Source organism: Micromonospora sp. NPDC051924 (genome assembly GCF_055586005.1).
This window is the reverse complement of record NZ_JBVJJA010000002.1, coordinates 56,575-112,073: the sequence shown is the minus strand read 5'-3', so window position 1 is coordinate 112,073 and position 55,499 is coordinate 56,575. Positions and strand designations below refer to the sequence as shown.

55 protein-coding genes (1 of these 55 running past the window's edge) are annotated in these 55,499 nt (G+C 73.2%); 21 read left to right on the top strand and 34 right to left on the bottom strand.

Annotated features, from left to right (window positions below):
• A protein-coding gene (locus tag ACZ6S5_RS01875; RefSeq protein ID WP_465996728.1) for a DUF3093 domain-containing protein crosses the window boundary here: on the top strand, positions 1-273 show its 3' portion. The gene continues 228 nt to the left of window position 1, outside the view; only the last 273 of its 501 coding nucleotides appear in the window; its start codon lies off the left edge, out of view; it ends in the stop codon at positions 271-273.
• Between the two features lie 243 nt (positions 274-516).
• Here ACZ6S5_RS01875 and ACZ6S5_RS01870 read toward each other — a convergent pair whose 3' ends face one another.
• Positions 517-1,413, bottom strand: coding sequence for a hypothetical protein (locus ACZ6S5_RS01870; protein ID WP_465996727.1), 897 nt, complete (start codon positions 1,411-1,413; stop codon positions 517-519).
• Between the two features lie 211 nt (positions 1,414-1,624).
• The gene (locus ACZ6S5_RS01865) at positions 1,625-1,921 is read right to left on the bottom strand and encodes a DUF4193 domain-containing protein (RefSeq protein ID WP_046565779.1); all 297 of its coding nucleotides are present in this window, start codon (positions 1,919-1,921) and stop codon (positions 1,625-1,627) included.
• 421 nt (positions 1,922-2,342) lie between these two features.
• Here ACZ6S5_RS01865 and ACZ6S5_RS01860 point away from each other — a divergent pair, with 421 nt between their 5' ends.
• A complete protein-coding gene (locus tag ACZ6S5_RS01860; protein ID WP_465996972.1) occupies positions 2,343-2,858 on the top strand; it encodes a LytR C-terminal domain-containing protein in 516 nt (171 codons plus the stop codon).
• Positions 2,859-3,195: 337 nt separating this feature from the next.
• On the opposite strand, the gene ACZ6S5_RS01855 is transcribed toward ACZ6S5_RS01860, so the two are convergent.
• Positions 3,196-4,008 carry an inositol monophosphatase family protein gene (locus ACZ6S5_RS01855; RefSeq protein ID WP_465996724.1) on the bottom strand — a complete coding sequence of 271 codons (813 nt, stop codon included), beginning with the start codon at positions 4,006-4,008 and terminating at the stop codon, positions 3,196-3,198.
• A gap of 287 nt (positions 4,009-4,295) precedes the next feature.
• Here ACZ6S5_RS01855 and ACZ6S5_RS01850 point away from each other — a divergent pair, with 287 nt between their 5' ends.
• The gene (locus tag ACZ6S5_RS01850) at positions 4,296-5,909 is read left to right on the top strand and encodes an RNA polymerase sigma factor (protein ID WP_465996722.1); all 1,614 of its coding nucleotides are present in this window, start codon (positions 4,296-4,298) and stop codon (positions 5,907-5,909) included.
• 248 nt (positions 5,910-6,157) lie between these two features.
• Complete coding sequence (locus ACZ6S5_RS01845) at positions 6,158-6,391, top strand: DUF7455 domain-containing protein (RefSeq protein ID WP_073835435.1); 234 nt, start codon at positions 6,158-6,160, stop codon at positions 6,389-6,391.
• Positions 6,392-6,511: 120 nt separating this feature from the next.
• Here the strand turns inward: ACZ6S5_RS01845 and ACZ6S5_RS01840 are convergent, their stop codons facing one another.
• The 3 genes from ACZ6S5_RS01840 to ACZ6S5_RS01830 form a co-directional block, all read right to left on the bottom strand.
• Positions 6,512-8,245: a DEAD/DEAH box helicase gene (locus tag ACZ6S5_RS01840; protein WP_465996720.1), complete on the bottom strand. Its 1,734-nt coding sequence runs from the start codon at positions 8,243-8,245 to the stop codon at positions 6,512-6,514.
• Positions 8,246-8,424: 179 nt separating this feature from the next.
• Positions 8,425-9,075, bottom strand: coding sequence for a trimeric intracellular cation channel family protein (locus tag ACZ6S5_RS01835; RefSeq protein ID WP_465996718.1), 651 nt, complete (start codon positions 9,073-9,075; stop codon positions 8,425-8,427).
• Positions 9,076-9,115: 40 nt separating this feature from the next.
• Positions 9,116-9,334 carry a DUF3039 domain-containing protein gene (locus ACZ6S5_RS01830; RefSeq protein ID WP_030502976.1) on the bottom strand — a complete coding sequence of 73 codons (219 nt, stop codon included), beginning with the start codon at positions 9,332-9,334 and terminating at the stop codon, positions 9,116-9,118.
• Between the two features lie 88 nt (positions 9,335-9,422).
• Between ACZ6S5_RS01830 and ACZ6S5_RS01825 the strand changes: the two genes are divergently transcribed.
• Together ACZ6S5_RS01825 and ACZ6S5_RS01820 are read left to right on the top strand one after the other, a co-directional pair.
• Positions 9,423-10,352 (top strand): pseudouridine-5'-phosphate glycosidase, encoded by a 930-nt coding sequence (locus ACZ6S5_RS01825; protein WP_465996716.1) that lies wholly within the window; start codon positions 9,423-9,425, stop codon positions 10,350-10,352.
• Positions 10,349-11,242 (top strand): carbohydrate kinase family protein, encoded by an 894-nt coding sequence (locus tag ACZ6S5_RS01820; RefSeq protein WP_465996714.1) that lies wholly within the window; start codon positions 10,349-10,351, stop codon positions 11,240-11,242. The genes ACZ6S5_RS01825 and ACZ6S5_RS01820 overlap by 4 nt, the downstream gene beginning before the upstream one ends.
• A gap of 41 nt (positions 11,243-11,283) precedes the next feature.
• Here the strand turns inward: ACZ6S5_RS01820 and ACZ6S5_RS01815 are convergent, their stop codons facing one another.
• On the bottom strand, positions 11,284-11,643 hold the full coding sequence (locus ACZ6S5_RS01815; RefSeq protein ID WP_465996712.1) for a DUF3099 domain-containing protein: 360 nt from the start codon (positions 11,641-11,643) through the stop codon (positions 11,284-11,286).
• Between the two features lie 106 nt (positions 11,644-11,749).
• Between ACZ6S5_RS01815 and ACZ6S5_RS01810 the strand changes: the two genes are divergently transcribed.
• A complete protein-coding gene (locus ACZ6S5_RS01810) occupies positions 11,750-12,061 on the top strand; it encodes a hypothetical protein (protein WP_231934773.1) in 312 nt (103 codons plus the stop codon).
• A 135-nt stretch (positions 12,062-12,196) separates the two neighbouring features.
• On the opposite strand, the gene ACZ6S5_RS01805 is transcribed toward ACZ6S5_RS01810, so the two are convergent.
• From ACZ6S5_RS01805 to ACZ6S5_RS01795, 3 genes are all read right to left on the bottom strand, one after another.
• Positions 12,197-12,901 carry a low temperature requirement protein A gene (locus ACZ6S5_RS01805; RefSeq protein WP_465996710.1) on the bottom strand — a complete coding sequence of 235 codons (705 nt, stop codon included), beginning with the start codon at positions 12,899-12,901 and terminating at the stop codon, positions 12,197-12,199.
• A 98-nt stretch (positions 12,902-12,999) separates the two neighbouring features.
• Positions 13,000-13,575, bottom strand: coding sequence for an HhH-GPD-type base excision DNA repair protein (locus ACZ6S5_RS01800; RefSeq protein WP_465996708.1), 576 nt, complete (start codon positions 13,573-13,575; stop codon positions 13,000-13,002).
• Positions 13,576-13,684: 109 nt separating this feature from the next.
• Positions 13,685-14,902: a S8 family peptidase gene (locus ACZ6S5_RS01795; protein WP_465996706.1), complete on the bottom strand. Its 1,218-nt coding sequence runs from the start codon at positions 14,900-14,902 to the stop codon at positions 13,685-13,687.
• A gap of 183 nt (positions 14,903-15,085) precedes the next feature.
• Between ACZ6S5_RS01795 and ACZ6S5_RS01790 the strand changes: the two genes are divergently transcribed.
• Both ACZ6S5_RS01790 and dtd read left to right on the top strand, forming a co-directional pair.
• Positions 15,086-16,570 (top strand): DUF7782 domain-containing protein, encoded by a 1,485-nt coding sequence (locus tag ACZ6S5_RS01790; RefSeq protein ID WP_465996704.1) that lies wholly within the window; start codon positions 15,086-15,088, stop codon positions 16,568-16,570.
• Positions 16,570-16,992 (top strand): D-aminoacyl-tRNA deacylase, encoded by a 423-nt coding sequence (dtd, locus tag ACZ6S5_RS01785; RefSeq protein WP_465996702.1) that lies wholly within the window; start codon positions 16,570-16,572, stop codon positions 16,990-16,992. The genes ACZ6S5_RS01790 and dtd overlap by 1 nt, the downstream gene beginning before the upstream one ends.
• 96 nt (positions 16,993-17,088) lie before the next feature.
• Here dtd and ACZ6S5_RS01780 read toward each other — a convergent pair whose 3' ends face one another.
• Complete coding sequence (locus tag ACZ6S5_RS01780) at positions 17,089-17,877, bottom strand: sporulation protein (RefSeq protein ID WP_465996700.1); 789 nt, start codon at positions 17,875-17,877, stop codon at positions 17,089-17,091.
• A gap of 226 nt (positions 17,878-18,103) precedes the next feature.
• Here ACZ6S5_RS01780 and sigB point away from each other — a divergent pair, with 226 nt between their 5' ends.
• On the top strand, positions 18,104-19,141 hold the full coding sequence (gene sigB / locus ACZ6S5_RS01775; RefSeq protein ID WP_465996698.1) for an RNA polymerase sigma factor SigB: 1,038 nt from the start codon (positions 18,104-18,106) through the stop codon (positions 19,139-19,141).
• Positions 19,142-19,219: 78 nt separating this feature from the next.
• On the opposite strand, the gene ACZ6S5_RS01770 is transcribed toward sigB, so the two are convergent.
• The 3 genes from ACZ6S5_RS01770 to ACZ6S5_RS01760 are packed head-to-tail and all read right to left on the bottom strand — an operon-like array spanning position 19,220 to position 23,891.
• A complete protein-coding gene (locus ACZ6S5_RS01770) occupies positions 19,220-21,778 on the bottom strand; it encodes a bifunctional acetate--CoA ligase family protein/GNAT family N-acetyltransferase (RefSeq protein ID WP_465996696.1) in 2,559 nt (852 codons plus the stop codon).
• A 25-nt stretch (positions 21,779-21,803) separates the two neighbouring features.
• Positions 21,804-22,985: an acetoin utilization protein AcuC gene (locus tag ACZ6S5_RS01765; RefSeq protein ID WP_465996694.1), complete on the bottom strand. Its 1,182-nt coding sequence runs from the start codon at positions 22,983-22,985 to the stop codon at positions 21,804-21,806.
• Between the two features lie 48 nt (positions 22,986-23,033).
• Positions 23,034-23,891, bottom strand: a complete 858-nt coding sequence (locus ACZ6S5_RS01760; RefSeq protein WP_465996692.1) for a sulfurtransferase — start codon at positions 23,889-23,891, stop codon at positions 23,034-23,036.
• A gap of 98 nt (positions 23,892-23,989) precedes the next feature.
• Here ACZ6S5_RS01760 and ACZ6S5_RS01755 point away from each other — a divergent pair, with 98 nt between their 5' ends.
• Positions 23,990-24,676 carry a metal-dependent transcriptional regulator gene (locus ACZ6S5_RS01755; RefSeq protein ID WP_465996690.1) on the top strand — a complete coding sequence of 229 codons (687 nt, stop codon included), beginning with the start codon at positions 23,990-23,992 and terminating at the stop codon, positions 24,674-24,676.
• Positions 24,677-24,702: 26 nt separating this feature from the next.
• Here ACZ6S5_RS01755 and ACZ6S5_RS01750 read toward each other — a convergent pair whose 3' ends face one another.
• The 5 genes from ACZ6S5_RS01750 to ACZ6S5_RS01730 all read right to left on the bottom strand — a co-directional run bounded on the left by ACZ6S5_RS01750 (position 24,703) and on the right by ACZ6S5_RS01730 (position 29,378).
• On the bottom strand, positions 24,703-25,254 hold the full coding sequence (locus ACZ6S5_RS01750; protein WP_465996688.1) for a hypothetical protein: 552 nt from the start codon (positions 25,252-25,254) through the stop codon (positions 24,703-24,705).
• 188 nt (positions 25,255-25,442) lie between these two features.
• Positions 25,443-25,685: a DUF5522 domain-containing protein gene (locus tag ACZ6S5_RS01745; protein ID WP_465996686.1), complete on the bottom strand. Its 243-nt coding sequence runs from the start codon at positions 25,683-25,685 to the stop codon at positions 25,443-25,445.
• 47 nt (positions 25,686-25,732) lie between these two features.
• Complete coding sequence (locus tag ACZ6S5_RS01740) at positions 25,733-26,710, bottom strand: asparaginase (protein ID WP_465996684.1); 978 nt, start codon at positions 26,708-26,710, stop codon at positions 25,733-25,735.
• Between the two features lie 76 nt (positions 26,711-26,786).
• Complete coding sequence (locus ACZ6S5_RS01735) at positions 26,787-28,244, bottom strand: alpha/beta fold hydrolase (RefSeq protein WP_465996682.1); 1,458 nt, start codon at positions 28,242-28,244, stop codon at positions 26,787-26,789.
• A 105-nt stretch (positions 28,245-28,349) separates the two neighbouring features.
• A complete protein-coding gene (locus ACZ6S5_RS01730) occupies positions 28,350-29,378 on the bottom strand; it encodes a hypothetical protein (RefSeq protein ID WP_465996680.1) in 1,029 nt (342 codons plus the stop codon).
• Positions 29,379-29,562: 184 nt separating this feature from the next.
• Here ACZ6S5_RS01730 and ACZ6S5_RS01725 point away from each other — a divergent pair, with 184 nt between their 5' ends.
• On the top strand, positions 29,563-29,904 hold the full coding sequence (locus ACZ6S5_RS01725) for a YciI family protein (protein ID WP_465996678.1): 342 nt from the start codon (positions 29,563-29,565) through the stop codon (positions 29,902-29,904).
• 65 nt (positions 29,905-29,969) lie between these two features.
• Entirely contained in the window at positions 29,970-31,160 is a 1,191-nt protein-coding gene (locus ACZ6S5_RS01720; RefSeq protein WP_465996971.1) for an RNA polymerase sigma factor, read from the top strand.
• Here ACZ6S5_RS01720 and ACZ6S5_RS01715 read toward each other — a convergent pair.
• The 5 genes from ACZ6S5_RS01715 to ACZ6S5_RS01695 form a co-directional block, all read right to left on the bottom strand.
• On the bottom strand, positions 31,141-31,299 hold the full coding sequence (locus ACZ6S5_RS01715) for a hypothetical protein (RefSeq protein WP_465996676.1): 159 nt from the start codon (positions 31,297-31,299) through the stop codon (positions 31,141-31,143). The two genes, ACZ6S5_RS01720 and ACZ6S5_RS01715, sit on opposite strands and share 20 nt — an antisense overlap.
• Before the next feature lie 192 nt (positions 31,300-31,491).
• Entirely contained in the window at positions 31,492-32,427 is a 936-nt protein-coding gene (locus ACZ6S5_RS01710; protein WP_465996674.1) for a DUF2332 domain-containing protein, read from the bottom strand.
• Entirely contained in the window at positions 32,424-33,173 is a 750-nt protein-coding gene (locus ACZ6S5_RS01705; protein WP_465996672.1) for a nucleotidyltransferase domain-containing protein, read from the bottom strand. The genes ACZ6S5_RS01710 and ACZ6S5_RS01705 overlap by 4 nt, the downstream gene beginning before the upstream one ends.
• Before the next feature lie 9 nt (positions 33,174-33,182).
• Entirely contained in the window at positions 33,183-33,356 is a 174-nt protein-coding gene (locus ACZ6S5_RS01700; RefSeq protein WP_465996670.1) for a hypothetical protein, read from the bottom strand.
• Positions 33,353-33,565 (bottom strand): hypothetical protein, encoded by a 213-nt coding sequence (locus ACZ6S5_RS01695; RefSeq protein ID WP_465996669.1) that lies wholly within the window; start codon positions 33,563-33,565, stop codon positions 33,353-33,355. Before ACZ6S5_RS01695 ends, ACZ6S5_RS01700 begins: the two co-directional genes overlap by 4 nt.
• A 329-nt stretch (positions 33,566-33,894) precedes the next feature.
• Here ACZ6S5_RS01695 and ACZ6S5_RS01690 point away from each other — a divergent pair, with 329 nt between their 5' ends.
• Positions 33,895-34,038 (top strand): hypothetical protein, encoded by a 144-nt coding sequence (locus tag ACZ6S5_RS01690; RefSeq protein ID WP_465996667.1) that lies wholly within the window; start codon positions 33,895-33,897, stop codon positions 34,036-34,038.
• Between the two features lie 405 nt (positions 34,039-34,443).
• On the opposite strand, the gene ACZ6S5_RS01685 is transcribed toward ACZ6S5_RS01690, so the two are convergent.
• Together ACZ6S5_RS01685 and nrdR are read right to left on the bottom strand one after the other, a co-directional pair.
• Positions 34,444-37,335, bottom strand: a complete 2,892-nt coding sequence (locus ACZ6S5_RS01685; protein WP_465996665.1) for a vitamin B12-dependent ribonucleotide reductase — start codon at positions 37,333-37,335, stop codon at positions 34,444-34,446.
• Positions 37,336-37,368: 33 nt separating this feature from the next.
• Positions 37,369-37,869, bottom strand: coding sequence for a transcriptional regulator NrdR (gene nrdR / locus ACZ6S5_RS01680; RefSeq protein ID WP_465996663.1), 501 nt, complete (start codon positions 37,867-37,869; stop codon positions 37,369-37,371).
• A gap of 546 nt (positions 37,870-38,415) precedes the next feature.
• Between nrdR and lexA the strand changes: the two genes are divergently transcribed.
• Positions 38,416-39,198: a transcriptional repressor LexA gene (lexA, locus tag ACZ6S5_RS01675; RefSeq protein ID WP_465996661.1), complete on the top strand. Its 783-nt coding sequence runs from the start codon at positions 38,416-38,418 to the stop codon at positions 39,196-39,198.
• A gap of 48 nt (positions 39,199-39,246) precedes the next feature.
• On the opposite strand, the gene ACZ6S5_RS01670 is transcribed toward lexA, so the two are convergent.
• The gene (locus ACZ6S5_RS01670; RefSeq protein ID WP_465996659.1) at positions 39,247-40,839 is read right to left on the bottom strand and encodes a hypothetical protein; all 1,593 of its coding nucleotides are present in this window, start codon (positions 40,837-40,839) and stop codon (positions 39,247-39,249) included.
• 50 nt (positions 40,840-40,889) lie between these two features.
• Positions 40,890-42,353: a GTPase HflX gene (hflX, locus tag ACZ6S5_RS01665; RefSeq protein WP_465996657.1), complete on the bottom strand. Its 1,464-nt coding sequence runs from the start codon at positions 42,351-42,353 to the stop codon at positions 40,890-40,892.
• Positions 42,354-42,549: 196 nt separating this feature from the next.
• On the opposite strand from hflX, the gene ACZ6S5_RS01660 reads away from it, so the two are divergent.
• Entirely contained in the window at positions 42,550-44,022 is a 1,473-nt protein-coding gene (locus ACZ6S5_RS01660; RefSeq protein ID WP_465996655.1) for an NAD-dependent malic enzyme, read from the top strand.
• 108 nt (positions 44,023-44,130) lie between these two features.
• On the opposite strand, the gene dapF is transcribed toward ACZ6S5_RS01660, so the two are convergent.
• Genes dapF through ACZ6S5_RS01645 form a run of 3 tightly spaced genes read right to left on the bottom strand, consistent with a single transcriptional unit; the run spans position 44,131 to position 46,611 of the window.
• Positions 44,131-44,976: a diaminopimelate epimerase gene (gene dapF / locus ACZ6S5_RS01655; RefSeq protein ID WP_465996653.1), complete on the bottom strand. Its 846-nt coding sequence runs from the start codon at positions 44,974-44,976 to the stop codon at positions 44,131-44,133.
• A gap of 7 nt (positions 44,977-44,983) precedes the next feature.
• Positions 44,984-45,895, bottom strand: coding sequence for a tRNA (adenosine(37)-N6)-dimethylallyltransferase MiaA (miaA, locus tag ACZ6S5_RS01650; protein WP_465996651.1), 912 nt, complete (start codon positions 45,893-45,895; stop codon positions 44,984-44,986).
• Positions 45,892-46,611: a class III extradiol dioxygenase subunit B-like domain-containing protein gene (locus ACZ6S5_RS01645; RefSeq protein WP_465996649.1), complete on the bottom strand. Its 720-nt coding sequence runs from the start codon at positions 46,609-46,611 to the stop codon at positions 45,892-45,894. Before ACZ6S5_RS01645 ends, miaA begins: the two co-directional genes overlap by 4 nt.
• A 203-nt stretch (positions 46,612-46,814) precedes the next feature.
• Here ACZ6S5_RS01645 and ACZ6S5_RS01640 point away from each other — a divergent pair, with 203 nt between their 5' ends.
• Complete coding sequence (locus tag ACZ6S5_RS01640; protein WP_465996647.1) at positions 46,815-48,023, top strand: DUF349 domain-containing protein; 1,209 nt, start codon at positions 46,815-46,817, stop codon at positions 48,021-48,023.
• Between the two features lie 293 nt (positions 48,024-48,316).
• Entirely contained in the window at positions 48,317-49,954 is a 1,638-nt protein-coding gene (locus tag ACZ6S5_RS01635; RefSeq protein WP_465996645.1) for a cellulase family glycosylhydrolase, read from the top strand.
• 50 nt (positions 49,955-50,004) lie between these two features.
• Here the strand turns inward: ACZ6S5_RS01635 and miaB are convergent, their stop codons facing one another.
• Positions 50,005-51,504 carry a tRNA (N6-isopentenyl adenosine(37)-C2)-methylthiotransferase MiaB gene (gene miaB, locus ACZ6S5_RS01630; RefSeq protein WP_465996643.1) on the bottom strand — a complete coding sequence of 500 codons (1,500 nt, stop codon included), beginning with the start codon at positions 51,502-51,504 and terminating at the stop codon, positions 50,005-50,007.
• Positions 51,505-51,556: 52 nt separating this feature from the next.
• On the opposite strand from miaB, the gene ACZ6S5_RS01625 reads away from it, so the two are divergent.
• Positions 51,557-51,784 (top strand): DUF2277 domain-containing protein, encoded by a 228-nt coding sequence (locus ACZ6S5_RS01625; RefSeq protein ID WP_091190962.1) that lies wholly within the window; start codon positions 51,557-51,559, stop codon positions 51,782-51,784.
• 24 nt (positions 51,785-51,808) lie between these two features.
• On the opposite strand, the gene ACZ6S5_RS01620 is transcribed toward ACZ6S5_RS01625, so the two are convergent.
• Both ACZ6S5_RS01620 and selD read right to left on the bottom strand, forming a co-directional pair.
• On the bottom strand, positions 51,809-52,288 hold the full coding sequence (locus ACZ6S5_RS01620; RefSeq protein ID WP_465996641.1) for a hypothetical protein: 480 nt from the start codon (positions 52,286-52,288) through the stop codon (positions 51,809-51,811).
• Between the two features lie 236 nt (positions 52,289-52,524).
• Positions 52,525-53,514: a selenide, water dikinase SelD gene (gene selD, locus ACZ6S5_RS01615; RefSeq protein WP_465996639.1), complete on the bottom strand. Its 990-nt coding sequence runs from the start codon at positions 53,512-53,514 to the stop codon at positions 52,525-52,527.
• Positions 53,515-53,710: 196 nt separating this feature from the next.
• On the opposite strand from selD, the gene ACZ6S5_RS01610 reads away from it, so the two are divergent.
• A complete protein-coding gene (locus ACZ6S5_RS01610; protein ID WP_465996637.1) occupies positions 53,711-54,466 on the top strand; it encodes an amino acid ABC transporter ATP-binding protein in 756 nt (251 codons plus the stop codon).
• Between the two features lie 56 nt (positions 54,467-54,522).
• Entirely contained in the window at positions 54,523-55,455 is a 933-nt protein-coding gene (locus ACZ6S5_RS01605; protein ID WP_465996636.1) for a glutamate ABC transporter substrate-binding protein, read from the top strand.
• Positions 55,456-55,499 lie beyond the last annotated feature (44 nt).

Below are 55,499 nucleotides of genomic sequence, written 5' to 3'. Positions count from 1 at the left end.
ATCGCGGTCCGCGACGGCGAGCTGCGGGTGGACGACGCTCGCCTCCCGGTCCGGTACGTCGCCGACGTCGTCCCGCTCGACGCGGCCGGCCGGCGCGAGGTGCTGGGCGTCGGCGCCGACCCGATCGCCTTCGTGGTGCAGCGGCCCTGGGTCGGTGGCGGGGTGCAGATCGTGCTCGACGACCCCGCCGACCCCACCCCGTTCTGGGTGGTCAGCACCCGGCACCCGGTGGAGCTGGCCACCGCCCTCCTCGCCGCCCGCGACGCCGCCTGACAGCCCCCTCGCCGCACCCGGCCGCCGCGGTCCCGCACTGTCGCCGCGTCCGCCCGCCCGCCCGGGTCCCCGCCGAGCCCTGATGTCGCACCGTTTCCCGGGAAGAGTGCTCATTCGCGAGCCGGAAGCCACTCTTTCCGGGAATGAATGGCGTCGGGGTAGTGGGTGGCGCTCTCTCCGTGCGAGGACACGCCGCGAGGGACGGCGCCGGAGCGGGGGCGACGCCGGTAGGTGGCGCCGGTGTCAGGGGAGGGCGGGGCGGGAGCCGCCGGGGAGTTCGCGGCTGCGGCGGCGCAGGTCCTTGCGGAGTTGGTCGGCCAGGGTGCGGGTGGCCCGGCGGTTGAGGTAGCCGGCCACGGCCGCGCCGGTCAGGAACGGCCCCAGCGTGGTCAGGTTCCGGCCGAACCGGCGCAGCAGGCTGTCCCGCAGCTCGCGGCGGGCGGCGGTGCTCAGCACCGCGCTCACCCCGACCCCGGGCATCATCGGATTGATCCCTCGCTGGGTGGCCCAGGACTGCACCAGGGCGACCGCGCGCTGCGTGCCGCCGGTGGGCAGCGGAAGCCGGTGGAGCTCGTGCAGCTCGCCGATCAGTTTCAGCTCGATGGCGACCACCGCGACCGTTTCGGCGGCCAGCAGCACGGGCGCGGAGAGCAGTGTCGGGGTGACCGCCCATTCCACCGCGGCGACCCCGCCACCCGCCGCGCCGACCCCGGCGGTGGCCCGGGCGGCGTTGCGGATCAACCGCTCGGCCAACTCGTCGTCGTCCAGGCCGGGGAAGTGCCGCCGCAGCGTGGCCAGATCACGGATCGGCACGTGCGGAGCGACCTCGGCGACGGTGTCCGCCATCCAGCGGATCGCGGCCTTGGGCTTGAACAGGTCGGTGATTCCACGGGCGCGCGCCTGACCGACCAGCCGGGTGAGGAGCTGGCGGCGACGGGCGGGCGCGATGTCGTCCGCCGTGAGGGCGGCGACGGTCGCGCCGAGCTGGTCGCCGTCGGCGGCCGGCGCGGACCGCTCGGCGTCAACCGCCCGCTCGGCGTCGGCGGCCGGCGCGGGCCGCTCGGCACCGTTCCCGGTCGACGGCTCGGCGCCGGCCCCGTCGGCGTCCGGACCTTCGGCTCGCTCGCTGCGTCCGCTCACGCCGCCGCCTCGCTTCGCTTCCCGGCGGCGCGACGCGCCACGCTACTGAACCGCATGGTTCGCTCGCTGCGCTCGCTCACTGTCCGCCCTCCCGTGCTCCGCGGCGTGGCAGCCGCCGGTACGAGTCAAGCAGCTTCCCGCCGCCGGCGCACGGCGGCTCGAACAGCGGCGGCCCCGTCGAGGAGGCCGCCGCCGGTGACACGCGTCGGGGTCAGACGCACTCGCGGCAGATCAGTTCGCCGTTCCGCTCGACCGCGAGCTGGCTGCGGTGGTGCACCAGGAAGCAGCGGCCGCACCGGAACTCGTCCTGCTGCATCGGTAGCACCTTGACCGTGAGCTCTTCGTCGGCCAGGTCGGCACCGGGCAGCTCAAAGCTCTCCGCCACCTCAGCCTCGTCGACGTCCACGGCGCCCGACTGTGAGTCGACCCGCCGGGCCTTGAGCTCTTCCAGGCTGTCCTCGCCGAGGTCGACCTCGTCGCGACGCGGGGCGTCGTAGTCGGTGGCCATCGGTTTCACTCTCCCATATCGATATGGTCGCTTCCGGTTGTAACGCCGGACGACGCTGTTTCGGTTCCACTGGCCGGCCACCAAATGTGTCGGTCACTCGACCCGACGACCGGTGGGCCGAGTCGCCAGAGGAACTCCCCCAGCGAGCGCGGAACCTTACCCCCCCTTTGGGCGAGGCATGTATACCGCCCTCGTGGCAGAGATGTACGCCCCGGCGCCCGAAGTTGTTCCCAATGTGACTCAGGCGACACGAAGATAGGGGTAGTAGTACCCGTTCCCCCGGTGGCGCGCCGGCATGTCGGACTGTTTCCACGCCACGGCCGGACAACCGTTAACCTCAGCGGCGTACTCGACGGCCCGACCGCCGGCGGCCGCCGCCACCCAATCACTGTCCGGGAGCGCCCAGATGAGTTTTGCGCGAGTGCGGGCACTCGTAGTCGTCGGCCTGTTGGCGGTCCTCGCCCTGGTCTTCGTCGTCGTCGCACTGGTGCGGGACACCCAGAGCAACGCGGGCACGGCCGAGGGCTGCCCCAAGAACTGGCCGCTGGCTGACGTCGCCCTCCGCGAGCCCAAGGACGTCAAGATCAACGTTTACAACGGCACCGACGAGGTGGGCCTGGCCGGCAGCGTCGCGGACGACTTCCGTAACCGCAAGTTCCAGGTCAAGAAGGAAGGCAACGCCCCCAAGCAGGTGGACGACGTCGCCGTGCTGCGATTCGGCCCGAAGGGCGTCGGCTCCGCGCATCTGCTCCGGGCCTATTTCCTCAACAACGCCAAGCTGGAACCCGACCTGAAGCGCAAGGACGACACGGTCGACGTGGTCCTCGGCAACAGCTTCCAACAGTTGGCCACCACCACCGAGGTCAACCAGTCCCTCGGCGACCTCGGCTCGCCAATCGCCCCGCCCGGCACCTGCCCGGCCCCGCTGGACAAGTAACCCGCGACGTCCGCCGTCCGGCTGACCGCGGTCCACACGATTTCCGGAAAGAGTGGCCTCTCCGACACGGAAGGCCACTCTTTTCGCGTAGCGACGTGGCCGCGGACGTCGTGCCCGCCACGCGCCGCAGGCGGTGCATGGAACGTCATGGAGGTCAAAAACCCGTGATGACCTCCATGACGTTCCACCGAGCGGCGAGGGACCCGCTCGGCCGACGCCGGACGGGGCGGACGATGCCGGGCGGCCTCGAACGGGCAGGCCAACGCCGGACGGACAGGCCAGGGCGGCCCGACGCCGGGGGCTCGACGGGGGCGGGCCGCACGGGGCCGGGGTGGGCTCAGGGGCCGCCGGAGGCGTCCAGGGCGGCGAGCCGGGTGTGCAACGGCTCGAAGAGCGCCGGCGGGGCGGCGATCACCAGGTCGGGACCGGCCGGCCGGCCGGACAGCCCGGTCACCAGCAGCCCCGCCTCGCGGGCGACCAGCCCGCCCGCGGCGAGGTCCCAGGCGGCCAGCCCCTTCTCGTAGTAGGCGTCCACCCGCCCCTCGGCGGCCAGGCAGAGGTCCAGCGCGGCGGCGCCCATCCGGCGGATGTCCCGGACGTGCGGGATCAGCTCGGCGACCACCCGGGCCTGGTGCGCCCGGCGACCGGCGTCGTAGCCGAACCCGGTGGCGACCAGCGCCTGCCCCAGGTCGGTCTCGGTGGAGCAGCGCAGCCGCTGCCCATCCCGCCAGGCGCCACCGCCCGCGGTGGCGGTCCACTCCTCGCCGGTGGCGACGTTGCGGACCACCCCGGCCACCACCTCGCCGTCGACCTCCGCGGCCAGGGAGACCGCGCAGTACGGCAGCCCGTACAGGTAGTTGACGGTGCCGTCGATCGGGTCGACGATCCAGCGCACCCCGCTCCCACCGGCCGGGCCGGCGCCGTACTCCTCGCCCAGCACCGCGTCCCCGGGGCGGCGGACCCGCAGCGCGTCGAGCACCTGTCGCTCCACCGCCCGGTCCGCGGCGGTGACCACGTCCGTGACAGTGCTCTTGGTCGCGGCGACCGAGACCCCCTCGGCCCGCATCCGGTGCGCGGTGGCGGCCCCGTCCCGGGCCACCTCGACGGCGATCTCCAGCAGTTCCCGCGGCGTGGTCGCCGAGCCGATCATGTTCGTCCCCTTCCCGCACGACGGCGGCCGGCCGGGTCGTGCGTGGGTATCATCCTTACAAAGTCCACATCTGCGCCGAATCGGCGGTCCACACCGCCGGTACCCCGTGCGGCGCGGGTCGATCGCCGTAGACGGCGTTACAATTCACCCTGCCCACGCGCCACGGACCGCCAGCGACCGGTCGGACCGGGACACGGGGGTCCCTCAACGACATCGCCCGGCACGGCGCTCCCTGCTGCGCCGGACGAACCCGGCCGTGCTCGCTCTTCGCCTCCGGAAGGTCATTCGTGACAGAACCCCGCCAGACCGGCGCCGACGTTCGCTCGCTCACCGACACCCTGATCGCCCACGCGCAGAGCGCCGGCGGCCAGCTCACGTCGGCCCAGCTCGCGCGCACCGTCGAGTCCGCTGAGGTGACCCCGGCCCAGGCCAAGAAGATCCTCCGTGCGCTCTCCGAGGCGGGGGTGACGGTGGTGGTGGACGGCTCCGCCAGCACCCGCCGCCGCGTGGCCGCCGCCCGGTCCGCCACGCCCGCCTCCCGGGCCACCACCGCCAAGACCACCAAGAAGGCCGCCGCACCCGCCCCGAAGCAGGCGCCGGCCGCCGAGGAGGCCCCGGCCGCCCCCGCCCCGCGGAAGGCGACCGCGCGCAAGGCCGCCGGCACCACCGCCGAGGTGGCCGCCAAGGCCGCCGCCCCGGCGAAGGCCGCCAAGGCCACCCGCGCCACCAAGGCGACCGTGGCGGCGAAGACCGCCGGGGCGAAGCCGGCGAAGGCCGCCGCCAAGGGCGAGGGCCCCGAGGGCGAGATCGACCCGGAGGAGCTGGCCGCCGAGATCGAGGACGTGGTGGTCGACGAGCCGGCCGAGCTCACCCAGGCCGCCGAGGCCGACGCGGCCAGCTCGGCCAGCGACAACGACTTCGAGTGGGACGACGAGGAGTCCGAGGCGCTCAAGCAGGCGCGTCGCGACGCCGAGCTGACCGCCTCGGCCGACTCCGTGCGGGCGTACCTGAAGCAGATCGGCAAGGTGCCGCTGCTCAACGCCGAGCAGGAGGTCGAGCTCGCCAAGCGGATCGAGGCCGGCCTCTACGCCGCCGAGCGGCTGCGTGCCGCCGAGGAGGGCGAGGAGAAGCTCACCCGCGACATGCAGCGTGACCTGATGTGGATCTCCCGGGACGGCGAGCGGGCCAAGAACCACCTCCTGGAGGCGAACCTCCGGCTGGTCGTCTCGCTGGCCAAGCGCTACACCGGTCGCGGGATGGCCTTCCTCGACCTGATCCAGGAGGGCAACCTCGGCCTGATCCGCGCGGTCGAGAAGTTCGACTACACCAAGGGCTACAAGTTCTCCACCTACGCCACGTGGTGGATCCGCCAGGCCATCACCCGCGCCATGGCCGACCAGGCCCGCACCATCCGCATCCCGGTGCACATGGTCGAGGTGATCAACAAGCTCGGCCGGATCCAGCGCGAGCTGCTCCAGGACCTGGGCCGCGAGCCCACTCCGGAGGAGCTGGCCAAGGAGATGGACATCACACCGGAGAAGGTGCTGGAGATCCAGCAGTACGCCCGGGAGCCCATCTCGCTCGACCAGACCATCGGCGACGAGGGCGACAGCCAGCTCGGCGACTTCATCGAGGACTCGGAGGCCGTGGTCGCGGTCGACGCGGTCTCGTTCTCGCTGCTGCAGGACCAGCTCCAGCAGGTGCTGCAGACGCTGTCCGAGCGCGAGGCGGGCGTGGTACGCCTGCGCTTCGGCCTCACCGACGGCCAGCCGCGCACCCTGGACGAGATCGGCCAGGTGTACGGCGTGACCCGGGAGCGCATCCGTCAGATCGAGTCGAAGACGATGTCCAAGTTGCGGCACCCCTCGCGTTCCCAGGTGCTCCGCGACTACCTGGACTGAGCCGTGCACGTCAACCAACCGTGTCGGTTTGATCACCAGCCGTACAACACTCTTTGGTGATCGGTCGGTTGCCTGTTTGTGATCGTTGACGTGGCACCCTTGGTGCACGGCACACTGTCTTCCACGCCAGGTGTGACCTCCGTCCCCGACGGGCACACAGGGAAGGCAAGGCCCGAGCAGGGTGTTGCACGATAGGTGAGCAACGACCGAAGAGAGTGTTCATCGGTGACGACCAGAGGAGGAAGGCGATGACCCCGACCCTCACGCCGCCGCCCGAGACGGTGAGCCCCCCGGCCGCCGATGAACGGTGCGACCGCTGCAATGCTGCCGGCAAGCTCCGGATCACTCTGGCGGGTGGGAGCGAGCTGGTGTTCTGTGGGCACCACGCGAACAAGTACGCGGAGGATCTCGTGAAGATCACCGTGCGGTACGCGACGGACCCGGAGTTCAGCTGGCGTGGCGCCGATCTGATGGCGAACTGAGCCGGTAACCAGATAACCGCGACAAAGCCGACCGGAGGCACCCAGACGGGTAGCCTCCGGTCGGCTTTTCCGTACCCCCCAGGCCCGGGGTGAGACCCCGGGTGAGGCCAGGGAGCGCGGTCAGAGGGTCTGGACGGTGGCGATGCGCTCTTCGAGCTGCTCGATGGTGGCCTGAGCGCTCGGCGGACCGCCGCAGAGGCGGCGCAGCTCCGCGTGGATCTTGCCGTGCGGCTGGCCGGTGTGGTGGTGCCGGGCGGCCACCAGGGCGTTCAGCTGTCGCCGCAGGGCCACCCGACGCTGGGCGGCACTCATCGGTGGGGGCGCTGCCGCCGAGGCCTCAGCGGCCGGCTCAGCGGCCCGCTGGGCGGCCTTGCGCCGCTGCGCGGCCAGTTGCTCGGCCTGCCGCTTGGTGAGCAGCATCGAGACCTGATCGGCGGTGAGCAGCCCGGGGAGGCCGAGGTATTCCTCCTCCTCGGGGGTGCCGGCCTGGGCGGCGGTGCCGAACGACGCGCCGTCGAAGATCACCTGGTCCAGCTCGGCGGTCGCGGAGAGCGCGGCGAACCGCTTCTCCAGCTCGCCGCTGGCCTGGTCGTCCCGCTGGGCGCGCTCCAGCAGGTCGTCGTCGAACCCGTCGGACTCCTTGGCCTTGCCGAGCACGTGGTCCCGCTCGGCCTCCATCTCGCTGGCGAGCCCGAGCAGGTGCGGCACGCTGGGCAGGAAGACCGAGGCGGTCTCCCCGGGGCGCCGGGCCCGGACAAACCGGCCGATGGCCTGGGCGAAGTAGAGCGGGGTGCTGGCGCTGGTCGCGTACACCCCGACCGCCAGGCGGGGGATGTCGACGCCCTCGGACACCATCCGGACCGCGACCAGCCAGCGCTGCTCGGACGCCGCGAACGTCGCGATCCGCGCGGAGGCGCCCTGGTCGTCGGAGAGCACCACGGCGGCCTTCTCGCCGGTCACCTGCTCCAGCAGCTTCGCGTACGAGCGGGCCACCTGCTGGTCGCTGGCGATCACCAGGCCACCGGCGTCGGGCATGCCGTTGTCGCGCAGCACGGTCAGCCGGGCATCGGCGGCCCGCAGCACCTGCGGCATCCAGTCGCCGGCCGGATCCAGCGCGGTACGCCAGGCCTGCGCGATCAGGTCCTGGGTCATCGGCTCGCCGAGCCGCGCCGCCAGTTCCTCCCCCGCGTTGGTGCGCCACCGGGTCTCGCCCGAGTACGCCAGGAAGAGCACCGGCCGGACCACCGCCTCGCGCAGCGCGTCGGAGTAGCCGTAGACGGAGTCGGCGCGGGAGCGGAGCAGCCCGTCCCCGCCCCGCTCGTAGCTGACGAACGGGATCGGGTTGTCGTCGGAGCGGAACGGTGTGCCGGTGAGCATCAGCCGGCGGACCGCCGGCTCGAAGGCCGCCTTCACGCCGTCGCCCCAGGTACGCGAGTCGCCGGCGTGGTGGATCTCGTCGAGGATGACCAGGGTCCGTCGGGTCATGGTGCGCCGTCGGTGCACCTGCGGGGCCATGCCGACCTGGGCGTACGTCACGACGGCGCCGTGGAAGTCGGCGGCGGAGTGCAGGTCGGCGTTGCGGAACGCGGCGTCGAGCTGGATGCCGACCCGGGCGGCGGACTGCGCCCACTGGGTCTTCAGGTGCTCGGTGGGGGCGACCACGGTGACCGCCTCGACGGTGCCGTCGTTCAGCAGCTCGGCGGCGATCCGCAGGGCGAACGTGGTCTTGCCGGCACCGGGCGTGGCGACCGCGGTGAAGTCCTCGGTACGGCGACGCAGGTACTCCACCATCGCCTTGCGTTGCCAGGCCCGCAGGGGCGGAAACGTCTCGAGCGCCGGCAACCGCGGTGCCACGCGTAGCTCCTCTCCGACCGCACGACGGCGGGCCCCGGCCGAGGGCCACGGGTACCGCCGCCCATGAAAAGGCCCTCGCGCATCCCGTGCGGCGAAGGCCGGATCAGCATAACCAGCGGGGGCACTTCTCCCCACTCGACGCCACGCTGGTCACATCCGGCCGGCCGCGGCGCCGGGGCTCAGCCCTGCGGGCCGCGGGTGCCGGTGCGCGGCGGGCGCAGGGTGGCGACCGGGGCGGACCAGCGGCGCCGCAGCGACACCAGGCGCAGCAGGAAGACGAAGGTGGCGGCGGCGGTCAACGGCACCGTCCTCGCCCACCCGTACGCCGAAAGCAGGGCCACCACGACGGAGCCGGCGAGCGCGGCGACGGCGTAGATCTCCCGGCGCAGCACCACCGGGATCTCGCCGGTGAGCAGGTCCCGGCCCAGGCCGCCGCCGATCGCGGTGAGCATGCCGATCATGCAGGCGCCGACCGCCGGCACGTGCGCGTCCAGCGCCTTGAGCGTGCCGGTGACGGTGAACAGGCCGAGGCCGGCCGCGTCGAGCACCAGCACGGTGGTGCGCAGCCGGGCGAGCTGGGGATGCAGCCAGAAGACGGCGGCGGCGGTGACCGCGGCGGTCGCCGCGTACCGCCAGTCGGCGAAGGCCAGCGGGGGGACCTCGTCGATGACCAGGTCCCGGAAGATCCCGCCGCCGAGGGCGGCGACCACGCCGACGAAGACCACCCCGAACAGGTCGAGCCGTTTCGCCACCGCCGCGGAGGCACCGGAGGCGGCGAAGACCGCGACACCGGTGAGGTCGGCGAAGAGCAGGGCGGTGGAGGTGGTCACCGCCGCAGGTTACGTGGGCGTCCGGCCCGGCCGTCCAGGATCACTCGGCGTACGAGTCGTAGATCTCCTTGCACTTGGGGCAGACCGGCGAACCCGGCTTGGCCGCCTTGGTCACCGGGAACGTCTCGCCGCAGAGCGCCACCACGAAGGTGCCCATCACGGCACTCTCGGCGATCTTTTCCTTGCGGACGTAGTGGAACATCTCGGGACCGGTGTCGGCGTCCTTCAGCTCCGGACGCTCGAGAACCTCTGTGCTCACGTGTACACCTCCAACTGAACAGTTTGGCAGGTCGATCCGGGCCGGTCCACCGCAGGTCGACCGGAGGGCGGCCCGTACCGTAACGGAAGTGACCAACTTTCACATCAGTTTCGGCACCGAGGTGGCCGACGCCCTGCGCGACGGGCGTCCCGTCGTGGCCCTGGAGAGCACCATCGTCTCGCACGGCCTCCCCCGGCCGGACAATCTGCTGGTCGCGCGGCGGATCGAGCAGGCGGTCCGGGACGCGGGCGCGGTTCCGGCCACCATCGGCATGGTCGCCGGTGAGCTGATCGTGGGGCTGGACGACGCCCGCCTGACCCGGCTGGCCACCGTCGACGGGGTGAGCAAACTCTCCGTACGCGATCTCGCGGTGGCGGCGGCGACCGGCGCGGACGGCGCCACCACGGTGGCGGCGACCAGCGCGGTGGCCGCGGCGGCCGGGATCGGCGTCTTCGCCACCGGCGGGCTGGGCGGGGTGCACCGGGAGGCCGCGCAGACCTTCGACGAGTCGGCCGACCTGGTCACCCTGGCCCGGACCCCGATCGCGGTGGTCTGCGCCGGGGTCAAGTCGATCCTCGACGTCGGCGCCACCCTGGAACGGCTGGAGACCCTCGGCGTGAGCGTGGTGGGCTACCGCACCCGCCGCTTCCCCGGCTTCTACCTCACCGACGCCGGGTTCGACCTGGACTGGTCGGTGGAGTCGCCGGAGCAGGTCGCCGACGTGCTGCTGGCCCGCGAGGCGCAGGGCGTGCACCACGGCGGGTTGATCGTGGCCAACCCGCTGCCGGCCGACGAGCAGCTCGACCCGGCGCTGCACGACCGCACCCTGGCCGACGGGCTGGCGCTGCTGGCCCGGGACGGGGTCACCGGCAAGGCGGTCACCCCGTTCCTGCTGGCCCACTTCCACTCGGCCACCGAGGGCGCCAGCCTGGCGGTGAACGTCCGGATCATCCTGCGCAACGCCGACCTGGCCGCCCGGATCGCGGTCGCCGCGGCGGCCCGGCGCACCGCGGCATGAGTCCACACATCGTCGTGGTCGGCGACGTCATCACCGACGTGGTCGCGGTGCTCTCCGGGCCGGTCGCCACCGGCTCGGACACCGCCGCCGGAATCCGGTTCAGCGGCGGCGGCCAGGCGGCCAACACGGCGGCCTGGCTCGCCGCCCAGGGGGCGGAGGTCACCCTGGTCGCCGCGGTCGGCGACGACGAGACGGGCCGCGAGCGGGTCGCCGAGCTGGAACGGGTGGGCGTGAGCTGCGCGGTGGAGCGGCACGAGGGCTACCCGACCGGCACGGTGATCGTGCTGGCCCACGGCGGCGAGCGCACGATGATCAGCCAGCGCGGGGCGAACCTGCGGCTGACCCCCGCACAGGTGGACCGGGCCCTGGCGGCGGCGCCCGACGCCGGGCACCTGCACCTGTCCGCGTACACCCTGCTGGACGCCGGGTCGCGCGACGCGGGACTGCGCGCGCTGGCCGTGGCGCGCGAGCGCGGGCTCAGCACCAGCGTCGACGCGGCCTCCGCGGCCCCGCTGCGGCGGGTCGGCGCGGCGGCCTTCCTGTCCTGGGTACGAGACGTCGATCTGCTGCTGGTCAACACGGACGAGGCGACGGTGCTGGCCGGCGGGCTGGACCCGGCGGCACAGGCGCGGGCGCTGACCGCGGTGGCCCGCCGGGTGGTGGTCAAGCGGGGCGCGGCCGGCGCGGTCTGGGTGGACCGGAACGGGACGGTCGACACGGCCCCGGCGCGCGGGGTGCCGGTGGTCGACGTCACCGGGGCGGGGGACGCCTTCGCGGCCGGCCTGCTCACCGCGTGGCTCGCGGGCGCGGATCCGCGAGCGGCGCTGTCCCGCGCCGGGGACCTCGGCGCGCTCGCGGTCTCGTCCGTGGGGGCCCGGCCGACCCCCTGAAGCGGGTACGGTCCGGGCCCGGCGTCAGCGGGCCCGGACCGTCAGGATTCGGCGTCGATGACCTTGTGCGGGCGCTCCTCCGCGGAGAGCGCCATCGGCGGGGTGTCGTCGCGGTGGCGCGGGTGGAGCTTGTTGGCCAGCCGGTGCTCCTCCTTCGGCGGCCGGTCGTTCGCCAGCAGCACGGCCAGCCAGGGGATGAGCACCATCCCGAGGAGACACAGCGGCAGCCAGAGCCAGAGCAGGGGAACCTTCGCACCGACCAGGATCGCCCCGACGACCAGGCACGCGACCCGGATGCCCATCATCAGCACGTAGCGCTTCTGCCGGCTGTTGAGCTGGTCATCCTGGCTGGTCCGGGCGTCGGTGATCAGGATCGGCTGGGGTGCCGGACGCTGCTTCACCACAGACCTCCTCGAGGGGATTACGCCTCATCCTGTCACCCCGGACGGTTGATCGGCGAAAATCGTGACAAGGCGGTGCGTGTTACGTGCGTGGTACGCTCCGTCCGTGGGCAACCGGTTCAGCTTCACCGACGAGGCGCTGGCGAACCTGCGGGTCTACGACGTCACGCCCGGGGAAGTCTGGGAGGCCCTGCACAGCACGCGACGGGTCATCCGGCACCTCGGGGACGACGTGATGGTGGTCTACGCGACCGACCACCGGGGGCGGCGCCTCGCCGTGCTGCTGGCCGAGGCCGACGGCACCGACAACGACTGGGACATCCTCTCCGCCCGCGAACTGAGCGACGTCGAGGCCAAGCGCTACGACGAGGCCGTGCGGAGATCGCGCCGACGAGGAGGCGGTCACGATGCACCGTAACGAGGCGACCAAGCGGTTCCACGACGGCGGCGACGCGCTCGCCGACCTGATCGACGAGACGCAGCCGGCGGAACTGCCTACCCCCGACACCGACGTGCCGATGGTCAGTCGCTCGGTACGCCTGCCCCTGGAGACCTACGAACGGGTCCGGGCGGTCGCCGAGGCGCGCGGCATCGGGGTGACCACGCTGATGCGGCAGTGGATCGAGGCCGGCCTGGCCGACCTGGACGACTCGGCCACGGTCTCCCTCGCCGACGTGCGCCGGGCCCTCGCCGCGCTGTCGCGCCCCACCGCCGCCTGAGCGGTCAGTCCACGTCCCCGGACGGGCGTTCCCGACCGATCGGCGGGGCGGGCCGCTCGCCCGGCCGGCCCCGGACTGCGCATCGCGTCCAGCAGCGCGACCAGCGCCAACACCCCGGCCACGGCGGACAGGGCCAGCAGACCGAGGGTCCGGGAGCCGGGTCGGCCCAGCATCACCGCCACGTACGCGAGCGCGAAGGGCAACGCCCGCTCCTCCAGCGCACGCGGCAGGGCCACGCCCATCACCAGGCTGCCGAACATCGAGCCCACCACGACGAACTGGATGGTCGTCCGCTCCGGCTCGTACCGGCTGGTCACCCAGGCGGTGATCGTCCACACCAGCCACAGCGTCAGGAACAGCAGCAGGGTACGGCCCACCTCGGCGGCGAGCGCCCAGCCGGTGGCCGGCAGGTCCTCGATCAGCCGCTGGGAGACCCGGGTCAGGGCGAACACGAAGACCAGGTCGAAGAAGAGCTCCAGGAAGGTGGCCCGCGCGGAACTGATCGGCGGCCGGAGCAGGGTCCCGCCGCGCTTCCGCACCGTCACCCTCCCCGTCCGCCGTCCCGCCGTCCAACGAGACGACCCGTCGTCGCCGTGCCGACGGTCACGACAACGACCCGGCCGAAGCTCCGGTTGCGTCAGCCCTTCGCGGCCTTCGCCTCGGCCTTCATCCGCTGCTTGTACTCGCGTACCCGGCGCAGCGACTCGGGGTCGGTCACGTCGGCCACCGAGCGGTACGCGTCCGCGTCGCCGTAGCCGCCGGCAGCCTCCCGCCAGCCGTCCGGGATGACCCCGAACCGCTTGCCGAGCAGGGCAACGAAGATCTGTGCCTTCTGCTTTCCGAAGCCGGGCAGCTCGCCGACCCGGCGCAGCAGGTCGCGCCCGTCGGCCGCCTCGGACCAGAGCCGGGCCGGGTCGCCGTCGTACCGGTCGACCAGGACCTGGCACACCTCCTGCACCCGGGCCGCCATGGCCTTGGGGAACCGGTGCAGCGCGGGCGGCTGGGCGAAGAGGGCGACCAGGGCCTCCGGGGCGTACCCGGCCAGCTCCCGGGCGTCCGGCTCGTGGCCGAGCCGCTGGGCCAGCACGTACGGGGAGGAGAAGGCCTTCTCCATCGGCACCTGCTGGTCGAGCACCATGCCGAGGAGCAGCGCCAGCGGGCTGCGCGCCAGCAGCCCGTTGGCCTCCGGGTCGATGGGCAGGGAGAGCGTCATGTCCCCATCCTGCCGGTCGACCGCCCTCGGGCACGCGCGACTCCCCGCAGGACGCGACACGGCCCGGTGGACAGGGGTGGTGTCCACCGGGCCGCGCGCCGGGGGTCGGTCAGTTGACGACGAAGAGCAGCCGGTTCGGCGAGCCGGAGCCGGGGCTGGTCACCTTGCCGGTGGTGGCGTTGGTGGTGAGGTAGCTGGTCACCTGCGCCGGGGTGTACGACGGGTTGGCGCTGAGCACCAGGGCCGCCGCGCCGGCCACGTGCGGGGTGGCCATCGAGGTGCCGCTGATGGTGTTGGTCGCGGTGTCGCTGGTGCTCCAGTCCGAGGTGATCGACGAACCGGGCGCGAAGATGTCCAGGCAGGAGCCGTAGTTGGAGTACGAGGCACGGGCGTCGCTGCTGGTGGTGGCGCCCACGGTGATCGCGGAGGAGACCCGGGCCGGCGAGTAGTTGCAGGCGTTGGCGCTGGAGTTGCCGGCCGCGATGGCGTACGTGACGCCGGAGCTGATCGAGCTGGCCACCGCGCTGTCCAGGGTGCTGCTGGCCCCGCCGCCGAGGCTCATGTTGGCCACCGCCGGCTTGGCCGCGTTCGAGGTGACCCAGTTGACGCCGCTGATCACGCCGGAGGTGCTGCCGCTGCCCGAGCAGTTGAGCACCTTCACCGCGATCAGGCGGACGCCCTTGGCCACGCCGTACTTCGCGCCGCCGACCGTGCCGGCGACGTGGGTGCCGTGGCCGTTGCAGTCGGTGTTGTTGCTGTCGACGGTGTTCGTGCCCCAGGTCGCCCGGCCACCGAAGTCGCTGTGCGAGATCCGGATGCCGGTGTCGATGATGTACGCCCGCACGTTGGTGGCCGTGTTCGGGTAGGTGTAGGTGCCGTTCAGCGGCAGGCTGCGCTGGTCGATCCGGTCCAGGCCCCAGGTCGCGCCGGTCTGGGTGCCCTGGGTGGTGACCACCCGGTCCTGCTCGACGTACGCGACGGACGGGTCGGCGGCGAGCCGGCGGGCCTGGGCCGGGCTCATCGTCGCGCTGTAGCCGGTCAGCGCGGCGCTCCAGACCGTGCCGACGGTGCCGCCGTAGCGCCGGGCGAGCCCGGCGGCCCGGTCCGGCACCGCGCTGCGGGCGGTGAGGCTGTTCGCGGCGCCGACCGCGTCGGTCTTCAGCACCACCACGTAGCTGCCGCTGATGGCGTCGGAGGCAGCGGCGTAGCGGATGTCACCGGTCGGTGCGGCGAGGGCGGGGGTGGCGGCGGCCGCGAGGGCCGCGGCGGCGGCCGTGACGGCGAACGCATGCAGCGCGCGACGCCGGGGTACGGACACGTCGGACATCGTCGGGCTCCCTACCGGGGGCGCCAGGCTCGTGGCCACCGGCACACCCATCGACGAACATTGGTGGGAATGCTAGCCAGACATCGATGAACATGAAAGAGATAGTTGCCTGTTGATACGGCCGGCGGTATGGATCTCCCGGGTGCCGGCCGCGCGGCGGGCCCGGCGAGGCAGGATGGCGACGTGGACCGTCATGACATGCTGCTCTCCCCCGCCGGCGTGGCCGCGCTGCGGACCGCGCTGACCCGGGCGCGCTTCACCTCCAACGGCATCGCCGACCGGCTCGGCCCGCAGGCCACCGGCGGGGTCGCCCGCAACGACTTCCGCGCCGCCCTGCGCGCCACCGAGGACCGCGACCCCCTCGCGACGCTGATCCGGGTCTTCATCTGCGACCAGACCGAGCCCGAGCCGGCGGTGGCCGCCGCGCTCGCCCCGCTGGCCGTCGAAGAGGCCCTCGCCGGCGGGATCGTCGAGCGGCACGGCGACGGCCTGCGCGCCGGCGTCGACCTCGAGCCGTACGGGGACGACTGGTGGGTCCTCGCCGACGTACCGGCCAGCGCCCGACCGGGACGGCCGCTGCACGCCGAGCACGTGCTGGGCATCGGCGGGGCCACCCAGACGCTGATCGGCGCGACCGTGCGCCGTCCGGTGGCGACCGCGCTGGACCTGGGCACCGGCTCCGGCGTCCAGGCCCTGCACCTGTCCACCCACGCCCAGAGGGTGACCGCCACCGACGTCTCCGAACGGGCGCTGCGCTTCGCCGCCACCACCGCCGCCCTCAACGGCCAGGACTGGGAGCTGCTGCGCGGGGACATGGTCGCCCCGGTGGCCGGCCGCCGGTTCGACCTGGTGGTCAGCAACCCGCCCTTCGTGGTCGGCCCCGGCACCACCACGCACGTCTACCGGGACTCGGGGCGGGTCGGCGACGCGATCGGCGCCGAACTGGCCGGCGCCGCGCCGCACCTGCTCACCGAGGGCGGGACGATGCAGTACCTGGCCAACTGGGTGCACGTCACCGGCGAGGACTGGGCGGAACGGGTGACCGGCTGGTTCGCCGGCACCGGGCTGGACGCCTGGGTCATCCAGCGCGAGGTGGCCGACCCGATGGCGTACGTCAACCTCTGGCTCACCGATGTCGGGGACACCGCCGACCCGCAGCGGATGGCGACCTGGCTGGACTGGTTCGACGCGCACAAGGTGGAAGCGATCGGCTTCGGCATCATCTCGCTGCGCCGCGCCGGCCACGATCAGCCCCTCGTCCGGGTGGAGGACCTGCGGCAGCGGGTGGAGCCCCCGATGGGCGACCGGATCGCCGAGTGGTTCGGCCGGCAGGACTGGCTGCGCGACCGGGACGCGGACGGGCTGCTGACCGCGCGCTACCGGGCCGCCGAGGGGCTCCAGCTGCGCCAGGAGGCCACCATGGGCGACGAGGGCTGGGCGGTGGACCGGCAGGTGCTCGCCATGCCGCACGGGCTGCGCTGGTCGGAGGAGATCGACCCGCTCGTCCTCGCCCTGGTCGGCGGGGCGGACGGCCGGCTGCCGCTGCGGGACCAGCTCGCCCTGCTCGCCGCCGCGCACGACGTCACCCCGGACGAGCTGGCCGAGGCGGCCGGGCCGATCGTGGCCCACCTGGTCGAGCGGGGCATCGTCGAGCCGGTGGAGGGCTGATGCGGGCGGTGGTGCAGACGGTCAGCCGGGCCGCCGTGACCGTCGACGGCGAAGTGGTCGGCGAGATCGCCGACGGCCTGCTGGTGCTGCTCGGCGTGACGCACGCGGACACCGGGCAGGTGGCGGCGACCATGGCCCGCAAGATCCACGAGTTGCGCATCCTGGACGACGAGCGCAGCGCCGCCGACACGGGTGCGCCGATCCTGGTGGTCAGCCAGTTCACCCTCTACGGCGACGCCCGCAAGGGCCGCCGTCCGAGCTGGACCGCCGCCGCCCCCGCCGAGGTGGCCGAGCCGTTGGTCACGGCCGTGGTCGAGGAGCTGCGTCGACGTGGCGCGAAGGTCGAGGCCGGCCGCTTCCGCGCCCACATGCTCGTCGAGTCCGTCAACGTCGGCCCCCGCACCATCCTCCTGGATTTCTGACCGGTTCGCGATCATGAGGTTGGCGGCGGTGTGGATCTCCACGAGTGCCGCCAACCTCATGATCGACGAGCCCGGGGCGGGCCTGCGGTCGGGCGGTCAGGAGAAGAGGCCGCGGCGGGAGAGGGACTGGCGGAGCCAGCCGTCGAGCTGGGCGGCCCAGTCGGTGCGGTCAGCCGTGGCGTGGTCCACCGTGAACCGGCCGAAGGCGTCGTGGCCCTCGGTGAACAGGCCGCCCCGCTTGTCCAGCTCCAGTACCACCTGCACCCGCTGCGGGTCGGTCACGAAGGTGACCTCCAGCTGGTTCATCGCGCCCGCGTACTGCGGCGCCGGGTGGAACTCGATCTCCTGGTAGAACGGCAGCGTCTGGTGCACGCCGTAGATGTGGCCCCGCTCGACGTCGGCCCGGGCGAACCGGAAGCCGAGCCGCAGCAGCGCCTCCAGCAGCCGCTCCTGGGCGGGCAGCGGGTGCACCGCCACCGCGTCCAGGTCACCCTTGTCGACCGCCCGGGCCACCTCCAGCTCGGTCCGCAGCCCCATCGTCATCCCGTGCAGGTGCTGGCCGTACAGGTCGGTCAGCGGGGTCTCCCAGGGCACGTCAAAGCGGAACGGCACGTCGTACCGCTGCCCGGGCTCCAGCTGGAACGCACCGGTCACCTGCCGACGGCCGAACTCCTGGGTGGTGTCGTACTCGGAGTCGCCGCTCTCCACCTCCACCCGGGTGACCAGGCCGAGCGCCACGTACGAGACGTCCACCGGGTGGTCCCCGCCGAGCACCTGGATCCGGCCCTCCAGGTGGCCGCCGGGGCGGCAGTTCGGGTTGGCCAGCACCGTCTCCACCGACGGACCACCCACACCCATCGCCTGCATGAGCCGCTTGAAGACCACCACGTCCTCCGATCGCCTGTGCTGCCGCGCCCCGGTGGCCGGCCGCTGGCACGGTAACCGGGGCGGGCAAGCGACACCCGACTTTCCGCCGGGATTGCTGTCGGTTCCCCGATCGCCTCACTCCCGTTTCACGCCCCGCGCGCCAAGCTGTTCATCACCGGCACCACCGCGCCGGCACGCGGCACGGAGACCGGTACGCGGCACAAGGACACGGGGAGAGACAGAGATGGCCCTGCAGATGATCGAGCACCAGACCCGCCCGGCTGCCACCATCGACGCCGAGCTCGGCACCATTGTCCCGACCGACCAGGACGCCCCTCTGAGCGACCTGGACGCCACCGACGAGCGGGGCGTCTCCACCGACCTGGTCCGGGCGTACCTGAACGGCATCGGCCGTACCAAGCTCCTCACCGCCGCACAGGAGGTGGAGCTGAGCAAGCGGATCGAGGCCGGCCTCTTCGCCGAGGAGAAGCTCTCCACCTGCACCCCGGTCTCCCCGGAGCTGCACGCCGACCTGGCGCTGATCGTGGCCGAGGGCCGCGCCGCCAAGGACCACCTGCTGGAGGCGAACCTGCGCCTGGTGGTCAGCATCGCGAAGCGCTACACCGGCCGCGGGATGGCCTTCCTCGACCTGATCCAGGAGGGCAACCTCGGCCTGATCCGCGCGGTCGAGAAGTTCGACTACACCAAGGGCTACAAGTTCTCCACCTACGCCACCTGGTGGATCCGCCAGGCCATCACCCGCGCCATGGCCGACCAGGCCCGCACCATCCGCATCCCGGTGCACATGGTCGAGCAGGTCAACCGGATGGTCCGGGTCCGCCGGGAGCTGTCGGTCACGCTGGGCCGCGAGCCCAGCGTCGCCGAGGTGGCCCGGGCGCTGGAGATCCCCGAGTTCCAGGTGATCGAGCTGGTCTCCTACGACCGGGAGCCGGTCAGCCTGGACCAGGCGGTCGGCGAGGACGGCGAGAGCGCGCTCGGCGACTTCGTCGCCGCGGTCGACCCGCGCGCGGAGCCGGGTGACGCCGCCGCCAACGGGGAGCTGCGCAACGAGGTCCGGATCGTGCTGGCCACCCTCTCCCAGCGGGAGCAGGCGGTGATCCGGCTGCGGTTCGGTCTGGACGACGGCCGGCAGCGCACCCTGGACGAGGTGGGTCGCGAGTTCGGCCTGTCCCGGGAGCGGATCCGGCAGATCGAGAAGGTCACGCTGCTGAAGCTGCGCGACCCGGAGCGGGCGAACCGCCTGGAGGCGTACGCCTGCTGAACGGCCCGGAACCCGCGAGGCCCCCGGCGGTTCGCCGGGGGCCTCGCGGTTGCTTGCAGCGCCGGCCGGGGCCCTTCCTCACAGCCGGCGGGGGCCGGTGTCCGGGCGGGGGGCCTCCGCGCCGGTGCGGACGGTGGCGTGCAGCACGGAGATGCCGTCCGGGCGGGCCAGTACCGGGTTGAGGGTGAGCGAGCGGACCCGGGGCTGCTCGTCGGCCAGCCGGCCGACCCGCAGCAGCAGGTCCACCAGGGCCGCCCGGTCCACCGGCGCGGCGCCCCGGTGGCCGCGCAACAGCGGCGCGGCGCGCGGCTCGTCGACCAGCTCGGCGGCGTCCCGGTCGGTCAGCGGCACCGCCCGCCAGGCCCGGTCGCCGAGCAGCTCGGTGGCGACGCCGCCGAGCCCGAACCCGACCACCGGGCCGAACGCCGGGTCCTCCACCAGCTCCACCACGCAGGCCACGCCGGGCGGGACCATCGGCTGGACCAGGACGTCCGCGCCGAAGACCGGGGACATTTCCGCGTACGCGCGGCGCAGCGCCGCCGAGTCGGCCAGGTCGAGCCGGACCGCGCCGAGGTCGAGCCGGTGCCGCAGGCCCGGGGCGGCCGCCTTGAGGGCGACCGGCCAGCCGAGCCGCTCGGCCGCCGCGACCGCCTCGTCCGCCGAGGACGCCGGCGCCGACTCGACCACCTCGATCCCGTACGCCCCGAGCAGCCCCGCCGGGTCGGCGCCGTCGGCGCGGAGCGCGGCGTGCCCGGTCAGCCGGTCCATCCGGTCCAGCTCGGGCAGCACGCCGGGCGGGCGGCGCAGCCAGTCGGCGTACGTGGTGACCCGGGCCAGCGCCCGGACCGCCTCCTCCACGCTCGGGTATGCCGGCACCCCGGCGGGCACCCGGCCGGCGAGGAAGGTCGCCACCACCGGCTTGCCGGTGGTGCCCGCGTCGGGCAGGGCGGCGCTGAAGTCCGCCTCCGGATCGGTGAGCTGGCCGGGCAGCGGCGGGGCGAAGACGGCCACCACGGCGTCCACCCGCTCGTCGGCGGCGGAGGCGGCGAGCGCGGCGGCGTACTCGGCGGCGCCGGCCCGGGGGCCGACGTCGTGCGGGTAGCCGTCGGCCACGGTGAGGCCCTGTGCGGCGCAGGCGGTGGCGGCCAACCCGGTCAGCGCCGACGAGTTGCCCACCACGGCGACCCGGCGACCGGCCGGCAACGGCTGGTGCGCCAGCAGCACGCCGACGTCGAGCAGCTCGGAGACGGTGTCGACCCGGATCACCCCGGACTGGGCGAAGAGCGCGCTGACCGCCGCGGCGTCCAGGGCCGGGCTCCCGTCGCCGACGCCCGGGGGACGGGCCAGCGAGGCGAGCGCCACGATCGGCTTGCTCCGGCCGATCCGCCGGGCCAGCCGGGCGAACTTGCGCGGGTTGCCGAAGGTCTCCAGGTAGAGCGTGATGACGTCGGTGCCCGGGTCGTCCTGCCAGTACTGGAGAAGGTCGTTGCCGGAGACGTCGGCCCGGTTGCCGGCGGAGACGAAGCTGGACAGGCCGAGGCCGCGCCGGGACGCCTCGGCGAGCAGGGCCACGCCGAACGCGCCGGACTGGCTGAAGACGCCGACCCGGCCGGGGGCGGGCAGCACCGGGGCGAGGGTGGCGTTGAGGCGTACCCGCTCGTCGGTGTTGGCGACGCCGAGGCAGTTCGGCCCGACCACCCGCATGCCGGCCAGGTGGGCGGCCCGGACCAGGGCGCGCTGGGCGGCCGCCCCCGCCGGACCGGACTCGGCGAACCCGGCGGAGATGACCACCAGGCCGTGCGCGCCGGCCGTCGCGGCGTCGGCGACCACGTCCATGGCCGCCTCCGGAGCGACCGCCACCACGGCGAGGTCGATCTCGGCCCCGGCGTCGGCGGCCGACGGGTACGCGGGCAGCCCCGCCACGGTGGCCGCGCTCGGGTGCACGGGGACGATCGTGCCGGTGAAGCCGCCGTCGCGCAGGTGCCCGAGCAGGCCCGCGCCGACGCCCTGGCCGGTGGTGCTGGCCCCGTACACGGCGATGCCGCGCGGGGCGAGCAGCCGGGCGATCGACCGCGCTTCGGTGCGGTGCTCCCGGCCGCGTTGCACCTCCAGGGTCGCCTCGGTGGGGGCGATCGGGAAGCTCAGGTGCACCACGCCGTCGGCGTACTGGCGCGCGACCTGGTAGCCGAAGTCGGAGAAGACCCGCAGCATCGCCCCGTTGGCCGGGAGCACCTCGGCGACGAAGTGCACGATGCCGTACCGGCGGGCCGTGTCGGCCAGGTGCTCCAGCAGCACCGAGCCGATCCCCCGGCCCTGGTAGGCGTCCTCCACCACGAAGGCCACCTCGGCCTCGGGCGAGGCGGGGCCGAGCCGCTCGTACCGGCCGACGGCGACGATCCGGTCGGCGGCCAGCACCACGAACGCCTCCCGGTCGCGGTGGTCGACGTTGACGAACCGCTGCAGGTCCCGGTCCGGGATGCGCGGGTACGGCGAGAAGTAGCGCAGGTAGCGGGTGCGCTCGGAGAAGCGCGAGTGCATCGCCACGATCGCCGTGGCGTCGTCGGGACGGATCTGTCGCAGCTGGACGGTCGTACCGTCGCTGAGCAGCACGTCCACGGGTTGCTCGACGGTGGTCACCGGTCGGTCCTCCCCTACCGCCGGCTCAGTCGCGCGGGTCGTGCGGGTCGAGCCCGAACAGCGGGAACGCCGCCTTGCGGGTGGCGGCGATGGCCCGGTCCACCGCGTTCGGCTCGCCGGTCGGCTGCCACGGCTGGTACGCCGGGTCCGCGTCGTCGGTCATCCGCAGCGGCACGTCGTGGCCGGGCCGGCGGGCGACGGCCAGCTCCCGCCAGGCCGGCGGGGTGAGCGTGGCCGGCTCGACCGGCTCCCCGGTGGCCACCGCGAGCAGGTGCGTCCAGGCTCTCGGCACCACCTCGACCAGCGCGTACCCGCCGCCACCGAAGGCCACCCAACGGCCGTCGCACAGCTCGTCGGCGAGCGCCCGCAGCGCGACGTAGGTGGCCCGCTGCCCGTCCACGGAGAGGTGCAGGTCGGCGAGGGGGTCGGCCTTGTGGCCGTCCGCCCCGCACTGGGTGACCAGGATCTGCGGCCGGAACGCGCGCAGCACCGACGGCACGATCGCGTGGAAGGCGCGCTGCCAGCCGGCGTCGCCGACCCCCGGCGGGAGCGGAACGTTGACCGCGCTCCCCTCGGCACCCGGCCCACCGGTCTCGTCCGGGAACCCGGTGCCGGGGAAGAGCGCCAGCGGGGTCTCGTGCAGGCTGACCGTGAGCACCCGCGGGTCGCGGTAGAAGATCTCCTGCACGCCGTCGCCGTGGTGCACGTCCACGTCCACGTACGCGATCCGCTCCGCGCCGAGGTCGAGCAGCCGGGCGATGGCCACCGCCGGGTCGTTGTAGACGCAGAACCCGGCGGCCCGGGCCGGCATGGCGTGGTGCAGCCCGCCGGCCACGTTGACCGCCCGCCGGGCCTCGCCGCGCCACACCGCCTCGGCGGCGGCCACGCTCGCCCCGGCGATCAGCGCGCTCGACTCGTGCATGCCGTCGAAGACGGGGTTGTCCGAGGTGCCCAGCCCGAAGCCGGCGAAGAGCGGATCCCGGGGCGCGGCCCGCACCGCGTCCAGGTAGCGCGGGTCGTGCACCCGGGTCAGCAGCGCGTCGTCGGCCGGCTCCGGCTTGACCAGCCGCACCCCGGGCCGGTCCAGCACTCCCAGCTCGCGGGCGAGCGCCATGGTCAACTCGACCCGCACCGGGTCGAGCGGATGGTCACCCATGTCGTAGGCGAGCAGGGCCTCGTCCCACACCACCACCGTGTCGTCGGCCATGCGGCCATCGTCGCACGTGCGCCGGCCCGGACCCACCGCACGCCCTGGTCAGGACCCGGCTGTCTCGCCGGTGGCCACCGGCCGGTCCGGGTCGGCGACCCAGTTGCTCCAGGAGCCGACGTACAGGGCGGCGTCCGGCCGGCCGGCCAGGTGCAGGGCCAGCACCGCCTGCGCGGCGGTCACCCCGGAGCCGCAGTACGCCCCGACCGGCGCACCCTCGGCCACCCCGGCGGCGGCGAACCGCGCGCGCAGCGCCTCGGCGGCCGGGAAGCGGCCGTCGGCGGCGTACTCCGGCGCGGGCAGGTTGACCGCGCCGGGCACGTGCCCGGCGACCGGGTCGATCGGCTCGGTCTCGCCCCGGTAGCGGGGGGCGGCCCGTACGTCGAGCAGCACCCCGGCGTGGGCGGCGGCCAACCGGGCGGCCTCGGCGGCGTCGAGCACCGGCAGCGCGCCCGGGGCGACGGTGACGTCCCCCGGGGCGGGCGTGGGCACCTCGGTGGAGACGGGCAGGCCGGCGGCGCACCAGGCGGGGTACCCGCCCTGCAGCAGCCGGACCGGCCGGTGGCCGGCCCAGCGCAGCGTCCACCAGGCGCGGGCGGCGGACATGCCGTCCCCGCCGTCGTACACCACGACGGGGTGACCGGCGCGGACCCCGGCGGCGCGCAACGCGGCCTGGAGCGCGGCCGGGTCGGGCAGCGGGTGCCGGCCGGCGGCGCCGGGGCGGCCGCAGAGTTCCGTGTCCAGGTCGACGAAGACGGCGCCGGGCAGGTGACCGGCGGTGTAGTCGTCCCGGCCGGGTGGCCCGACCAGCCGCCAGCGGACGTCGAGCAGGGTGGGCGGGTCGGCGCGGTCGAGTTCGGCGGCGAGCCGGTCGGGCTCGACCAGCAGGTCATCGGTTCCGGACATGCGGTCCAGTCAACACCATCCGGGCAGCGACCTCGCGCTTCGCCGTCAGTCGATCGTCGGGGGTCCGGGGTAGCATCGACCACCGGGAGGCCGCTGACGTGAAGCATGACCTGGTCGACACGACCGAGATGTACCTGCGCACCATCCTCGAACTGGAAGAGGAGGGGGTGCCGCCGCTGCGCGCCCGGATCGCGGAGCGGCTCAAGCAGAGCGGTCCCACCGTCAGCCAGACCGTCGCCCGGATGGAGCGGGACGGCCTGCTCACCGTCGAGGGCGACCGGCACCTGTCGCTCACCTCGCTGGGCCGTAACACCGCCGTTTCGGTCATGCGCAAGCACCGGCTGGCCGAGCTGCTGTTGGTCAACGTGATCGGGATGCCCTACGAGGAGGCCCACGAGGAGGCCTGCCGGTGGGAGCACGTGATGAGCGACGCGGTGGAGAAGCGGGTCTACGACCTGCTCAACCGCCCCACCCGCTCGCCGTACGGCAACCCGATCCCGGGCCTGGAGGAGCTGGGTGAGGCCGGCGCGGCCGAGACCGCCCCGGCCGAGGGTGAGCGCAACCTGGCCTTCCCCGGGCTCTCCGGTCAGGTCGTGGTCCGCCGGATCTGCGAGAGCGTGCAGACCGACGCGGACGTGCTGCGGCAGTTGCACGCGGCGGGCGTCGACCCGGGCGCCACGGTAACCGTGGCGCAGGAGCGCGACGGCGTGTCGATCGACCGCTCCGGCGACCGGATCCGGCTGCCCCGCGAGGTCGCCTCCCGGGTGTTCGTCGCGGCCCGCTGAATCGACCGGGCGGAACGGCCCGCCGGTCAGAGCTTGCGGGTGTCCAGGGACTTCGCCAGGTCGACCAGCTTCGGGGCCAGCTTGTCCGCCTCCGCCGCGGCGGTGCCGGGCGGGCAGGTCCAGCGCAGGGTGGCCAGCCGGCCCTCGGTGGCCAGCCAGCCCACCTCGGCCGCAGGGCCGGTCTTGCCGCTCTTCGGCAGCGTACGCCGGTAGGCGATCTTCCCCAGCTTGCTGATCTTCTTCGCCCCGCGGGGCAGCACGTCCATGCTGAAGCCGGACGTGTCGATCGAGGTGTCGGTGACGGTGAGGGTCAGGTCCGGCAGCAGCGCCCGCTCGGCGCGGACCACGCAGGTGTGCGTGTCGCCCTTGTCCACCGCGGCCGCCACGTCGAACTTCCCTCCGGTGTGCTTGGCGATCACCGCGAAGTCGAGCAGCCGGCACGCCCCGCCCGAGGAGGCCGCGGCCGCCGGCACCGCCGCCGGTTCCGCCGCCGGCACTGCCACCGGCGGCTTCTCCGCCGCACAGCCGGCGGTCAGCAGGACGGCGGCCGATGCGAGGAGCCAGGTCCGGGCGTGCACGTGGAGACCTCCGCAGTCGTCGGCGGGGTGCCCGCCGGATGTCCATCGGACACCGTACGGGCAACCCCGCCGCCGCGAAAGACCGGGACGGGCCTGGCCACCTCGCCCGGGCCTGATCGCCCCCCGGAATGCGGCAGATCGGGCACTCCGGAGGCGGGGAAACCCCTGGATGCCGCAATCCAGCGCCGTCAGTCGGTCACGTACGGGCAGTGCCGGCAGCCGCGGCCGCAGCAGGTGCCGCGCCGGGCCAGGAAGCCGGCGCTGAGCACGAAGAGCCCGCTGGCCGGGTCCGGGTAGCCGGCCTCGCCGGCGGCCAGCGCGGCGGCGTGGGCGGCCAGGATCCGCTCGCGGTCGGGATGGTCGGGCGAGAGCCGCGACGGGTGCGGCTCGGTCAGCGGCCGGTCCGCCAGGGGAAGTCGCTCTCCGCTCACCGGGCGAGTGTAAGGAGGGGCCCCCTTTGGGCAGTCTGCCGGTGCGCTCAGCCGTGCCGGGCGAACGCCTCGGCGACCTCGGCCGGCCCGGCGCCGCCGGCCAGCAGGAGCCGCAGCAGCACCTTCGCCTTGTACGGATCGAGCAGCCCGCCCCAGATCACCCCGCGCCGCCGCAGGTCGGTCTCCGAGCCGACCGCCCCGTACGTGCGCCGCAGCACCGACCCGGCCCCGGTCCGCGAGGTCAGCACCACCGGCATCCGCGTGGCGAGGGCCTCCAGCACCGGGGCGAACGCCGGCGGCACGTGCCCGACACCGAAGCCGGCCACGACGAGGCCGTCCCGGTCGCGGGCGACCAGGTCGAGCAGCGCCCGGTCGTCGTCGAGGGTGACGGTGTGCAGGGCCACCCGGGTGGCGGCCAGCCGGTCCGCGTCCACCGGCGGCAGCGGGGCGTGCCGGGGCGGCCGGGTGAGCAGGCGTACCTCTCCCTCGATCACGTGGCCGAGCGGGCCGGCGTTGGGTGAGGCGAAGGTGGCCGTACTGGTGCTGTGGGTCTTGCGGACGAACCGGGCCGCGTGGATCTCGTCGTTGAACGCGACCAGCACGCCGAGGTCGCGCGCGGCCGGCGCGGCGGCCACCCGGGCGGCGGCGAGCAGGTTCGCCGGGCCGTCCGGCCCGGCGAGGGTGGGGTTGCGCATGGCGCCGGTGACCACCAGCGGCGCCGGGTGCGGCCAGACGAGGTCGGCCAGGTAGGCGGTCTCCTCCAGGGTGTCGGTGCCCTGGGTGACCACCACGCCGGTCGCCCCCTGCGCCACCGCCGCGCCCGCGGCGTCGACCAGGTCCAGGATCTGCGGGTACGTCAGGGCGGCGCTGGGCACCGCCTCGACGTCGCGGACGTCGAGCGGGATCCCGGCGAGCCCGGGTACGGCGGCGGTGAGGTCGGCGCCGGTGAGCCGGCTGACCACTCCCCCGGTGCCGGTGCCGGCCATCGCGATGGTGCCGCCAAGGGTGTACAGGGCGATGCTCACGCCGTCTCCGCTCCATCGGCCGGACGGGTGGCCAGCAGGAACGCCAGCCGGTCCGGTTCGATCATGAACGTCGACCCTAGTCGCCGGCCGCACCCGTCGCGCCCCGCACCCGGTCCAGGTACGCGACGAACGGCTCCGGCCGCTCGAACAGCGACCGGTGCCCGGCGCCCGGGATCACCAGGTGGTCCTTGCGCGGGGCCTGGAGCTGCGCGTACCACTCGTCGAAGAGGCGCAGCCGGCCCGGCACCTCCTGCGCGCCGTCCACGAACCACGCCGGCACCCGCAGCTCCCGCACGTCGCGGCGGAAGTCGAGGTCCTGGAGCCGGGGGTAGAGCACGTCCCAGCCGTCGAGGAAGCCGAACAGGTGGGCCTTCTCCAGCGGGCTGTATTCCGGCACCCCGAGGTTGCTCACCACCCCGGTCTCGTCCTCGCCGGCGCCGGTGCGGTCGACCGCGAACGCCGCCGGCTCGTTGGCCAGCAGCGGCTCGTACGCCCAGATGTCCCGGTACGGCGGCGGCCCCTGGGCGGCCATCCGCTCGGCGAGGTCGGTCCGGCCGGTCCGCCGGGCCCAGGCGAGCATGTCGGTGTACTCGCTGCGGTCGGCCTCGCGCAGGCTCACGACCTGCCCGACCCCCACGTACGCGGCGAACAGCTCCGGATGGCGCTGGACGGCGAGCAGGCCGGGGATGGTGCCGCCGGAGTGGGCGAGCAGGTGGACCTGGTCGCGGCCGAACCGCTGCCGCAGGTGCCGGGTCACCGCCAGCAGGTCGGCCACCTCGTCCGCCAAGGTCCAGTCCGCCGGGGACCGGAACGCCGACCAGGACCGGGGCCCGCCCGCGCGGTCCCAGGTGGCCACCACGAAGCGCCGTTCCAGGCCGGACAGATGCCGGCGGACCGAGCCGGTCTCCGAGCCGCCGGGCGGGCCGGGCACCACCAGCAGCACCGGGGCGCGCCGGTCGGCGCCCCGGATCAGCAGCCCCAGGTCGCGGCCGGCCGAGGTGACGGTGTCGAACTCCGCGATCCCGCCGGGGATCGGGGCGGTCCGCGCCGGCACCGCCGCGCCGACGGTGACCAGGGCCAGCAGGGCGGCGAGCAGCCCCACGACGCCCCGGCCGAGCCAACGCGGCACCGGCCGACGCGGCTCGGCACCGGCGGACCGGCGGGCCAGCCCGGCCCCGTACGCCGCGCCCACCAGCAGCGGCAGCAGCGAGAGCAGCCCGTGCACCCCACGCCCGGCGAGCAGGGTCACCAGGCCGAACGGCGTCAGGTGCGGCCGGTCGACGGTCGGCCCGCGCAGCCGCAGCCGGACCAGTTCCACGGCGACGGCGAAGAGCACCGGCGCGGCGAGCATCGCCCACCGGGAGCGACTCAGCCAGCCGGCCGCGAGCCCGACGGCGAGGCTGATCCCGATCGAGGCGAGCGCGGTGCCGACGGTGCCCGGGCCGCGCGGCGTCCACCCGCCGGCCACCAGCCCCCAGCCGGCAGGTAGCAGGAGAGCGAGGACGCTGGACACGGTGGGGCGAGGGACCCGCATGGTGATCTCCCGTCGTCTCGGGACCGTCCACACTAGTCGCGACCCGATCTCACCGTGGTCCCGCCGTCACCGACCGTGAAAGGAAGGGCGGACCGGCGGCTGGGCTCAGTCGGCGGACCCGGCCTCGCCCGAGGTGGCCTTCTTGGCTCCGCCGCCGATCAGTACCAGGAGGATGATCCCGCCCACGATCCACGGCCCGTAGTCCGTCTTCTCGCCCTCCCGCTGCTCCGCCCAGGTTCGGACCTGCACCTGGACGCTGACCCGCCCTTTGTCCCGGACGAACCCTCGCACGGTGAGCAGGCTGCGCCGCCCGTCGTCGGTCAGCACGCAGTACCGGTCCCCGACCTGAAGGGCCTGGTACGTCAGGGCCTCGCCGAGGTAGTCGGTGTTCGCAGCGCACATCGCGAAGGTGGCGGGGGCATCGCGCTGCACGGCGGCGATCTGGACCCCGGCCGTGGGATTACGGACCAGGCCCTCCCCGTCGTTGCCGATGTCCCCACCTGTCGAGCCGAGCACCTCGGCCACGTCCCAGTCAGGGCAGAGCGAATCGAGATCCGCGTAGTAGCCCCGGGACAGCACCAGCAGGCCGTCATGGCGGACCACCTCGATGGAGGCGCTGGCGGTCGGGGACGCGCCCGCGGCGGCCGGGGACGCCCCCACGGCGGCCGGGGACGCCCCCGGTGCGGTCGGCGAGGCACAGCGCTCGACCGGAGCGGACGCCGGGCCGGTGGACTCGGGGGCGGAGCTGGCCGGAGCGGCGCTGGTCGGGCTCGGGGTGGGGCCGCCGGCGGCTTCGGGTTCGCCGCCCCCGCCCAGACCGACCAGGATCACCACGAGCAGTCCGACGCCCATCGTCGCGGCGGCGGCCAGCACGCTGGGCCGCTTGAGCAGGGCCGGCGACACGTCCGCCGGCTCCGCCGCGCCCCCCGTCGACCTCCGTCGGGCCACCTCCATGAGGGTGACCACCAGGGCGCCCAGCCCGACGAGCATGCCGACCACGCTGGCCGCCTTGTCGGCCCGGTCGAGCGACTCGCCGCTCATCAGCACGGCGAGCAGGATCCAGCCGACCAGCACGCCGACCACCAACGCCGCCAAGGGGTTCCGTCTCCACGGCAGCTTCGGTGGCCACGCCATGCCGGCATGATGTCAGATCGACACCAGCGACCGGCGTCCCGAGATCTTCATCGCGCCCGCCCGGTGTGCCGGCGCCGGTCCGGGCCGGCACACCGGGAAGAATTTTCCGGGCCCGTTGTCGAATCCGGCCGGCCCCGCCCGTCGGGATGGCAAGAAGGTGGCACACCGAACAGAGGAGATTCCGATGGCCCAGTACGCAGTCCTGATCTATTCGCCCGCGCCGGCCGACCCGATGGAGATCACGCCCGACTACCTGGCGCTGCTCGACCGCTACCCGGCCCAGGTCGACGAGCTGGGCGGGAAGATCGTCACGGGGTTCGCGCTCCAGCCCAGCACCACCGCCACGGCGATCCGGGGCGACCTGGTCACCGACGGCCCGTTCATCGAGGCGAAGGAGGTCGTGGCCGGGTTCTTCATCCTCGAGGCCCCCGACCTGGACGTCGCCCTGAAGATCGCCAAGCTGAACCCGGCCACCATCGACGGCGGCGTCGAGGTCCGGCCGCTCTTCCAGCCGCCGGCGGAGTGAGCGACGCCGGTACGGCCGCGGCGGAACGCGCCGTGGCGGACGCGCACCGTCGCGAGTGGGCCTTCGTGCTCGCCGCGACGGCGCGCGTCGCCGGTGACCTCGACGTGGCCGAGGAGTGCGTGCAGGACGCCTACCTGGCCGCGCTGGCGGCGTGGGCACGCGACGGCGTACCCGACAAGCCCGGCGCGTGGCTGACCGCCACCGCGAAGCGCAAGGCCCTCGACGTGCTACGCCGGGACAAGGTGTTCCGGTCCAAGATGCCGCTGCTGGTGGAGCCGGCGGAGGCCGAGGAGCCGACGGAGCCCGGGGAGGACGCGGTGCCCGACGACCGGCTGCGACTGGTGTTCACCTGCTGCCACCCGGCGCTGGCCCGGGAGGCCCAGGTGGCGCTCACCCTGCGCCTGGTCTGCGGGGTGAGCACGGGCGACATCGCCCGGGCGTTCCTGGTCTCCGAGACGACGATGGCCGCCCGGGTCACCCGGGCCAAGAAGAAGATCGCAGCGGCGCGGATCCCGTACCGGGTGCCGGAGGCCGCCGAACTGCCCGAGCGGCTGGATGCGGTACTGACCGTCATCCACCTGCTCTTCACCACCGGGCACACCGCGCCGACCGGCGCCGACCTGGTCCGCGCCGACCTGGTGGCCCGGGCCGTGCACCTGACCCGGATGCTGCTGGCGCTGATGCCCGACGAGCCGGAGGTACGCGGGCTGCTCGCGCTGCTGCTGCTCACCGACGCCCGCCGGGCCACCCGCACGGACGGTTCGGGCCGCCTGCTCACGCTGGAGGAGCAGGACCGCTCGGCGTGGGACCGGGCCGCCATCGACGAAGGCAACGGGCTGGTCCTGGGCGCGTTCCGCACCGGTCGGGTCGGCCGGTACGCGCTCCAGGCCGCCATCGCCTCGCTGCACGCCGTCGCGCCCAGCTACGCCGCCACCGACTGGCCGCAGATCGTCCGCCTCTACGACGAGCTGCTGAAACGCTGGCCGTCACCCGTGGTCGCGCTGAACCGGGCGGTGGCGGTGTCCATGGTCGACGGCCCGGCCGCCGCCCTGGCCGCAGTGGACGCACTCGCGGCCGACCCCCGCCTGGCCGGCTACCACTACCTCCCGGCGATCCGCGCCGACCTGCTCCGCCGCCTCGACCGCCACCAGGAGGCCGCCGACGCCTACCGGAGGGCGCTGGAACTGGTGGACAACGAGGCCGAACGCGCCTTCCTCACCGCCCGCCTCACCGAGGTCACCGCCAAAGTCGGTTGATCATGAAGTTGCCGCGCGCCACACCGAGCCGGACCGGGACGGCCGGCCAGTGCTCCGGGTCGCCGAGCACTGCGCACATCGCGGCGTACTCGTCAGCGGTGACGGCGAAGGCGCCCTCCGCCGCCCGCTCGACGCCCAACGGCCCGGCCAGGTGGTACCCCAGAAGGCCGGATGCCCCACCAGGCTCTCGGCGTCGTGGACCGGCGCGTCGAACTCGGTGTCGAAGTCGGGCGGCCCCACCGTCGTGTAACCGGGGATGGTGAACGCGGGTCCGATCGTCAGCGACATGGTCATGCATTGAACCCGACCGCCCGGGGCCGCGGGACACGGGTCACCCGAACCAGGTGATGCCCTGGCCGTGTCCCCGGGTCCAGGCGAGCGGCGCCCCGTCCAGCGCGAGCACGTTGTGGAACGCCCCGCCCGGCTGCGCCGGCAACGCGGCGTGGGACAGCACGTCCGGATCCTCGTTCGCGACCCAGTGCCCGGGCAGCGTGCGGACCAGCTCGACGAACGCGTCCCGTCGGGGCGCGGGCACCTGGTACAGCACCGAGGTGTGGAACACCACCAGGGTCACGCCGGACGGTGCCAGCGCGGCCAGCGCGGGCAGGTCGTCCACCAGGTCGCCGCGGACGAGCAGCGGAGGATCGGCGGCGGCGACGCGCACCGCCTTCCGCAACCGCTCGCGGCGGTGCGCATGCTCCGGCCAGATAAGGGCGTCCAGCCACGCGACGTCGGCAGGGTCGGTCACGTCGAGCGGGTTCACATCCAACCCCGCTCGCCACACCACCTCGGGCCGGCGATCCGGGGGTGCGGTACCGGTGAGCGTGCAGTCGAGGACCGGGGTGCCCGCGCCGAGCAGGCGGTCGCCGTAGCGGTAGGCGTACCGGTCGGGGTAGAGGCAGAGACCGGCGGAGGCGCCGACCTCCAGGAGAGCGAGCGGCTGCGGCAGCGACGCCAGCACCGGCAGCAGTACGGCGCACCGCCCCGCCTCGTTCGTCTGGGTCGCCCGGGTCCGGATCTCCGCTTCGATGCCCGGCCAGTTCGCCACGGTGTGGTCGTGGAAGGCGGTCGGGTCCTCGACCGGACCGCCGAGGAGCCGGACCACCGCGAAGAGCAGGTTCGGCTGCCGCTTGGCCGGCGGCAGCGTGTCGATCAGGGCGAGCAGCTCGTCGTCGCGGGACACCGCCAGCGCCAGGCGCTCGTACGCGGGCGACACGCCCCGCGCCTCGCGGGCGGCGAACTCGGCGTACCTCTCGGCAGTGGTCACCGTTCGGCCGACCCGGCCGGCGGAGCGGGCCGCCGCGCGCGGGCGACGGTTCGGCGAGCGTCCCGCCAGGCGATCAGGGCGGTCCGTACGCGGGGTGAGGCGACCAGCTCCCCCCGGCGCCGGGCGCTCAACTGCTCGATCAGCCAGGCCGGGGCGTCGGCCTCCCGCACGGCTGCGGTCTTGGTGAGCAGGGCGCCGGTGCCGAGCGCGTGGCGGCCCCGGGCCATCGAGGTGAGCCCGAGGTCGGCGAGCGTCGGGTCCAGCCACCGCCACGGACGCCGGGCCGCCCAGGCCCAGTAGCCGGTGAGCTCGGCGCGGGCCGCCGCCCGGACGTCGTCGGCACCCATCGGCGCCAGGACGTCGCCCGGCGGCCGACCGAAGATCGCGTACCCGTGCCGCACCAGCTCGGCCCGGGTGATCCCGGAGAGGATGCGCTGGACGAGCTGCCCGTGAGTCCAGGTCGGATGCCGCACCTGGACGTCGGAGATCGTCGCGGCGTCGACGTAGACGCAACCGAGGTTGGCACCGGAGCCGACCCCGTCGTCGAGGCGACGGTGCACGGTGCCGAGCGCGGTCTGCCGGGCGGCGTCGACCGGGCCGTCGGTCACCGCGACCAGATCGAGGTCGCTGACGCCCGGGATGTGGTCGCCGGTCGCCAACGAACCCGCGACCAGCAGGTCGCTGACCCAGCCGAGCGCCGCGACGTCCCTGGCGAACGCGTCAACGACGGGTGGCGGGGTGACCATGAACGCAGTCTATGAAGTTTCCCGCGGCTTGCGTCGCCGCGAGATCTCCGCCAGGTGCTGACGCTGATGCTGCCGGACCATCTCGTCCCAGACTTCCTGGTCGTAGTCCGGATCCGGCAGGATCCACTTGTGCGAACCGTCGCTGTAATGGAACCGTTCGTCACCGCGCCGGATGATGCTCACCGGATCCACCGCCGGAACCGTCGGTGCAGCAGCCCGGCCGGCACCCAGGTCAGGTCCTCGGCCGCCCACACCAGGTAGGACCCCATATAGAGGGCCAGCGAGACCGGCGCGGGAGCCAGCCGCGCCCACCACCATCGGCAACCGCCGCAGAGGCCGTCGACACCGGGCAGGTGCACGGACAGGATCTGCTCGACCTGAAGCTCGGTCACGCCTGCTCCTCCCCGGCCAGCGGCCGCGTCGGATCGGGATGCGGTGCTGGGCTCGGCAGGGCAGTTCCGCGCCGCACCGGCAGGTCCGCCGCCAGAGCCGCCACGACCACACCGGACGGTGTCGACGAGCCAGCGCCAACGCGACCGCAAGCAGGTAGTCGTCGTACGACACGCGCTGGCGCATGCGGCCTCCTAGCGGTGACCCACCTCGCGCAATCACTGATGTGTTGTCATACAGGGCAAGACGCGCCTACGTTCAGGCCGTGAAGCGACCGCGCTTGTACGGACCCGGCGAGTTGGCCGCTGTGTTCGGCGTGTCGCGTCAGAGGGTGCTGCAGATCACCCGCAGGCCCGGCTTCCCCGAGCCTGTCGCCCGCCTGATCGGAATGACGGTCTGGGACGCCGATGAGGTGGATGAGTGGGCACGGCACAACCGCCCACCCCGCCCGACGGATGGCGACGAGGAACGCTGACCGGAGAGCTCGGCCGCAACACGCGACGCGAGCGACAAGAGGTCTGCTGAGCAGCCCAGGTAAGCAGTGCCCACCCGCCCCGGCAACTTGATGGGCACGGGCAGCTGAGTCGTTCGCGACATCAAGTTCGTAGCCTGCGTACCGCAGTTGTCGGTTCGCTGCGCACATGTCGGCTGATTGCGTACCGAGGACGCCTGAGTCGTTTCTGATTTCAGCTCGACAGGCGGCGACACACAGCCACCCCTCCCGCCAGCCTGGCCGGCGGGAGGCGGACCGAGCCGCCGCCGGTTCGCCGAGGTGGCGGTGTCGGGGGCACGGGGACACCGCAACTTCCCCGAAGTGGAGTGGCGAGAACGCCGCGAGCGCGGCAGGGGATCCCTGCCGCGCTCGCGAAGCGGTCGTACGTCAGCTGCAGCCGCTGGTGGAGCCGCAGCCCTCGCAGACATAGCAGCTGCCGGCCGGCCGCATCTTCGTACCGCAGGTGAAGCAGAGCGGCGCGTCGGCGGCCTTGCCGATCACGGCCTCCAGCAGTTCGGTGCTGGAGCCGACCGACGGCGCCGGCTTGACGACGGCCACCTCGGCCATCTCCTGCGCCGGCTGGGCGACCGGGGCCGCCTTCGGCTCGGGCACCTCGACCGGGGCGGAGGCGGCCATCGCGGTGAGGTCCGCACCGCTCGCCTCCGCCTCCGCCTCGGCCTGGAGCTGGGCGGCCCGCTCCTTGGCGGTGAAGATGCCCAGCTCCGCGCGGCGCTCGTACGGCAGGAAGTCCAGGGCCAGGCGACGGAAGATGTAGTCCATCACCGAGGCCGCCATCCGCACATCCGGGTCGTCGGTCATGCCGGCCGGCTCGAAGCGCATGTTGGTGAACTTGCTGACGTACGTCTCCAGCGGGACGCCGTACTGGAGACCGATGGAGATGGCCACCGAGAAGGCGTCCATCACGCCGGCCAGGGTCGAGCCCTGCTTCGACATCTTGAGGAAGACCTCGCCGAGGCCGTCGTCCGGGTACGACGAGGCGGTGAGGTAGCCCTCGGCGCCGCCGACCGAGAAGGAGATGGTCTGCGACGGGCGCTTCTTCGGCAGCCGCTTGCGCACCGGCCGGTACTCGACGACCTTCTCCACGACCTTGTCGACCTCGGCGGCCGGGGTCTGCGCGGTGGCCTTGTTCGGCTTGGCAGCCGACAGCGGCTGGCCGACCTTGCAGTTGTCCCGGTAGATCGCGAGCGCCTTGAGGCCGAGCTTCCAGCCCTCGAAGTAGATCTTCTCGACGTCCTTGACGGTCGCCTGCTCGGGCATGTTGACCGTCTTGGAGATGGCGCCGGAGATGAACGGCTGGACGGCCGCCATCATCCGCACGTGGCCCATCGGCGCGATGGACCGCTCGCCCATGGCGCAGTCGAAGACCGGGTAGTGCTCCGGCTTGAGGCCGGGGGCGTCCACCACGTGGCCGTGGTCGGCGATGTGCTCGACGATCGCCTCGACCTGCTCCTCGGGGTAGCCGAGGCTGCGCAGGGCGCGCGGCACGGTCTGGTTGACGATCTGCATCGAGCCGCCGCCGACCAGCTTCTTGAACTTGACCAGGGCCAGGTCCGGCTCGACACCGGTGGTGTCGCAGTCCATCATCAGGCCGATGGTGCCGGTCGGGGCGAGCACGCTGGCCTGCGAGTTCCGCCAGCCGTTCTTGTCACCGACCTTGTTGCCCAGGGTCCACTGCTTGGTGGCCTCGCGCTGGATGGCGGTGGCCACGGTGCCGGTCGGCTTGATCGCGTCGTTGGCGGCGGCGTGCTTGCGCATGACCCGCTTGTGCGCCTCGGCGTTGCGGGCGTAACCGTCGTACGCGCCGACGATGCCGGCCAGCTCGGCCGAGCGGCGGTACGCCGTGCCGGTCATCAGCGAGGTGATCGCCGCGGCGACCTCCCGGCCCTGCTCCGAGTCGTACGGCAGGCCGGAGGCCATCAGCAGCGCGCCCAGGTTGGCGTACCCGATGCCGAGCTGCCGGTAGGCGCGGGTGGTCTCACCGATCTTCTCGGTCGGGAAGTCGGCGAAGCAGATCGAGATGTCCATCGCGGTGATGACGAACTCGACCGACTTGACGAACTTCTCCACCTCGAAGGTGCCGTCGGCGCGCATGAACTTCATCAGGTTCAGTGAGGCCAGGTTGCACGAGGAGTTGTCCAGGTGCAGGTACTCCGAGCACGGGTTCGACGCGGTGATCCGCCCGGTCTCCGGGCAGGTGTGCCAGTCGTTGATGGTGTCGTCGTACTGCAGGCCGGGGTCGGCGCACTCCCAGGCGGCCTGGGCGATGGTGCGGAACAGCTTCTTGGCGTCGATCGTCTCGATGGTCTGCCCGTCGAGCCGGCCGCGCAGGTCGAAGCCGCCGCCGTTCTCCACGGCGGTCATGAACTCGTCGGAGACCCGGACCGAGTTGTTGGCGTTCTGGTACTGCACGCTGACGATGTCGGCGCCGCCCAGGTCCATGTCGAAGCCGGCGTCCCGCAGCGCGCGGATCTTGTCCTCCTCGCGCGCCTTGGTCGCCACGAACTCCTCGATGTCCGGGTGGTCCACGTCGAGGATGACCATCTTGGCGGCCCGCCGGGTGGCGCCACCGGATTTGATGGTCCCCGCGCTCGCGTCGGCGCCGCGCATGAAGCTGACCGGGCCGGAGGCGGTGCCGCCGGAGGAGAGCAGCTCCTTGGAGGAACGGATGCGGGAGAGGTTGACGCCGGCGCCCGAGCCGCCCTGGAAGATCCGCCCCTCCTCCTTGTACCAGTCGAGGATGGAGTCCATCGAGTCGTCGACGGCCAGGATGAAGCACGCGCTGACCTGCTGCGGCGACGGCGTGCCCACGTTGAACCAGACCGGCGAGTTGAAGCTGAACACCTGGTGCAGCAGCATCCAGGTCAGCTCGTGCGCGAACACCTCGGCGTCGGCCGGGGAGGCGAAGTAGCCGTACTCCTCACCGGCGGTGCGGTAGGTCTCTACCACCCGGTCGATGAGCTGCCGCAGCGACCACTCCCGCTGCGGGGTGCCCACCGCGCCCCGGAAGTACTTGGTGGTCACGATGTTGGCCGCGTTGACGGACCAGGACTCGGGGTACTCCACCCCGCGCTGCTCGAAGTTGATCGAGCCGTCCCGCCAGTTCGTCATCACGACGTCGCGGCGCTCCCAGGTGACCTCGTCGTAGGGATGCACCCCCTCGGTCGTCCAGACGCGCTCGATCTTCAACCCCGCCCCGGCCTTGTTCCGTGACTTGCTGGTCGTCACGCCCTCGCCCCCCTCGTCGGCGCGGTCACCCACCGCGCCTCATCAACTGTCAGAAATCCGAAAGAATCAGGTGGTCGCGCCGGCGGCCTCGGCCGCCTCGGCGCCGGCGCCCTCCCGGGCGCGTGCGGCGGCCCGCAGCGTCTCGATCTCGCGCTCGAAGTCGGCGAGCGAGTCGAAGGACCGGTAGACGCTGGCGAAGCGCAGGTAGGCCACCTCGTCCAGGTCGCGCAGCGGCCCGAGGATGGCCAGCCCGACCTCGTGGCTGGGGATCTCGGCGGCCCCCTTGGCCCGCACGGTCTCCTCGACCTTCTGCGCCAGCAGCGCGATCGAGTCGTCGTCGACCGGCCGACCCTGGCACGCCTTGCGCACCCCGCCGATGATCTTCGTACGGCTGAACGGCTCGGTCACCCCGCTGCGCTTGACCACCGCGAGCACCGCCTCCTCGACGGTGGTGAACCGCTTGCCGCACTCCGGGCAGGCCCGCCGCCGCCGGATGAGCTGGCCGTCGTCGGCCTCCCGCGAGTCGACCACCCGGGAGTCGGCATGCCGGCAGTACGGACACCGCATCGCCTTACCTCCTTCATCGACCGCGGGCACACCGACCGGCTCCCGGGCGCGCGTCGCCACGACGAAGCCATCACTCGATGGCTGACGCCGGCTGGACGGTACGGGAGTGCGTTCGGTAGTTGAACCCAACCTGTAGGCGACTTACGCCCGTGTGACTACTACATCTAGGGGTTGACCGTATGCCGTCGCACTAGCGAGGTCAAGTTGGCCGGCGTGTCCGGCGCGTCATCAGAATCACTCACCCGTCCCGCCTCTCCGCACGCCTCACCGAGGGCCCAACGGGCGGCCGGTCCAGGGGTCACGCGACACGCCGATAGAACATTCGTTCGAGGCCGACGTACCATTTATCAGAACAGGCGTTCGGAAATCCAGGATTTTGCCGCGACACGCCGACAACACGTCGTACAGATGTTTGAAAATGGCCGATCTCACCTATACGGTCAACAACGACCGGATGCGACGTGTCGCGTCGGGCCGGTCGGCAGCACCACCCGAGCACGCACCACGAGCCGACGAGGCACCCAGCGCCGACCAGGGAGGACGGACGTGACCGAGGACCGGGCCAGCCGGCAGCAGCACCCGCAGCCGATCGACGGGGCGGTTCCGCCGGCGACCCGTCGACCCCGCACCGCGCGCAGCCGGGCGGCCCAGCCCGCCGTGCGCCCGGTCACACCGGTGGTCAGCAGCTTCCCCGACCCCACCACGGTCGACCTGACCGCCCGGCAGCGCCGGATCCTGGAATTCATCCGCACCTGGGTGGAGCGCCACGGCTACCCGCCGAGCGTGCGCGAGATCGGCGAGGCGGTCGGCCTGGTCTCCCCGTCCAGCGTCGCCTACCAGCTCAAGGAGCTGGAGAAGAAGGGCTTCCTGCGGCGCGACCCGAACCGGCCGCGCGCGGTGGACGTCCGCGCCCCGGGCGAGGTCGACGACGAGGCGGCCCGTGCCCAGCGGCCCGCCCCCGCGTATGTGCCGATGCTGGGCCGGATCGCCGCCGGTGGCCCGATCCTCGCCGAGCAGGCGGTGGAGGACATCTTCCCCCTCCCCCGCGAGCTGGTCGGCGAGGGTGAGGTCTTCATGCTCCAGGTCAAGGGCGATTCGATGCTGGACGCGGCGATCTGCGACGGCGACTGGGTGGTGGTCCGGCAGCAGCCGAACGCCGAGGTCGGCGACATCGTGGCCGCGATGCTCGACGGCGAGGCGACGGTGAAGACCTACCGCCGTCGCGACGGGCACGTCTGGCTGATGCCGCAGAACCCCGCCTTCGACCCGATCCCGGGCGACGACGCCACCATCATGGGTCGCGTGGTCGCCGTGCTGCGCCGGATCTGACGAGACGTACGGGTGACCGCCCCGCGGGGCGGTCACCCGTAGCTTCGATCAGTAGCGGTCGCCCCGGTGCTCCCGGCCACCCGACACCGGCCCGTACTGGCCCCGGTCGTCGTATCCGCCGCCCCGCCGGTCACGCGGATCGCCGTGGCCCGACCCCCGGCGTGGCGGGTCGGCCCGGCCACCGCCGCCGTAGCCGCCACCGCCCGGCTGGCCGCCGCCGTAGCCGCCCCCGCCCTGCTGGCCGCCGCCGTAGCCGCCGCCCTGGGGAGCCCCGCCGTAGACGCCGCCCTGCGGACGGCCACCGCCGCCCGGCTGGCCCCCGTAGACACCGCTGCCGCGTCCGCCGCCGTCCTGCGGGCGGCCGCCGCCGTACACGCCGCCAGCCGGCGGGTGGCCGGGGGCGCCGTTCGCCGACGCGCCGCCGTAGACCCCGCCGCTGCCGCCGTAGACGCCGCCCCGCGGGCCGCCGGCCTCGGGCGGGAAGCCGCCGTGCGCCGGGAACTCGTCGTCCCGTTCGGCCGGCTCCGCCGGCCGCGGCTTGCTGCGGGACCGCATGATCCCGAAGATGCCGGCACCGACCATCAGCGCGCCGATCACGCCCACCGCGGCGATCAGGTACGTGATCTCGTCGAGCGAGAGACTCTCGAACCACGACTTCTCGGCGGCCGGCTTCGCCGCGCCGGCCGGGTTCGGCAGCGCCTCCACGCCCTTGGTCGACGGGACGTAGCTGAGGATCTCCACCGGCTCGGTGTCGTCCAGCAGGCCGACGTCGGAGACCGTGACGAAGCTCTTGCCGTCCGGGGTGTACGAGATCGCCTCGCCGAACACGTCGGCGAGCGGGGTCACCCGCGGCGTCCCCTTCAACGCCCCGACGATGTCGCCGTTGGCGACGTCGTACTCGAAGGCGTCGGCGTACGTCCGCAGGACGACCTTGCTGCCGTCCGGCGAGCGGGCCGCGCCGGTGATGGTCAGCCGGCCCGGCGCGCCCAGCTTGTTGTCGGTGTTCGTCTTCGGGACGGTGACCTCGCCGACCTTCTCCATCGGCACCGGCGGGGTGTCACCCGACTTCAGCGCGCCCGACGGCTTGAAGATCTCCGCCTTGCCCGACGGGTCCTTGGTGATGATCAGCGGCAGGTTGTCGTCCCCGATCAGCAGCGCCTCGGCGTCGTGCGGCTTCTTCTCCGGGTACGACAGCCGGTGCAGCACCGGCTTGCTCTTGCCGCTCAACGGCATGGTCCAGACGGCGATCCGCTCCCGGCGGGTCTTGCTGGTGGCGTTGTCCCCGATGTCGCCGATCCAGACCGTCTTCTTGTCCGGCCCGAGAGCCAGGTCCTCGGTGTCGTACGGCCCGGCCCCGGAGTAGGAGACCGGCTCCTTCGCGATGCCGCACCTGGTGTCGAGGTAGAAGACCTTCTTGTGGCTGGGGTCGTCGCTGCTGTCGTCGATCACGACGTAACCGGTGCTGGTGGCGACCAGCCCGGACAGCTCGCGCAGCCGCTTGTCTTCGACGGTGCACTTCTTCTTGGGAGCCGCGGCCAGCACGGGGACCGCGGCGGGAGCCGCCACGGCGAGGCCGGCGGGTGCCACGACCGCGCCGATCAGGCCGAGCGCGATCGTGACCGAGGAGACAGCGTGCCGCATGGCGCCAAGTGTCGCACGACGCGGGTTTCGGGCGGGTGACGCCGGACGGCTCAGCCGCCGACGCCCACCCGCTCGTCCACGGTGAGCCGGTCCCCCGCCCGGTACGGCGCCAGCTCGGCGGCGAGCGCCTGGCCGACGCGGACGTGCAGCAGGGTGCCCTCGGGCAGGTGGGACGTGCTCAGCACCTCACCCTGCCGGTGCACCCGGGCGACCAGGTCCCCCCGGTCGTACGGCAGCACGGCGTGGACCTCGACCGCCGGGCGGGGCAGCCGCTGCTCGATCGCCTCGCGCAGCCCGTCGATCCCGCGCCCGCTGTGCGCGGAGACGAGGACGGCCTCGGGCCAGAGCCGCTTGAGCCGCAGCAGCGTCTCCTCGTCGGCGGCGTCGGTCTTGTTGACCACCAGCAGCTCCGGCAGCCGGTCGGCGCCCACCTCGGCGAGCACCTCGCGGACCGCCCGGACCTGCTCCTCCGGGTCCGGGTGGGTGCCGTCGACCACGTGCACCACCAGGTCGGCGTCGCCGACCTCCTCGAGCGTCGAGCGGAACGCCTCGACGATCTGGTGCGGCAGGTGCCGGACGAACCCGACCGTGTCGGAGAGCGTGTAGAGCCGCCCGTCGGACGTGGTGGCCCGGCGGGTGGTCGGGTCCAGGGTGGCGAACAGCGCGTTCTCCACCAGCACGCCCGCCCCGGTCAGGCGGTTGAGCAGGCTGGACTTGCCGGCGTTGGTGTAACCGGCGATGGCCACCGCGGGCACCGCGTTGCGGGAGCGTCGGGCGCGCTTGGTCTGGCGTACCGTCGTCATGCTCTTGATCTCGCGGCGCAGCCGCGCGATCCGGTGCCGGATCCGGCGCCGGTCGGTCTCGAGCTTGGTCTCACCCGGACCGCGCAGACCCACGCCGCCGCCGGCGCCACCGCCGCGGCCGCTACCACCGGTCTGCCGGGAGAGGGTCTCACCCCAACCGCGCAGCCGGGGCAGCAGGTATTCGAGCTGGGCCAGCTCGACCTGGGCCTTACCTTCCCGGCTCTTGGCGTGCTGGGCGAAGATGTCGAGGATCAGGGCGGTCCGGTCGACCACCTTGACCTTGGTGCGCTGCTCCAGGTTGCGCAGCTGCGACGGGGAGAGCTCACCGTCGCAGATCACGGTGTCGGCGCCGGTGGAGAGCACCACCGCGCCGAGGTCGTCGACCTTGCCCCGACCGACGTACGTGGCCGGGTCGGGCCGGTTGCGCCGCTGGATCAGCCCCTCGAGCACCTGCGAGCCGGCCGTCTCGGCCAGCGCCGCCAGCTCGGTGAGGCTGTTCTCGGCGTCCTCCTGGGTCCCCTCGGTCCAGACCCCCACCAGCACCACCCGCTCCAGCCGGAGCTGGCGGTATTCCACCTCGGTGATGTCGGTGAGCTCGGTGGAGAGGCCGGGGACCCGCCGCAACGCCTGCCGCTCCGACAGCTCGAACTCGCCGGTGGTGGCGTCGAACTCGTCGTCCTCGTAGGGAAGGAAGGTCTCCTGCTCGCGCAAACCGCGTCTCCTGTCCGTTATGTCTATTGCCGGGGCATTTCCCGTTCGTATGAGCATCCTGACATGTGCCAACGCGGGACGCACCTGCTATATGCCCGTGGCGCTACTAACTGGTAGCGGGGCCGGATGCCGGCCGAGCTGGGCGGGCGAGTAGAAATGCCAGGCGAGCCGCTCAGTGCCGACGGAGGAGTTCTACGTGGCCAACACCCGACTGCCGAGTGCCGGATTCTCGATCACCATCCGGATCGCGGTACCCGCGGACGCCTCCTCGATCGGTCGGCTGACCACCGCGGCGGGCGAGGCAGGCGCCATCGTCACCGCGCTGGACGTGGTCGACTCCGACCCGGCCAACGTGATCGTCGACCTCACCTGCGACACCGCCGACGCGAACCACGCCGACCAGGTGGTCGACGCGCTGACCGCGCTCGACGGGGTCGACGTCCGCAAGGTCTCCGACCGGACGTTCCTGCTGCACCTGGGCGGCAAGATCGAGGTCAACTCGAAGGTCGCGCTGCGCACCCGGGACGAGCTGTCCCGGGCGTACACCCCGGGCGTGGCCCGGGTCTGCCAGGCGATCGCCGAGAACCCGGCCGACGCCCGCCGGCTCACCATCAAGCGGAACACGGTCGCCGTGGTCAGCGACGGCTCGGCCGTGCTCGGCCTGGGCAACCTCGGGCCGGCCGCCTCGCTGCCGGTGATGGAGGGCAAGGCCGCGCTGTTCAAGCGCTTCGGCGGGGTGGACGCCTGGCCGGTGGTGCTGGACACCCAGGACACCGACGAGATCGTCTCGATCGTGAAGGCGATCGCGCCCGCGTACGGCGGGATCAACCTGGAGGACATCGCCGCGCCGCGCTGCTTCGAGATCGAGGCCCGGCTGCGCGAGGCGCTGGACATCCCGGTCTTCCACGACGACCAGCACGGCACCGCGATCTGCGTGCTGGCCGCGCTGACCAACGCGCTGCGCGTCGTGGGCAAGCAGCTGGAGGACGTCCGGGTGGTCGTCTCCGGCGCCGGCGCGGCCGGCACCGCGATCATGAAGCTGCTGCTGCGCCAGGGCGTGGGCGACATCATCGCGTACGACCGGCAGGGCGCCCTGCACCGCGGGCTGCCCGACCTGAACCCGGCCTGGCAGTGGCTGGCGGAGAACACCAACAAGGAGAACTACTCCGGCGACCTGCCCGGGGCGGTACGGGGCGCGGACGTCTTCATCGGGGTGAGCGCGCCGAACCTGCTCACCGGCGACGACATCGCCACCATGGCCAAGGACGCGATCGTCTTCGCGCTGGCCAACCCGGACCCGGAGGTCGACCCGCGGGAGGCGCGCAAGCACGCCGCCGTGGTCGCCACCGGCCGCTCGGACCAGCCGAACCAGATCAACAACGTGCTGGCCTTCCCCGGCGTGTTCCGGGGCATGCTCGACGCGCACGCCGAGGAGTTCACCGAGGAGATGGCGATCGCGGCGGCCCGGGCCATCGCGGACGTGGTCGGCGAGGACAAGATCAACCCGACGGTCATCGTGCCGAGCGTCTTCGACTCCCGGGTCGCCCCGGCGGTCGCGGCCGCGGTCCGGGCCGCCGCCCAGAACCCGACCGCCACCCCGCCCCCCGCCGCCGACCCCGGCCCGGCCGACCTCCCCGAGATCGCCGCCAACGCCAGCGCCACCCCCTGATCCGGGCTCGTTGATCAAGAGGTTTGCGCCCGGTCAAGGCCGATTCCTGACGCAAACCTCTTGATCAACACGACCCGGCGCCGGGCGCCGGGTGGGCGTGTGGCCGGGTCAGGGGAGGAGGGCGGGGAGGGTGATCTCGCCGGTGGCGACCAGGAGGGCGGGGCCGGAGAGCCAGCAGGAATCCTCGGTCACGGTCACCGTGAGGCGGCCGCCGGGAACGTCCACGATGACCGTGCCGGTGTCCCGGCCGGCGTCGCGCAGCGCGACCGCGGCGACCGCGCAGGTGCCGGTCCCGCAGGAGAGCGTCTCGGCCGAGCCGCGCTCGTAGACCCGCATCAGCACGTGCCCGTCGGCGCCCGCCACCGGTTCGCCCGGGGTGGTGAACTCGACGTTCACCCCGGCCGGGAAGACCGCCGGATCGACGTCCGGTGCCCGGGTGAGGTCGAGGCCCGGCAGCTCCAGCCCGGCGGGCACCGCGCAGACCAGGTGCGGGTTGCCGACGTCCACCGCCGCGCCGGCCAGGGTCAGCCCGCCCAGGGTCGCGGTGGCCGTGCCGGACAGCCGCGGACGCCGCATCTCGACGGCGATGTCCGCCCCCTCGACCCGCGCGCGCACCAGGCCGGCCCGGGTGGCCACCGGCAGCGCCGCGTCCGCCGTGGTGGCCAGCCCGGTCTCCAGCAGGTAGCGGACGAAGACCCGGGCGCCGTTGCCGCACATCTCCGCGAAGGAGCCGTCGGAGTTCCAGTAGTCCATGAACCACTCGGCCTCGCCGGCCAGGGCGGCGCCCTCCGGGTGCTTGGCGGCCCGCACCACGCGCAGCACGCCGTCCCCGCCGATGCCGCGCCGCCGGTCGCAGAGCGCGGCGACCAGACCGGGCGTCAGATCGAGCGCGCCGTCCGGGTCGGGCAGGATGACGAAGTCGTTGCCGGTGCCGTGGCCCTTGGTGAACTCCACGCCACCATCATTCCCGATGCTCGGTGACCACCCGCAGCGCAGTGTCGAGAAACGAGGGCGAGGCCGAGTCCAGCCAGTGGATCCGAGGGTCGCGCCGGAACCAGGTGCGCTGCCGGCGGACGAACCGGCGGGTCGCCCGGATCGTCTCGTCGTACGCCTCGGTCTCGGTCAGCTCGCCGGCCAGGAAGCGCAGCACCTGCTGGTAACCGAGGGCCCGGCTGGCCGTACGCCCCTCGGGCAGGCCGCGACCGACCAGGGTCCGGGTCTCAGCGACCAGGCCGTCGGCCCACATCCGGTCCACCCGCAGCGCGATCCGCTCGTCGAGCAGGGCGGTGTCCAGGTCCACGCCGAGCTGCACGGAGGGATAGAACGGGGTCGGCTCCGGCAGGGAGGCGGCGAACGGCGCCCCGGTCAGCTCGATCACCTCCAGGGCCCGGACGATCCGCCGGCCGTTGGTCGGCAGGATGCCGGCCGCCGCCACCGGGTCGGCCTCGGCCAGCCGTGCGTGCAGCGGGGCCGGACCGCCGGCGGCCAGCTCCGCCTCCAGCCGCTCCCGCACGGCGGGGTCGGTGCCGGGGAACTCGAACTGTTCCAGCACCGCCCGCACATAGAGACCGGAGCCGCCGACCAGCAGCGGCACCTTGCCCCGGGCCTGGATGTCGTCGACCGCCGCACGGGCCAGCTTCTGGTATTCAGCGACGCTGGCCGGCTCGGTGACCGCCCAGATGTCGAGCAGGTGGTGCGGCACCCCCTCCCGCTCGGCCGGGGGCAGCTTCGCGGTGCCGATGTCCATGCCCCGGTAGAGCTGCATCGAGTCGGCGTTGACCACCTCGCCGTCGAGGGCGTGCGCGAGCGCGATGCTCAGCGCCGACTTCCCGGCCGCGGTCGGCCCGACCACGGCCACCACCGTGCCGGTCATGCGCGGTTCCAGGTCGCCACGAAGTAGGCAACGCCGTAGGGGGCCTCGTGGTGGCTGAGCCGGCCCCGCCAGTCGCCGCCCGCCGCGCGGACCGCGCCGGCCAGCACCTGCCACGGCGCCCGCCCGGCCACCTTCAGCTCCGCGGACAGCACCGGGTCCAGGCCGAGCAGTGCCTCGGCGTCCACGTCGGCCAGGGCCCGGGCCACCCCCTCGTCGTACGCCTCGGCGCGCGGGTCGTCGTAGCCGGGCGCCTTGACGCCCCGGCAGGCCGACCCGTCCCCCAGCACCAGCAACGCGGTGCGCCCCGCCGCCTCGGCGGCGACCGCCGCGCCGAGTTCCGCGCACTCGGCCGGCGGCGCGTCGGCGGCGACCGCGCGGGCCGGCCGGGGCAGGCCGGTGCCGGAGCGGCCGATCAGCCAGGCCCCGATGGTCAGGCTCAACGGCAGCCGCTCCCCGCCCGCGCAGCTCACCTTCTCCAGTGGCACGGTCCGGTCGAGGCCGAAGCCACGCAGCGAGCCGTGGTCGGCGGCGCGGAACGCCTCGCTCCGCGGGCCGTCCCCGACCAGCAGGATCACCTCGGGTTCCGCGGCGAGCAGCTCGGCGACCGCCGCGTCGCAGGCGGCGCGGAGGTGGTCCAGCTCACCGGCGGCGGCGCCGGCGACCTCGGGTACGAGCAGGGGCGGGTGGGGGCAGACGGCGGCGGCGACCAGTGGCACGGGTCCAACCTATCCGGATCCCCCGGTGCGTCCCCGCACCGATCCGGTCATCGAGGCGCTACGACACCGTATGGTCACGGTCGACGACAGGCGCTCGACACGGACGGGGGCGGACCTGTGACAATGCCGGGAGTAACTTTGCTGCGCCGTGGCGGCGATCGAGGGGGCAACCCCGTCGACGCCGGGAGAACGAGGATGGGCACATGAGCGACTGGACTGCCTTCGGACGGGTGGACGAGGACGGCACCGTCTACGTCAAGACCGCCGAGGGCGAGCGGGTGGTCGGATCCTGGCAGGCGGGGGCACCGGAGGAGGGGCTGGCCCACTTCGCCCGGCGCTTCGCCGACCTGGTGACGGAGGTGGACCTGACCGAGGCCCGGCTCAACTCGGGCGCGGCGGACGCCGGCCACACGCTGACCACGATCCGGCGGATCCGCGCCTCGCTGGCCGAGGCCCACGTGGTCGGTGACATCGACGCGCTGGCCGCACGCCTGGACAAGCTGGCCGCGGTGGCCGAGGAGAAGGCCGGCGAGGCCAAGGCGGCCCGGGACGCCGCCCGGGGCGAGGCGCTGGCCCGCAAGACCGCCCTGGTGGAGGAGGCGGAGAAGCTGGCCGCCGAGTCGACCGGCTGGAAGACTGCCGGCGACCGGCTCAAGGAGATCCTCGACGAGTGGAAGACCGTCCGCGGGGTCGACAAGAAGACCGACGGTGAGCTGTGGAAGCGGTTCGCCGCCGCGCGCGACTCGTTCACCCGCCGCCGGGGTGCCCACTTCGCCTCCCTCGACCAGCAGCGCAAGCAGGCGCAGACGGTCAAGGAGGAGTTGGTCGCCGAGGCCGAGAAGCTGAAGGAATCCGCGGACTGGGCGATCACCGCCAACCAGCTCAAGGATCTGATGGCCCAGTGGAAGGCCGCCCCGCGGGCGTCCAAGGAGGCCGAGCAGAAGCTCTGGGAGAGGTTCCGCGCCGCGCAGGACCACTTCTTCACCCGGCGCAGCGAGGTCTTCTCCGCCCGGGACAACGAGCAGCGGGCCAACCTGGAGCGCAAGCAGGCCCTGCTCGCCGAGGCCGAGGCGCTCGACGTCGACGGCGACCCGAAGGGCGCCCAGGCGAAGCTGCGGGAGATCCAGGCGCAGTGGCACGAGGCCGGCCGGGTGCCTCGCGAGGCGGCCGCCGGGCTGGAGCGTCGGCTGCGCGCCGTGGACGACAAGGTCCGCGAGGTCATGGACTCGGCGTGGCGGCGGACCACCAAGGAGGACAGCCCGCTGCTCGCCCAGATGCGGGTGCAGGTCGCCGAGGCCGAGGAGCGGCTGGCCCGTGCCCAGGCCGCCGGTGACGCCCGCCGGATCAAGGAGGCCGAGCAGGCGCTCGCCTCGAAGCGGCAGTTCCTCCAGCTGGCCGAGCAGACCAGCTGACCTGACGTACCCCCGGCAGCCCCCGGTCCCGTGACGGGACCGGGGGCTGTCGCATGTTGACGCATCGAGGTGGGCTGATCAGAATGGGCGGCGGAGCCAGGTTCCGGCACCGGCACGAGGGCACCGACGGCTGATCCCGCCGTCGGGGAACGCCGGTGCTCCCCCCGCGAGCGGCCGTCCACGTGACCCGGCCCGGCGCGCGCTGTCCGCGTACTCGATGACGAGCGGGCCGTCTCCCCTGGTCTCACCGTCCGCGGCGGCCGCCCGCCGCGGGCATCCGAAGTGGAGCACCCATGCACCGACCCACCGCCCTCGGCGGCGCGCTCGCCGCGCTCGCCACCGCCGCGGCCGGCGTCCTCGTCGCCGCCGCCGTCAGCACCACCCCGGCCGCCGCCGCCACCGGCGGAACCGGCACCGGCTACCTGCACACCAGCGGCAACAAGATCGTCGACAGCACGGGGGCCACGGTCCGGCTCACCGGCATCAACTGGTTCGGCATGGAGACCGACAACAAGACCTTCCACGGTCTGTGGTCGAGCAACCCGTGGCGCAGCCAGCTCGACACCATGGCCCGGCTGGGCTACAACACGCTGCGCATCCCGTACTCGAACGACGCGCTGAAGCCGGGCGCCACGGCCACCGGGATCAACGACTACGTCAACCCGGACCTGGTCGGGCTCTCCCCGTTGCAGATTCTGGACAAGGTGATCGACTACGCGGGCAGCAAGGGGATGCGGGTCATCCTGGACCGGCACCGGCCCACCTCGGCCGGCCAGTCGCCGCTCTGGTACACCTCGACGGTCTCGGAGGCGACCTGGATCGCCGACTGGAAGACGCTCGCCCAGCGGTACGCGAACAACCCCACCGTGATCGGGGCGGACCTGCACAACGAGCCGCACGCCGAGGGCACCAACCCGGCGGCCACCGGCGCCTGCTGGGGCTGCGGCGACACCGCCCGCGACTGGCGGCTGGCCGCCGAGCGGGCCGGCAACGCGATCCTCGGGGTGCAGCCGAACTGGCTGATCTTCGTGGAGGGGGTGAGCTGCCCGAGCGGCGGCCTGTCCAACGTCTGGGACGGCGACCCCGGCAACGACGAGGACTGCGGCTGGTGGGGCGGCAACCTCTCCAGGGCCGGGCAGTACCCGGTCCGGCTGAACGTGGCCAACCGGCTGGTCTACTCGCCGCACGAGTACGCCACCTCGGTCTACCACCAGGCCTGGTTCGACGACCCGACCTACCCGGCGAACATGCCGGGCATCTGGGACAAGTACTGGGGCTACCTCTACAAGCAGAACATCGCGCCGATCATGATGGGCGAGTTCGGCACCACTCTGCAGGACCCCAAGGACAAGGTCTGGTTGCAGAACCTGATGGCGTACACCGGGACCGGGGTGAACGGGATGTCCTTCACCTACTGGTCGTGGAACCCGAACTCGGGTGACACCGGCGGCATCGCCAACGACGACTGGACCACGATCAACCAGGCCAAGCAGGACATCCTCCAGCCGTACCTGATCCCGCCGGTGGGTGGTGGCGGCACCACCAGCCCGTCGCCGACCGGCACCCCGAACACGTCGCCGTCCCCGACCTCGCCGTCCCCGTCGCCGACCACGCCGGCCCCGACCGGGGGCTGCACGGCGACGTACCAGCAGGTCAACGCGTGGTCGGGCGGGTTCCAGGGCGAACTGACCGTGAAGAACACCGGCACCGGCGCGCTGAACCCGTGGTCGGCGAGCTGGACCTGGCCGTCCGGGGTGACCCTGGCCAGCGGCTGGAACGCCACCGTCACCCAGTCCGGCACCACGGTCACCGCGGCCGCCCCGGACTGGGCGAGGACGCTCGCGCCGGGCGCCTCGGTGACCGTCGGCTTCACCGCCAACGGCGCGGCCTCCGCGCCCGCGTCGGTGAAGCTCAACGGCACCGCCTGCTGAGCCGCGACGGCCGGGGCCTCCGCGGGGAGGTCCCGGCCGTCGACGGTCGGTCAGTGGGCGGCGCAGCCGCCGGCGGGCGCGGGCGCCGCGGCCGGCGCGCCGATGGTCGGCAGCCCCAGCAGCACGCCGGGGGTACGCGGGGCACGCCCCGCCTCGGCGGCGTCACCGGCCCGGGTACGCCGGTGCGACAGCGGCTCCCCGTCGGCGTTGAGGTGGTGCGGGGCGGCGTACGTGACGGTGGTGTGCACGATGTCGCCGGGGCGGATCTGTCCGGCCAGGCGGCCCGCGTCGAAGTGCACCAGGCGGCCGTCGCGGGCGCGGCCGGACATCCGGCCGGTGCGCTCGTCCTTGCGCCCCTCGCCGACGGCGACCAGCACCTCGACGGTCTCCCCGACCAGCTTCTTGTTCTCCGCCCAGGTGATCTCCTCGACCGTGGCGATGAGCCGCTCGTAGCGTTCCTGCACGACCTGCTTGGGCAACTGGCCGTCCATCGTGGCGGCCGGGGTGCCGGGGCGCTTGGAGTACTGGAAGGTGAACGCCGAGGAGAACCGGGCCTCCCGCACCACGTCGAGGGTGCGCTCGAAGTCGGCGTCGGTCTCGCCGGGGAAGCCGACGATGATGTCCGTGGTGATCGCCGCGTCGGGCATGGCCGCCCGGACCTTCTCGATGATGCCCAGGTATTTCTCGGACCGGTACGAGCGGCGCATCGCGCGCAGGACGTCGTCGGAGCCCGACTGCAGCGGCATGTGCAGCGAGTGGCAGACGTTCGGCGTCTCGGCCATCGCGGCGATCACGTCGTCGGTGAAGTCCTTCGGGTGCGGGCTGGTGAACCGCACCCGCTCCAGGCCCTCGATGTCGCCGCAGGCGCGCAGCAGCTTGCCGAAGGCGTACCGGTCGCCGAACTCGACGCCGTAGGAGTTGACGTTCTGCCCGAGCAGGGTCACCTCCAGCACGCCCTCGTCGACCAGGGCGCGCACCTCGGAGAGGATGTCGCCGGGGCGGCGGTCCTTCTCCTTGCCGCGCAGGGAGGGCACGATGCAGAACGTGCAGGTGTTGTTGCAGCCGACCGAGATCGACACCCAGCCGGCGTACGTCGACTCGCGCCGGGTGGGCAGCGTGGACGGGAACACGTCGAGGGACTCGAGGATCTCCACCTCGGCGGCGGTGTTGTGCCGGGCCCGCTCCAGCAGCACCGGCAGCGAGCCGATGTTGTGCGTGCCGAAGACGACGTCCACCCAGGGGGCCTTGCGGACGATCTCGCCGCGGTCCTTCTGGGCCAGGCAGCCGCCGACCGCGATCTGCATCCCCGGGTGCCTGTCCTTCACGGGGCGCAGATGACCCAGGTTGCCGTAGAGCCGGTTGTCGGCGTTCTCCCGGACGGCGCAGGTGTTGAACACCACCACGTCGGGCTGCTCGTCGGCCTCGGCGGCGCGCACGTACCCGGCCTGTTCGAGCAGGCCGGAGATGCGCTCGGAGTCGTGCACGTTCATCTGGCAGCCGTACGTGCGCACCTGGTAGGTGCGCGGGCTGCCCGCGGCTGCGGTAGTCATGACCCGGACAGCGTATCCGGGCGGAGCTGGTCGGAACGAACGAGGAGGAGCCGTGTGCCGAAGCATCAAGACCCTGCGTGAGCCGTACGTCCCGGTGGTCACCGAAGAGGACATCCGGGCGGCCGCGTTGCAGTACGTCCGGAAGATCTCCGGGTTCCGTACCCCCGCCGCGCACAACGCCGAGGCGTTCAACGCGGCGGTGGACGCGGTGGCCGCCGCCACCGCGACCCTGCTGGACCAGTTGGTGGTCCGCGGTCAGCAGCCGGCAGCCCGGGGCTGATCGGGTCGGCCCGGGGCGCCGCGGTCAGGCGGCGGCCAGGGCCGGTGCGACCGAGTCGGGCGCCCAGCGCGAGCGGTGGCACTGTGACCAGCCCCGACAGCCGGGGTGCGACAGGGTGCAGAGCCGCTGGTCGCTGAGCACCTCGCCGTCGTCGGTCTCGACCACGTCGAAGTGCACCGGGCGGATCGTGCCGTCCGGGGCGACCAGCAGGTGCCGCCCGGCGTCGAGGGTGTCGTCGCGCATCAGGCAGTTGCGGTCCAGCAGCCGGGCCAGCGCCGCGATGCTGGGCAGCTCGGGCAGCTTGTCGGGCACGCCGTAGCAGTCGACCATGGTGCCGTACGCCCCGGGCGCCTCCCAGACGTCGCAGACCACCGCGTACGCGGGGAGTCGGGCCGGGTCGGCGACGGCGAGGGGCATCACCACCCGGCCGAGCGCCTCGGCCAGCGCCGGGTAGACCTCCACGGGCGCCGCGCCGTCGATTCTCCAGTTCCACAGCTCGGTCATGCCGCCTCCTCGCTGCGCTCGTCCCACCGGCCTCCGGATCGGGCCTTACTGACGATGGTGGGGTGCATATGACCGCAGCCGGGGGCAAGTTACCGGTCTGTGACCATTCCGGGCAAAAATTCCTCGGGCGACGTTGCTCCGAGTAGCGGGAAGATGACAGTTTATCGGGTATCGTGCCGCTTCCGCGGCCGGAGGTCACCGGGGATCGCGCCGGTCCACGGTCGCCGCCCCGCCCGTCAGCGGACCCGGATCAGGTGCTCGCTCGCCGGCAGCAGCTCGCCCACCACGGTGCCGCCGGGCACCTCCCCGGCGACCAGCAGGCCGCCGGAGGTCTGCGCGTCGGCCAGCAGCAGCCGCTCCCCCTCGTCGACGCCGCCGAAGTCGGTCCACGGGGTCACCCAGTCCAGATTGCGGCGGGTGCCGCCGCTGACGTACCCGTCGCGCAGCGCCTCCCGGGCACCGGGCAGATAGGGCACGGCCGCCGCGTCGATCGCCACGGTGAGCCGGCTCGCCCGGGCCAGCTTCGAGGCGTGCCCGAGCAGCCCGAACCCGGTGACGTCGGTGCCGCAGCGCACGCCGGCGGCGACCGCCGCCCGCGCCGCGTCCCGGTTCAGCCGGGCCATCGAGGCGACCGCCTCCGGGAACCGCTCCCCGGTCCGCTTGTGTCGGGTGTTCAGCACCCCGACGCCGAGCGGCTTGGTCAGCGACAGCGGCAGGCCGGCCCGGCCGGCGTCCAGCGTGATCAGCTCCTCGGGGCGGACCACCCCGGTGACCGCCAGCCCGTACTTCGGGCCGTCGTCGTCCACGCTGTGCCCGCCGGCCAGGTGGCAGCCGGCCTCCCGGGCCACGTCCTGGCCGCCGCGCAGCACCTCGCGGGCCAGCTCCAGCGGCAGCACCTCCCGGGGCCAGCAGAGCAGGTTGAGCGCGACCAGCGGGGTGCCGCCCATCGCGTACACGTCGGAGAGGGCGTTGGCCGCGGCGATCCGGCCCCAGTCGTACGGGTCGTCCACCACCGGGGTGAAGAAGTCCGCGGTGCTGACCAGGCCGGTCCGCTCGTCCAGCCGGACCACCGCGGCGTCGTCGCCGTGCTCCAGCCCGACCAGGAGGTCTGCGGCGGCGGTGGCCGGACCGAGGCCGGCGACCATCGCCTCCAGCTCGCCCGGCGGGATCTTGCAGGCGCAACCCCCGCCACGGGCGTAATCGGTCAACCGGAACGCGTCGGTCATCCCCACATGATCTCCGCGGCACGCCGGGTCCGCCACCCGGACGGGCCGGTTGGTGACGGAATTCGGACTTGCGGGTACGCCGGTGACTGGTGTTACCGCTCCGTGACCATTCGAGTTGCATTCCGCCATGTCAGGCCGCCTACAGTGGCCCAACCGGGGGTCGACCGACCCCGCTTTCCGCACGACGACAGGGACGGTGGACGACGTGACGACGGGCGAACCCCTCATCGTGCTGGACGGGGTCAACAAGTGGTTCGGCCCGCTGCACGTGCTCGACGACGTCTCGCTGTCGGTCGGCCGGGGCGAGGTGGTCGTGGTGATCGGCCCGTCGGGTTCCGGCAAGTCGACCCTGTGCCGGACGATCAACCGGCTGGAGCCGATCGACTCGGGCACCATCACGTTCGACGGCACCGCGCTGCCGGCCGAGGGGAAGGCCCTCGCCAAGCTGCGCAGCGAGGTCGGCATGGTGTTCCAGTCGTTCAATCTCTTCGCGCACAAGACCATCCTGGAGAACGTCACCCTCGGCCCCGTCAAGGTCCGCAAGGAGAAGCCGGCCGCCGTCCGCGAGCGCGGCCTCGCCCTGCTGGACCGGGTCGGCATCGCCAACCAGGCGGACAAGTACCCGGCGCAGCTCTCCGGCGGCCAGCAGCAGCGGGCGGCGATCGCCCGCGCGTTGGCCATGCAGCCCAAGGCGATGCTCTTCGACGAGCCGACCAGCGCGCTGGACCCGGAAATGGTCGGCGAGGTGCTGGACGTGATGACCTCGCTGGCCCGGGACGGCATGACCATGGTGGTGGTCACCCACGAGATGGGCTTCGCCCGGCACGCGGCCAACCGGGTGATCTTCATGGCCGACGGCAGGCTGGTCGAGGACGCCCCGCCGGCCGAGTTCTTCGCGAACCCGCGCAGCGAGCGGGCCAAGGACTTCCTCTCCAAGATCCTCACGCACTGAGCGTCCGTAGTGGAGCGCGCCGTCCCCCGGTGGCTCCGTCGTAGAAGGAGATGAGAATGCGTTACAAGCGCGTGGCGGCGGTCGCCATGATGGCCTCGCTCGCCCTCTCGGCCGCCGCGTGCGGCAAGGAGGGGAGCCCGACCCCGAGCGGCGGCAACGCCAGCGGTGGCGCCCAGGCGGACACCTGCACGAGCTCGGGCGTGACCTTCACCCCCAAGACGGACGCGAACGTCGCCGGCAGCCCGACCTTCCAGAAGATCAAGAGCGCGGGCAAGGTCACCATCGGCGTCAAGTTCGACCAGCCGAACCTGGGCTACAAGGACGCCCAGGGCAAGCGCTGCGGCTTCGACATCGAGGTCGCCCAGTACGTCGCCAGCAAGCTCGGCGTCGACCCGGCGAAGATCGAGTACAAGGAGATCGCGTCGGCCAACCGGGAGACCGCGATCAAGGGTGGCGAGATCGACTACTACGTCGGCACCTACTCGATCACCGACAAGCGCAAGAACGACGTCTCCTTCGCCGGCCCGTACTTCGTCGCCGGCCAGGACCTGCTGGTCCGCAAGGACGACTCGTCGATCACCGGCAAGGACTCGCTCAAGGGCAAGAAGGTCTGCTCGGCCACCGGTTCCACCCCGATCCAGCGGGTGCGGGACGAGGGCCTGACCGAGCCGAACAACATCGTCGAGTTCAAGACCTACTCCGAGTGCGTCTCGCAGCTCCTCGACAAGAAGGTCGACGCCGTCACCACCGACGACGCCATCCTCAAGGGCTACGCCGCGCAGAACCCGGACGAGCTGAAGGTCGTCGGCCAGCCGTTCAGCACCGAGAAGTACGGCATCGGCCTGCCCAAGGACGACAAGGCCTTCCGCGACTACGTGAACGACCAGCTCGAGGCGGCGTTCACCGACGGCACCTGGCAGAAGGTCTACGACGGCACGCTGGGCAAGTCGGGCTCCTCGGCCACCGCGCCGAAGCTCGAGCGGTACTGACGGATCCGACGCGGCACCGGGCGGGGAGGCAACTCCCCGCCCGG

What these genes read in the sequence shown, in the direction of transcription:
- ACZ6S5_RS01820 (WP_465996714.1), top strand. Translation starts at nt 10,349, where the DNA reads ATGAGTCCACACATCGTCGTGGTCGGCGACGTCATCACCGACGTGGTC.
- ACZ6S5_RS01760 (WP_465996692.1), bottom strand. Translation starts at nt 23,891, where the DNA reads ATGTCCGGAACCGATGACCTGCTGGTCGAGCCCGACCGGCTCGCCGCC.
- nrdR (WP_465996663.1), bottom strand. Translation starts at nt 37,869, where the DNA reads ATGCGGTGTCCGTACTGCCGGCATGCCGACTCCCGGGTGGTCGACTCG.
- ACZ6S5_RS01735 (WP_465996682.1), bottom strand. Translation starts at nt 28,244, where the DNA reads ATGCGGGTCCCTCGCCCCACCGTGTCCAGCGTCCTCGCTCTCCTGCTA.
- ACZ6S5_RS01635 (WP_465996645.1), top strand. Translation starts at nt 48,317, where the DNA reads ATGCACCGACCCACCGCCCTCGGCGGCGCGCTCGCCGCGCTCGCCACC.
- ACZ6S5_RS01730 (WP_465996680.1), bottom strand. Translation starts at nt 29,378, where the DNA reads ATGGCGTGGCCACCGAAGCTGCCGTGGAGACGGAACCCCTTGGCGGCG.
- miaB (WP_465996643.1), bottom strand. Translation starts at nt 51,504, where the DNA reads ATGACTACCGCAGCCGCGGGCAGCCCGCGCACCTACCAGGTGCGCACG.
- ACZ6S5_RS01705 (WP_465996672.1), bottom strand. Translation starts at nt 33,173, where the DNA reads ATGGTCACCCCGCCACCCGTCGTTGACGCGTTCGCCAGGGACGTCGCG.
- sigB (WP_465996698.1), top strand. Translation starts at nt 18,104, where the DNA reads ATGGCCCTGCAGATGATCGAGCACCAGACCCGCCCGGCTGCCACCATC.
- dtd (WP_465996702.1), top strand. Translation starts at nt 16,570, where the DNA reads ATGCGGGCGGTGGTGCAGACGGTCAGCCGGGCCGCCGTGACCGTCGAC.
- ACZ6S5_RS01640 (WP_465996647.1), top strand. Translation starts at nt 46,815, where the DNA reads ATGAGCGACTGGACTGCCTTCGGACGGGTGGACGAGGACGGCACCGTC.
- ACZ6S5_RS01800 (WP_465996708.1), bottom strand. Translation starts at nt 13,575, where the DNA reads ATGACGCTCTCCCTGCCCATCGACCCGGAGGCCAACGGGCTGCTGGCG.
- miaA (WP_465996651.1), bottom strand. Translation starts at nt 45,895, where the DNA reads ATGACCGGCACGGTGGTGGCCGTGGTCGGGCCGACCGCGGCCGGGAAG.
- ACZ6S5_RS01725 (WP_465996678.1), top strand. Translation starts at nt 29,563, where the DNA reads ATGGCCCAGTACGCAGTCCTGATCTATTCGCCCGCGCCGGCCGACCCG.
- ACZ6S5_RS01845 (WP_073835435.1), top strand. Translation starts at nt 6,158, where the DNA reads ATGACCCCGACCCTCACGCCGCCGCCCGAGACGGTGAGCCCCCCGGCC.
- selD (WP_465996639.1), bottom strand. Translation starts at nt 53,514, where the DNA reads ATGACCGACGCGTTCCGGTTGACCGATTACGCCCGTGGCGGGGGTTGC.
- ACZ6S5_RS01795 (WP_465996706.1), bottom strand. Translation starts at nt 14,902, where the DNA reads ATGTCCGACGTGTCCGTACCCCGGCGTCGCGCGCTGCATGCGTTCGCC.
- ACZ6S5_RS01765 (WP_465996694.1), bottom strand. Translation starts at nt 22,985, where the DNA reads ATGGCCGACGACACGGTGGTGGTGTGGGACGAGGCCCTGCTCGCCTAC.
- ACZ6S5_RS01620 (WP_465996641.1), bottom strand. Translation starts at nt 52,288, where the DNA reads ATGACCGAGCTGTGGAACTGGAGAATCGACGGCGCGGCGCCCGTGGAG.
- ACZ6S5_RS01605 (WP_465996636.1), top strand. Translation starts at nt 54,523, where the DNA reads ATGCGTTACAAGCGCGTGGCGGCGGTCGCCATGATGGCCTCGCTCGCC.
- ACZ6S5_RS01670 (WP_465996659.1), bottom strand. Translation starts at nt 40,839, where the DNA reads ATGCGGCACGCTGTCTCCTCGGTCACGATCGCGCTCGGCCTGATCGGC.
- ACZ6S5_RS01865 (WP_046565779.1), bottom strand. Translation starts at nt 1,921, where the DNA reads ATGGCCACCGACTACGACGCCCCGCGTCGCGACGAGGTCGACCTCGGC.
- ACZ6S5_RS01855 (WP_465996724.1), bottom strand. Translation starts at nt 4,008, where the DNA reads ATGATCGGCTCGGCGACCACGCCGCGGGAACTGCTGGAGATCGCCGTC.